Source organism: Paenibacillus sp. GL_099_B, from assembly GCF_057835695.1.
In genome coordinates this window covers 4,840,868-4,898,538 of record NZ_CM174430.1, presented here as the reverse complement: position 1 = coordinate 4,898,538, position 57,671 = coordinate 4,840,868, and the positions used below count along the sequence as shown (strand labels likewise).

50 protein-coding genes (2 of these 50 running past the window's edge) are annotated in these 57,671 nt (G+C 47.1%); 39 read left to right on the top strand and 11 right to left on the bottom strand.

The annotated features are described in order from the left end of the window. A protein-coding gene (locus tag AC3ITG_RS22230; protein WP_489251385.1) for an IS3 family transposase occupies positions 1-1,178 on the top strand; the annotation gives its coding sequence in 2 pieces (ribosomal slippage) (positions 1-220 and positions 220-1,178; 1,329 coding nt in all); it begins 150 nt to the left of the window's first position. 176 nt (positions 1,179-1,354) lie between these two features. Here the strand turns inward: AC3ITG_RS22230 and AC3ITG_RS22225 are convergent. Next, positions 1,355-1,981, bottom strand: coding sequence for a YktB family protein (locus AC3ITG_RS22225; RefSeq protein WP_489251384.1), 627 nt, complete (start codon positions 1,979-1,981; stop codon positions 1,355-1,357). 218 nt (positions 1,982-2,199) lie between these two features. On the opposite strand from AC3ITG_RS22225, the gene AC3ITG_RS22220 reads away from it, so the two are divergent. The 3 genes from AC3ITG_RS22220 (at position 2,200) to AC3ITG_RS22210 (ending at position 5,410) form a co-directional block, all read left to right on the top strand. Next, a complete protein-coding gene (locus AC3ITG_RS22220) occupies positions 2,200-2,799 on the top strand; it encodes a hypothetical protein (RefSeq protein ID WP_489251383.1) in 600 nt (199 codons plus the stop codon). Between the two features lie 171 nt (positions 2,800-2,970). Then, on the top strand, positions 2,971-4,380 hold the full coding sequence (gndA, locus tag AC3ITG_RS22215) for an NADP-dependent phosphogluconate dehydrogenase (protein ID WP_489251382.1): 1,410 nt from the start codon (positions 2,971-2,973) through the stop codon (positions 4,378-4,380). A 520-nt stretch (positions 4,381-4,900) separates the two neighbouring features. After that, a complete protein-coding gene (locus AC3ITG_RS22210; RefSeq protein WP_231952443.1) occupies positions 4,901-5,410 on the top strand; it encodes a shikimate kinase in 510 nt (169 codons plus the stop codon). Between the two features lie 276 nt (positions 5,411-5,686). Here the strand turns inward: AC3ITG_RS22210 and AC3ITG_RS22205 are convergent, their stop codons facing one another. Beyond that, positions 5,687-5,992, bottom strand: a complete 306-nt coding sequence (locus AC3ITG_RS22205; protein WP_489251381.1) for a rhodanese-like domain-containing protein — start codon at positions 5,990-5,992, stop codon at positions 5,687-5,689. A gap of 164 nt (positions 5,993-6,156) precedes the next feature. Between AC3ITG_RS22205 and aroA the strand changes: the two genes are divergently transcribed. From aroA to ptsP, 4 genes are all read left to right on the top strand, one after another. Further along, positions 6,157-7,452 carry a 3-phosphoshikimate 1-carboxyvinyltransferase gene (gene aroA / locus AC3ITG_RS22200; protein ID WP_489251380.1) on the top strand — a complete coding sequence of 432 codons (1,296 nt, stop codon included), beginning with the start codon at positions 6,157-6,159 and terminating at the stop codon, positions 7,450-7,452. A gap of 59 nt (positions 7,453-7,511) precedes the next feature. Then, a complete protein-coding gene (locus AC3ITG_RS22195; protein ID WP_053784277.1) occupies positions 7,512-7,946 on the top strand; it encodes a CoA-binding protein in 435 nt (144 codons plus the stop codon). 272 nt (positions 7,947-8,218) lie between these two features. Next, positions 8,219-10,099: a glucose PTS transporter subunit IIA gene (locus AC3ITG_RS22190; protein WP_489251379.1), complete on the top strand. Its 1,881-nt coding sequence runs from the start codon at positions 8,219-8,221 to the stop codon at positions 10,097-10,099. Continuing rightward, on the top strand, positions 10,096-11,856 hold the full coding sequence (gene ptsP / locus AC3ITG_RS22185) for a phosphoenolpyruvate--protein phosphotransferase (protein ID WP_489251378.1): 1,761 nt from the start codon (positions 10,096-10,098) through the stop codon (positions 11,854-11,856). The genes AC3ITG_RS22190 and ptsP overlap by 4 nt, the downstream gene beginning before the upstream one ends. A 114-nt stretch (positions 11,857-11,970) precedes the next feature. Here the strand turns inward: ptsP and AC3ITG_RS22180 are convergent, their stop codons facing one another. After that, a complete protein-coding gene (locus AC3ITG_RS22180) occupies positions 11,971-12,498 on the bottom strand; it encodes a type 1 glutamine amidotransferase domain-containing protein (protein WP_064636568.1) in 528 nt (175 codons plus the stop codon). A gap of 274 nt (positions 12,499-12,772) precedes the next feature. Between AC3ITG_RS22180 and AC3ITG_RS22175 the strand changes: the two genes are divergently transcribed. The 4 genes from AC3ITG_RS22175 (at position 12,773) to AC3ITG_RS22160 (ending at position 15,666) form a co-directional block, all read left to right on the top strand. Next, entirely contained in the window at positions 12,773-13,186 is a 414-nt protein-coding gene (locus tag AC3ITG_RS22175) for a hypothetical protein (RefSeq protein WP_413372558.1), read from the top strand. A 121-nt stretch (positions 13,187-13,307) separates the two neighbouring features. Further along, the gene (gene ytxJ / locus AC3ITG_RS22170) at positions 13,308-13,655 is read left to right on the top strand and encodes a bacillithiol system redox-active protein YtxJ (RefSeq protein WP_064636572.1); all 348 of its coding nucleotides are present in this window, start codon (positions 13,308-13,310) and stop codon (positions 13,653-13,655) included. A 92-nt stretch (positions 13,656-13,747) separates the two neighbouring features. Continuing rightward, positions 13,748-14,761 carry a catabolite control protein A gene (gene ccpA, locus AC3ITG_RS22165; protein WP_024631149.1) on the top strand — a complete coding sequence of 338 codons (1,014 nt, stop codon included), beginning with the start codon at positions 13,748-13,750 and terminating at the stop codon, positions 14,759-14,761. Positions 14,762-14,970: 209 nt separating this feature from the next. Continuing rightward, positions 14,971-15,666 carry a 5'-methylthioadenosine/adenosylhomocysteine nucleosidase gene (locus AC3ITG_RS22160; protein WP_489251377.1) on the top strand — a complete coding sequence of 232 codons (696 nt, stop codon included), beginning with the start codon at positions 14,971-14,973 and terminating at the stop codon, positions 15,664-15,666. Positions 15,667-15,817: 151 nt separating this feature from the next. Here AC3ITG_RS22160 and AC3ITG_RS22155 read toward each other — a convergent pair whose 3' ends face one another. After that, entirely contained in the window at positions 15,818-16,450 is a 633-nt protein-coding gene (locus AC3ITG_RS22155; protein WP_489251376.1) for a GNAT family N-acetyltransferase, read from the bottom strand. A gap of 271 nt (positions 16,451-16,721) precedes the next feature. On the opposite strand from AC3ITG_RS22155, the gene acsA reads away from it, so the two are divergent. After that, the gene (gene acsA, locus AC3ITG_RS22150; RefSeq protein ID WP_489251375.1) at positions 16,722-18,446 is read left to right on the top strand and encodes an acetate--CoA ligase; all 1,725 of its coding nucleotides are present in this window, start codon (positions 16,722-16,724) and stop codon (positions 18,444-18,446) included. 168 nt (positions 18,447-18,614) lie between these two features. Here the strand turns inward: acsA and AC3ITG_RS22145 are convergent, their stop codons facing one another. Then, a complete protein-coding gene (locus tag AC3ITG_RS22145; protein ID WP_489251374.1) occupies positions 18,615-21,737 on the bottom strand; it encodes a transglycosylase domain-containing protein in 3,123 nt (1,040 codons plus the stop codon). A 357-nt stretch (positions 21,738-22,094) separates the two neighbouring features. Beyond that, the gene (gene rpsD / locus AC3ITG_RS22140) at positions 22,095-22,694 is read right to left on the bottom strand and encodes a 30S ribosomal protein S4 (RefSeq protein ID WP_489251373.1); all 600 of its coding nucleotides are present in this window, start codon (positions 22,692-22,694) and stop codon (positions 22,095-22,097) included. A 463-nt stretch (positions 22,695-23,157) separates the two neighbouring features. Between rpsD and AC3ITG_RS22135 the strand changes: the two genes are divergently transcribed. The 5 genes from AC3ITG_RS22135 (at position 23,158) to AC3ITG_RS22115 (ending at position 28,223) form a co-directional block, all read left to right on the top strand. Continuing rightward, on the top strand, positions 23,158-25,137 hold the full coding sequence (locus tag AC3ITG_RS22135; protein ID WP_413372551.1) for a sensor domain-containing diguanylate cyclase: 1,980 nt from the start codon (positions 23,158-23,160) through the stop codon (positions 25,135-25,137). Between the two features lie 132 nt (positions 25,138-25,269). Further along, the gene (locus AC3ITG_RS22130; protein WP_489251372.1) at positions 25,270-26,136 is read left to right on the top strand and encodes a hypothetical protein; all 867 of its coding nucleotides are present in this window, start codon (positions 25,270-25,272) and stop codon (positions 26,134-26,136) included. Positions 26,137-26,245: 109 nt separating this feature from the next. Further along, positions 26,246-27,361 (top strand): aminopeptidase, encoded by a 1,116-nt coding sequence (locus tag AC3ITG_RS22125; protein ID WP_489251371.1) that lies wholly within the window; start codon positions 26,246-26,248, stop codon positions 27,359-27,361. A 96-nt stretch (positions 27,362-27,457) separates the two neighbouring features. Continuing rightward, on the top strand, positions 27,458-27,703 hold the full coding sequence (locus AC3ITG_RS22120) for an HPr family phosphocarrier protein (RefSeq protein WP_024631140.1): 246 nt from the start codon (positions 27,458-27,460) through the stop codon (positions 27,701-27,703). A 226-nt stretch (positions 27,704-27,929) separates the two neighbouring features. Beyond that, positions 27,930-28,223, top strand: a complete 294-nt coding sequence (locus AC3ITG_RS22115) for an Fpa/YlaN family protein (RefSeq protein WP_024631139.1) — start codon at positions 27,930-27,932, stop codon at positions 28,221-28,223. Between the two features lie 191 nt (positions 28,224-28,414). Here AC3ITG_RS22115 and cax read toward each other — a convergent pair whose 3' ends face one another. Next, positions 28,415-29,485: a calcium/proton exchanger gene (gene cax / locus AC3ITG_RS22110; RefSeq protein WP_063565584.1), complete on the bottom strand. Its 1,071-nt coding sequence runs from the start codon at positions 29,483-29,485 to the stop codon at positions 28,415-28,417. Positions 29,486-29,668: 183 nt separating this feature from the next. On the opposite strand from cax, the gene AC3ITG_RS22105 reads away from it, so the two are divergent. Beyond that, positions 29,669-30,031 carry an Asp23/Gls24 family envelope stress response protein gene (locus tag AC3ITG_RS22105; protein ID WP_024631137.1) on the top strand — a complete coding sequence of 121 codons (363 nt, stop codon included), beginning with the start codon at positions 29,669-29,671 and terminating at the stop codon, positions 30,029-30,031. Positions 30,032-30,151: 120 nt separating this feature from the next. Here the strand turns inward: AC3ITG_RS22105 and ftsW are convergent, their stop codons facing one another. Both ftsW and AC3ITG_RS22095 read right to left on the bottom strand, forming a co-directional pair. Next, entirely contained in the window at positions 30,152-31,438 is a 1,287-nt protein-coding gene (gene ftsW / locus AC3ITG_RS22100; protein WP_489251370.1) for a putative lipid II flippase FtsW, read from the bottom strand. A gap of 13 nt (positions 31,439-31,451) precedes the next feature. After that, positions 31,452-31,799, bottom strand: coding sequence for a YugN family protein (locus tag AC3ITG_RS22095; RefSeq protein ID WP_413372544.1), 348 nt, complete (start codon positions 31,797-31,799; stop codon positions 31,452-31,454). 212 nt (positions 31,800-32,011) lie between these two features. Here AC3ITG_RS22095 and AC3ITG_RS22090 point away from each other — a divergent pair, with 212 nt between their 5' ends. The 8 genes from AC3ITG_RS22090 (at position 32,012) to AC3ITG_RS22055 (ending at position 40,571) form a co-directional block, all read left to right on the top strand. Beyond that, positions 32,012-33,181 carry a M20 family metallopeptidase gene (locus tag AC3ITG_RS22090; protein WP_413372543.1) on the top strand — a complete coding sequence of 390 codons (1,170 nt, stop codon included), beginning with the start codon at positions 32,012-32,014 and terminating at the stop codon, positions 33,179-33,181. Between the two features lie 199 nt (positions 33,182-33,380). Then, a complete protein-coding gene (locus AC3ITG_RS22085; RefSeq protein WP_489251369.1) occupies positions 33,381-35,057 on the top strand; it encodes a DNA repair helicase XPB in 1,677 nt (558 codons plus the stop codon). Between the two features lie 75 nt (positions 35,058-35,132). After that, a complete protein-coding gene (locus tag AC3ITG_RS22080) occupies positions 35,133-37,019 on the top strand; it encodes a helicase-associated domain-containing protein (protein ID WP_489251368.1) in 1,887 nt (628 codons plus the stop codon). Between the two features lie 142 nt (positions 37,020-37,161). Next, positions 37,162-37,599 (top strand): YlbF/YmcA family competence regulator, encoded by a 438-nt coding sequence (locus AC3ITG_RS22075; RefSeq protein ID WP_076288222.1) that lies wholly within the window; start codon positions 37,162-37,164, stop codon positions 37,597-37,599. A gap of 80 nt (positions 37,600-37,679) precedes the next feature. Further along, positions 37,680-37,943, top strand: a complete 264-nt coding sequence (locus tag AC3ITG_RS22070; protein ID WP_063565591.1) for a YlbG family protein — start codon at positions 37,680-37,682, stop codon at positions 37,941-37,943. 217 nt (positions 37,944-38,160) lie between these two features. After that, on the top strand, positions 38,161-38,598 hold the full coding sequence (locus tag AC3ITG_RS22065; RefSeq protein WP_063565592.1) for a hypothetical protein: 438 nt from the start codon (positions 38,161-38,163) through the stop codon (positions 38,596-38,598). A gap of 131 nt (positions 38,599-38,729) precedes the next feature. Next, positions 38,730-39,647, top strand: coding sequence for a selenium metabolism-associated LysR family transcriptional regulator (locus AC3ITG_RS22060; protein ID WP_489251367.1), 918 nt, complete (start codon positions 38,730-38,732; stop codon positions 39,645-39,647). 63 nt (positions 39,648-39,710) lie between these two features. After that, a complete protein-coding gene (locus tag AC3ITG_RS22055) occupies positions 39,711-40,571 on the top strand; it encodes a PHP domain-containing protein (protein ID WP_489251366.1) in 861 nt (286 codons plus the stop codon). Positions 40,572-40,676: 105 nt separating this feature from the next. Here the strand turns inward: AC3ITG_RS22055 and AC3ITG_RS22050 are convergent, their stop codons facing one another. Both AC3ITG_RS22050 and AC3ITG_RS22045 read right to left on the bottom strand, forming a co-directional pair. Beyond that, on the bottom strand, positions 40,677-41,123 hold the full coding sequence (locus AC3ITG_RS22050; protein ID WP_489251365.1) for a GNAT family N-acetyltransferase: 447 nt from the start codon (positions 41,121-41,123) through the stop codon (positions 40,677-40,679). A gap of 196 nt (positions 41,124-41,319) precedes the next feature. Beyond that, on the bottom strand, positions 41,320-43,086 hold the full coding sequence (locus AC3ITG_RS22045; RefSeq protein WP_489251364.1) for an Rqc2 family fibronectin-binding protein: 1,767 nt from the start codon (positions 43,084-43,086) through the stop codon (positions 41,320-41,322). A gap of 314 nt (positions 43,087-43,400) precedes the next feature. Here AC3ITG_RS22045 and AC3ITG_RS22040 point away from each other — a divergent pair, with 314 nt between their 5' ends. From AC3ITG_RS22040 to rsmB, 12 genes are all read left to right on the top strand, one after another. Beyond that, positions 43,401-46,265, top strand: a complete 2,865-nt coding sequence (locus AC3ITG_RS22040) for a calcium-translocating P-type ATPase, SERCA-type (protein WP_489251363.1) — start codon at positions 43,401-43,403, stop codon at positions 46,263-46,265. Positions 46,266-46,450: 185 nt separating this feature from the next. Continuing rightward, the gene (gene dapF / locus AC3ITG_RS22035; protein WP_489251362.1) at positions 46,451-47,284 is read left to right on the top strand and encodes a diaminopimelate epimerase; all 834 of its coding nucleotides are present in this window, start codon (positions 46,451-46,453) and stop codon (positions 47,282-47,284) included. 176 nt (positions 47,285-47,460) lie between these two features. Beyond that, complete coding sequence (locus AC3ITG_RS22030; RefSeq protein WP_413372535.1) at positions 47,461-49,350, top strand: bifunctional homocysteine S-methyltransferase/methylenetetrahydrofolate reductase; 1,890 nt, start codon at positions 47,461-47,463, stop codon at positions 49,348-49,350. 19 nt (positions 49,351-49,369) lie between these two features. Next, positions 49,370-50,269, top strand: a complete 900-nt coding sequence (locus AC3ITG_RS22025; protein WP_489251361.1) for a YicC/YloC family endoribonuclease — start codon at positions 49,370-49,372, stop codon at positions 50,267-50,269. Positions 50,270-50,320: 51 nt separating this feature from the next. Continuing rightward, a complete protein-coding gene (gene remA / locus AC3ITG_RS22020) occupies positions 50,321-50,581 on the top strand; it encodes an extracellular matrix/biofilm regulator RemA (protein ID WP_006209218.1) in 261 nt (86 codons plus the stop codon). Positions 50,582-50,594: 13 nt separating this feature from the next. Next, positions 50,595-51,167: a guanylate kinase gene (gmk, locus tag AC3ITG_RS22015; protein ID WP_413372533.1), complete on the top strand. Its 573-nt coding sequence runs from the start codon at positions 50,595-50,597 to the stop codon at positions 51,165-51,167. Positions 51,168-51,321: 154 nt separating this feature from the next. Beyond that, positions 51,322-51,537 (top strand): DNA-directed RNA polymerase subunit omega, encoded by a 216-nt coding sequence (rpoZ, locus tag AC3ITG_RS22010; RefSeq protein WP_024631120.1) that lies wholly within the window; start codon positions 51,322-51,324, stop codon positions 51,535-51,537. Positions 51,538-51,841: 304 nt separating this feature from the next. Beyond that, positions 51,842-53,077 (top strand): bifunctional phosphopantothenoylcysteine decarboxylase/phosphopantothenate--cysteine ligase CoaBC, encoded by a 1,236-nt coding sequence (gene coaBC, locus AC3ITG_RS22005; RefSeq protein WP_489251360.1) that lies wholly within the window; start codon positions 51,842-51,844, stop codon positions 53,075-53,077. Position 53,078: 1 nt separating this feature from the next. After that, on the top strand, positions 53,079-55,628 hold the full coding sequence (priA, locus tag AC3ITG_RS22000) for a primosomal protein N' (protein ID WP_489251359.1): 2,550 nt from the start codon (positions 53,079-53,081) through the stop codon (positions 55,626-55,628). Between the two features lie 181 nt (positions 55,629-55,809). Continuing rightward, positions 55,810-56,298: a peptide deformylase gene (gene def, locus AC3ITG_RS21995; protein ID WP_413372530.1), complete on the top strand. Its 489-nt coding sequence runs from the start codon at positions 55,810-55,812 to the stop codon at positions 56,296-56,298. A 12-nt stretch (positions 56,299-56,310) separates the two neighbouring features. Beyond that, entirely contained in the window at positions 56,311-57,264 is a 954-nt protein-coding gene (fmt, locus tag AC3ITG_RS21990; RefSeq protein ID WP_489251358.1) for a methionyl-tRNA formyltransferase, read from the top strand. Next, positions 57,261-57,671: the beginning of a 16S rRNA (cytosine(967)-C(5))-methyltransferase RsmB gene (rsmB, locus tag AC3ITG_RS21985; protein WP_489251357.1), read on the top strand. 1,110 nt of this gene lie beyond the right edge of the window; 411 of the gene's 1,521 nt are visible here — the first part of the coding sequence; it begins with the start codon at positions 57,261-57,263; its stop codon lies off the right edge, out of view. The genes fmt and rsmB overlap by 4 nt, the downstream gene beginning before the upstream one ends.

The window sequence follows — 57,671 nt, the reverse complement described above, 5'->3', positions numbered from 1 at the left end:
ATTTTTCAGGAAGCAGGCTTTCCCATTGACGTCTTGGGTGCAACCCGAATTCGAAAGGCTTCCAATCGATGGCGTGCGGCTTTTCAAGAACAAGGACCTGCTGGATTAACAGACGGTAGAATACACGCTTCAGGCCGTCCTCTGACCCGTGAATTAAGTCTTGAAGAAAAATATGCCCGTTTGGAAGCGAAAATGAAATGGCTTGAAGCGGAGAATGAATTCTTAAAAAAGCTCGATCAACTCGAAAGGCAGATGAGAAAAAAGAAATCCAACTAAGTACGCGGCAAAAATTCGAACTGATTCAACAGATGATGCATACATACCCTTTCCAACGCAAGGTGCATGTTCTTTGTGAAATTGCTGGAGTTTCACGTTCGGGCTATTACCAATATTGTAGCGAAGATGCCAGGTTACATCGTCAAAATCAGGAACAAGACGATCAGAAAGTGAAAGCCATCGTTCTGAAAGCCTACCATTACCGTGGAAGAAAGAAAGGCGCCCGTCAAATTAAAATGACGCTGGAGCACCAATATGGAGTCATATACAATCTCAAGCGAATTCGTCGTGTCATGCAAAAGTACAACATCGTTTGTCCGATTCGAAAAGCTAATCCCGCACGTCGTATGGCCAAAGCGACCCAAGAGCATCGAACCTGTCCTAACACGTTAAATCGAGCTTTTAAGCAAGGGATTGCAGGCAAGGTACTATTAACGGACATCACGTATTTAACTTATGGGAAAAATAAGCGAGCCTACTTATCGACCATTAAAGATGCTGAAACGAATGAGATTTTAGCTTATGAAGTCTCTGCTTCACTCGGTTTGGACATTGCGATTGAGACGTTGAATCAACTCAAAAAGCATCGTCACCTCACCTCAGATGCGTTGATTCATTCAGATCAAGGTTTTCACTATACGAACCCAAAGTTCCAAAAGCTTGTGAAGAATATGGGGCTGGGACAATCCATGTCGCGTCGAGGAAACTGTTGGGATAACGCTCCACAAGAATCATTTTTTGGGCATTTTAAAGATGAAACGAACTTTAAAACGTGTATGACCTTGGAAGAGGTCAAGCAAGAAGTGAAAAGCTACATGATTTATTACAATCATTATCGAGGTCAATGGAACTTAAACAAGCTGCCGCCTGCACGATACAGACAGCAGCTTGAAGTTGCCTAACCTTTTTAAATTGTCCTTTACAAGGGGTACATTTTACAACCGTAGAGGTTGTGGAACTCCCTTTTTATGTAGCATGGTGCATCCATTGCATCCATTCAGCTAACGACGGGAAGATTATTCTGCCCGCCGGAGTGATCAACTCCGGGAACTAATCGTTCACCGTACTCCATGTCTACTTAAGACAAAGACATCTTGTAGAGCGGCAGCAGCGTTTTGAACGTTGAACGAACCGTTTTCAGGAACTTTTCTCCATCCGCAGCAAGCGGATCATCGCGATCAATTCGCAGACCGCACATGACCTCTGCTTTTTTCACTGTCTTCAGCTTGGTGATGATTTTGTCATAATCTTCATCCTGCATGTCCTTTTGCAGTGTACCGTGAGGAGCCATATGATCCATGGACCAATAGTACTGATCAGGCAGATTGCTGCGCACTTCATCCAACTGTCGTTCGAGCCCTTCGGCGAATGCAGCCTTGTTCGGACTTTCGTAGATGATGGCGAAAATGACAAAAACATGTGTATCGAACATGCCCACTTCAAAGTGAGGCAGTGCTTTGTATCCACGTTTAGAAGATGCCCAGGCGACCCACGTATCCTTTGGAGGATTGACGGTACGCCGTGCGTGTTTGGCGACATGGACAAACATCTCTTCCCCGCATAAATCTGTCAGGTAAGGCGTAAGTTCAGTACCAAGCTCTTCCAGCTTCGGACGAACAAGTTCAATCAGCATTTCCATACGCGGTTCCAGCCCAGGAATCTGAAATACATCAAAATCGCTGCTGTTAAAACCTGAGAAAGTCATACTGTATACCTCCATTTCGCGTCCATTATATCATGAAAAACGGGAGCTTGCCCCTGTGCATTTGCGGAAAGCTGCGATCCTCCGGATCAATCGGTGAAAAATAGTCAAATAACCAAGTACCCTTACATAAAATGAAGTATAAAATAGGGTAAGCCGATTGAGTAGAAGCGATTGAAGAAGATGGCCGGAGCATCTCCGGTACAGATGGAGGGAGTGCCGTGAATAAGAGTTATGAAGTTGAATATTGCAATCTGGAGCTGCGGTTCAACCGTCGGCATATCCAAAATTTGATCAAAGACCTTATTCGTGAGGGGTATTCACTATATTGGAGCGAGGACGAAACCTTTTTTATTCTGTCAGTCCGCACCGGACGCAAACTGGTAAAGCTCCGTTTTCAACAGACGCGCAGTGGGAATTACAAGATGACCGGAGATTATATTATCAAGGACGCAAAGCTTGCGGAATGGTTGGAGAAGCTGATTGGGGATACACGCGGGCATGCTGTTGTGAAACGATTTAAGGATCAGCAGATGACCGTGGAGAATATTTTGTTTGGTGAAGTCATTCGTCTCGTTGAAGTATCCGGGTTCAAACAGCGAGTTATTTTTCAAAAGGAACCTGCGCCGACGGCGGAAGAAATGGAAGAAATGTTTCTCTCGCATGAAGGCGAGGAGCGACTCATGCTGCTGCGAATGGAAGTGGACGATGAACTGGAGCGTCTGCATGCCGCCATTCAGATGGATAATATCGAAAAAGAAAATGCCTGTCGTAAAGTCTTAAAGCAGTTGTCACGGCACATGTTGATGCTGGAAGGCTGAAATATAACGCTGTATTTATGAAAATACGATGAACACCTCAGGTAATTGGGGTGTTTTCTCGCTGTGCGACCATGGTCCGGGGTTCACTTCTATGCGTAAAACCGTTAAAATGGGGGTATTGTTGAGAGTTCATTTCAATAAAATTAATTGGAGCAAAGGATGGAGGACCAGATGGCGAAACAACAGATCGGTGTCATTGGACTTGCAGTAATGGGCAAAAATTTGGCCCTTAACATTGAAAGCAGAGGTTTCACGGTGTCGGTATTTAACCGTTCCCCGGAGAAAACCAACGATCTTCTGAAAGAAGCCGAAGGTAAAAACCTGACAGGCACATTCTCCATTGAAGAGTTTGTGGCATCCCTGGAATCCCCGCGCAAAATCCTGATCATGGTACAAGCTGGTTATGCAACCGACGCAACCATCGAACAACTGCTTCCTCATTTGGATGAGGGCGACATCATCATTGATGGCGGTAACGCATACTTCCCTGACACCCAACGTCGCAGCAAAGAGCTGGAAGACAAAGGCATTCGCTTCATCGGTACAGGTGTATCCGGTGGGGAAGAAGGCGCTCTGAAAGGCCCAGCAATTATGCCAGGTGGACAAGAGAGTGCGTACAAGCTGGTTGAACCGATCCTGACAGCCATTTCGGCCAAAGTCGGTGACGATCCTTGTTGTACATATATCGGACCAGATGGTGCCGGACACTATGTGAAAATGGTGCATAACGGTATCGAATACGGAGATATGCAGCTGATTGGTGAAGCTTACCATCTGCTCAAATCCGTGTTGGATGTATCCGTTGAGGAGCTTCATGCCATCTTTACAGAATGGAATCAGGGAGAGCTGGATAGCTACCTGATCGAAATCACGGCAGACATCTTCTCCAAATATGATCCGGAAACAGGCAAACCAATGGTTGATGTCATTCTGGATGCAGCTGGACAAAAAGGAACAGGAAAATGGACAAGCCAAAGCGCGCTGGATCTCGGCGTACCATTGTCCATGATTACGGAATCCGTATTCTCCCGCTTCCTGTCTGCGATGAAAGACGAGCGTGTGGCAGCGAGCAAAATCTTGAACGGACCTGCGGTTGAAGCATTCTCCGGTGACAAAAAAGCGTTCATCGAGAATGTGCGCAAAGCGCTGTTTGCAAGTAAAATCGTATCCTACGCACAAGGCTTTGCCCAAATGCGCGCAGCATCTGACGAATACGGTTGGGATCTGAAATACGGCAACATCGCCATGATCTTCCGTGGTGGTTGCATCATCCGTTCGCAGTTCCTGCAAAACATTAAAGAAGCGTATGACAAAGATGCAGCATTGAAAAACCTGCTTCTGGATCCATACTTCCAAAACATTGTAGAATCCTACCAAGGTGCGTGGCGTGAAGTTGTAGCTGCTGCGGTAACTCAAGGCGTTCCGGTTCCTGGGTTCTCCAGTGCATTATCCTACTACGATAGCTACCGTACAGAGCGTTTGCCTGCGAACCTGTTGCAAGCACAACGTGACTACTTTGGTGCTCATACGTTCAAACGTCTGGATAAAGAAGGTAGCTTCCACCACAACTGGATGGAATAATAACGTATATCGCAAGTCCGTGAGATTTGGCTAAAGTGTCCTGAATCAGGAGCCTTGGCTGAAAGAAAGGCATGGACAGAATCTTGAAAAGGGGACTTGGAGAGTCGGTTCATACCGATGAGCTCCAGGTCTCTTTATTTTACCGTATGTGTAAGCTGGTCCTACATCTTACGAACCTGAGATGCTCTATTTCGTGGATATTAACCTTTTCTATTCTCTAACGAACTCAGAAGATCCTATTTAGAACATTTAGAGCGAAATTGCGCTGTTTTGAGGGTGTTCTTGTGAAATAAGTTTTCTGAGATTCGTTAGAATTTTAAAATCGCCTATAATTTAAAAATAAACTTATCTGAGTTCGTTAAAATCGTTTGGAGTACATGGACATGCTTCGATATGCTCTGGAAGTGCTTGCGGATGCTTGGAGGGAAGTCGTCATACTATGGCCTTCCCCCGTCCGCAGGGCTGTGTTATGATAGGACAAAAGTGCTCACGAATTGCTTGAATTAAAGGAGTGTACACCTTGAGCAAGTCTAACAATATTATTCTCATCGGCATGATGGGAACTGGCAAATCAACCGTTGCTGACATGCTCGCACGCGAGCTGGGTTACCGACTGATTGATGTGGACGCCGCGGTGGAAAAAGAGGAAGGCTGTACGATTCCTGAGTTGTTCACAGGCAAGGGAGAGACGTATTTCCGCGACGCCGAGAGTCGCATGTTGTGCTCGGTGTTAGAGAAAAAGGCGCAAGTGATTGCAACCGGAGGCGGTGTGGTTCTGCGTTCGGACAACTGTGATGTCATGTCGAAGAACGGCTGGGTGGTTGCCCTGACTGCTGATCCGGCAGTGATAGTAGAACGCGTCAGCGGCTGCGAGAACCGTCCGCTCTTGGCAGGTAATGCCGAGGAACGCATTCAGACCATTATGCAGGAACGGAAGGACGCATACCGGTTTGCGCATTACACGGTGGATACAACCGAGTTATCCGCTTCTGAAGTGACTCGTTTAATTTTAGCGCATTACCGCGTCTAAGCTTGTAATTATTTCATTTTCTCGTCAGTGAGTTTAGGGATAGACACTACACATGAGTGCAGGTCGATGCATTAGAGGGATACATTTACATTTCGCATACGGAAGAAGATATGCCGAAGGATTTAAAGTGGGAATGAAGCCATGTGATCGCGTTAGAACGATGTGAAAAACGGGCCGATTGGCCCGTTTGACTGACTTAAGGATCAGGATGCACAGTGGTTACCGAGAACTGCTGATTGCAGTTATCCTAACTTTTACCCCCGATCCTGATGCTATTTAGTCTTCCTCTTGCCATTGCAACATGCCGCCAGCCATATTGGTGCAGCCATCATATCCGAGCTGCTGCAAGTACTCACAAGCACGCTCGCTACGGTATCCACTGCGGCAGATCAGAACAATCTCACCAGACTTTTGGATTTCGGACAGTCTGTCCGGAATCTGTCCAAGTGGGATGTGTTTCGCTCCCTCGATCATGCCTTGTGCGACTTCATCGTCCTCACGAACGTCTATCATCTGCAGCTTCTCTCCCGCCTGCAAACGGCGGCGCAGCTCAGAAGTTTCAATTTCAGCAATTTGTGTCATATTCAGGTCCTCTTTTCTGTATGGACTTAACGCCTATAATGATACCCAAGCGATGTATGGAATGTCAATTTGGCAGTACAGCATCACCGTATGTACTCTGAACCAAATACGTAACAGGATCATCTAACGAAGCACATTATAATCAATGAAGGAGAATTTCATCCATGGACGTTATCGTTAAACCGACACCATCCCTGAACGGGGAAATTGGAGCTTTGTCTTCCAAAAACTACACCACACGCTACTTGCTAGCTGCTGCGCTGGCAGAAGGCACGAGTACGATCCATTACCCGGCTCACAGTGAAGATAGTGACGCTATGCGCAGATGTATTCGTGATCTTGGAGCGGTGCTTGAAGAAGATGACAGCAAAATCGTCATTAAGGGCTTTGGCAGCCATCCACGTGATGTGCGTGAATTGAATGTAGGCAATGCGGGTGCAGTGCTGCGTTTCCTGATGGGGGTAACGGCACTTTGTCCTGAGGTTACGTTTGTAAATACGTACCCGGATTCTCTTGGTAAACGTCCACATGATGACCTGATCGATGCGCTTGGTCAGCTCGGTGTTGAGGTACAGCACGAACAAGGGCGCTTGCCAATCACGATCAAAGGGGGGCAGGCTAAGGGTGGACATATCCGTGTATCCGGTTCCGTCAGCTCCCAGTATTTGAGCGCGTTACTGTTTGTAACTCCGCTTCTGGCCGAAGACAGCACGATTGAAGTATTGAACGACTTGAAATCTAAAGTGGTCATTGGTCAGACGCTGGAAGTACTGGAACAGGCGGGTATCGTCATTCATGCAAGTGATGATTACATGTCCTTCCGCGTACCTGGCGGCCAAGCCTATAAACCGCAAACATATACGGTTCAAGGAGACTATCCGGGTTCAGCAGCTGTCCTCGCGGCCGCGGCTGTCACCCAATCAGATGTTAAAATTTTGCGATTGATGGAACAGAGCAAACAAGGTGAGCGTGCTATTGTTGACGTTCTGCGTATGATGGAAGTGCCGTTGACGCATGAGAACGATGTGGTACATGTGCAAGGTAACGGTACATTGAAAGCCGTGGAATTCGATGGAGATGCCGCGACAGACGCGGTTTTGGCCATGGTAGCGGCGGCAGTGTTTGCGGAAGGAACCTCACGGTTCTATAATGTAGAGAACTTACGTTACAAGGAATGTGACCGAATTACAGATTATTTGAACGAACTGCGGAAGGCAGGAGCCAACGTAGAAGAACGTCAGGCCGAGATTATCGTACATGGTCGTCCGGAAGGCGTCGAAGGCGGCGTTGAAATTAACGCTCACTACGATCATCGCGTAATTATGGCACTGACCGTTGTCGGTCTGCGTACCAAAGAACCGCTTCGTATTCGGGATGCACACCATGTAGCCAAGTCTTATCCGCAATATTTCGATCATTTGCAGGCGCTTGGCGCCTCGGTTCAATGGGTAAAAGAGTAAATAACTGAAAACCTGTCTTTTGAACACGCACTTTAATCAGAAAAGGATGGTGCTTGAACATGGAATTTAACAATCCTACTCGTGAAGAAATTGGACAACTTTTACGCAAGGCAGGCAACATCGCAGTCGTCGGCTTATCGGACAAATCAGATCGCACTTCCTATATGGTAGCGGAAGCCATGCAAAGCAGAGGTTATCGCATCATCCCGGTAAATCCACAGGTACAAGGTGAGATTCTCGGTGAGACGGTATATGCGACCCTGGCGGATATCCCTGAGCCGGTAGATATCGTGAACGTATTCCGCCGTGATGAATATTGCGCGGATGTCGCTCGTGAAGCTGCGGCGATCAAAGCAAATGTATTGTGGCTTCAGCTTGGTATCCACAGCGATGAAGCCGTACAGATTGCTGCTGAGAACGGTATGACAGCGGTAACGAATCGTTGTATCAAGGTAGAGGATTCCATCGTTCTGCGCGGTGCTGGACGCGGTTAAATCTCGATCACTAAAAATCCCGTTAACCTCGAGTTGACGGGATTTTTTCTGTTGTATAATTGGAATATAAAATATACTTTGCAGATTAGAGGATCGAATGAAGTTAAATTTAAGCGGTATTCCGCTCCATTTAATCATTGGAGGACCAAAGAAATACCCTCCTTTTTGTCATGCCTGGCGGGAGAGAAATACAAATTACCAACAGGTTACTGTTTTGCTTTGACAAAACGTTGCGTAAAGCTTACCATCTAGGATAGAAAGGAGAGGTCGCCATGAATTGGCTCGGATCCTTGCAGCAGCTCGGACGAGCGGTAATGCTGCCTACAATGGTCCTGCCCGCCGCCGCAATTTTGCTGAGTGTTGGCAGTTTGCCCTGGGACGCCTGGGGATTGAAAGTTGTTGGTGAAGTGTCTACCGTGGCCGGACACGGTATTTTTTATTTTTTGCCGTATTTGTTCGCTGTCGGTGTAGCGCTGGGACTCTCCAACCAGGCCGGACAAGCGGGACTCGCTGCTCTGGCTGGTATTGTGATATATGATCAGGTGACTCGCAATTTCGGGGATGGCACCGTTCAACCTGCTTCCTTAATCGGAATTATTCTCGGCGCACTTGCCGGGGTGACGCATAATCGCTTTAAAAGTATTAAACTACCCGAGATCTTACAATTTTTCGGTGGTTCGAGGTTTGTTTTGCTCATCGTAGGGCTGTGCTCGGCACTGTTCTCCTTCTTTATGTTATGGATCGCACCCATTCTGCAACATGCATTGAACGCCATCGCCACCTGGGAATACAGTCTCGGCGGTTTTGGGCTGTTTATATATGGGGTCTTGTACAGGGTGCTGGTGGCCTTCGGACTGCATCATCTGCTTAACAATGTGTTCTGGTTCCAACTGGGGACGTATGAAACAGCAGACGGCAATATTGTACAAGGGGATTTGCCGCGATTTTTTGCGGGTGATCCAACAGCAGGGTATTTTATGGCCGGGTTATTCCCGATCATGATGTTTGCGATTCCAGCGATTGCCTTTGCGATTATTCAGGAGGCAAGGGAAGACCTGAAGCCGAAAATCAAAAAAACTTTTCTCACTTCCGCACTCGTTTGTTTTCTGACAGGGGTCTCGGAGCAGATTGAGTTTGCCTTTTTGTTTGCGGCACCTTATCTGTTCATCGTGCATGCAGTCATGTCAGGACTTGCAATGTGGATCAGTTACTGGCTTGATATACGCCATGGTTTCTCCTACTCGGCTGGCATTATTGACTACATACTCAATTTCCATCTATCGGAGAATGCTTGGAAGCTCATACCGATTGGCATACTATATGGGTTAGTCTATTATTTCCTGTTTAGGTGGGCGATTCGCACGTTCAAGATTCCAACTCCAGGACGCGAAGAGGGGTCCATGCTGGAAGATTGGGTAGGTAACATTCCTTATCAAGCTCCTCTTATTTTGGAAGCATTGGGCGGGAAAGAAAACATTGTGCAGGTAGAGGCATGTATTACACGACTTCGACTCACAGTGCATAATGATCGCTTAATTGATACAGGTGCAATGAAGAGTATGGGGTCTGCAGGGCTCATCAAGCTGGGTGGCGGTAACGTACAAGTGGTATTTGGCACCTATTCGGAATTAATCCGGGAAGAGATTGCGAAGCTGCTCGAACGGGATCTGCAACAGGTTCTGTTCTGTGCTCCTGTGCAAGGCAAAATGCTGCCGATTGAAGACGTGCCGGATCAGATTTTTGCAGCCAAGCTTGTGGGCGATGGTGTAGCCTTTGTCCCGGAAAAGGGAGAGCTGGTTTCACCCGTGTACGGAACGATTATGCACATGTATCCAACGATGCATGCCTTGGGCATCTCCACCAGGGAAGGACTTGAGGTCCTGTTGCATATCGGTATTGACACATCCCAACTGAAAGGCCACTTTGAAGCCTTTGTTCAGGAAGGGGATACGGTGGAGCCCGGTCAGTTGTTAATCAAGTTTGACCTGGCTGTATTGCGAGCCGAGGCGGCATCGCTGACGACACCGATGGTCATCACGAATCCCGATCGTGTCAAATCATGGAGCTTTGCTCCATTTAAGCAAGTTAAGAAAGGTCAGGCATCCGTTATGTCCGTGGTGCTCTATGACAGGAACGTTGGAGGGGTAGAATGAAGATACAAGGCATCAACGGCGCTGCAGGCATAGCCATCGGCAAAGCATTTGTCCTGCCCAGTTGGGAATGGGATCTGCCGGATCAGAAGATGGATTCGGTGGATCTCGCCCAAGAGTTCGAACGGCTGTACGAGGGCATACGGACATCGAAGGATGAGATTGAATATATCAAGAACGAGTTCAAGGAAGTCGTCGGTCCTGAAGAGTCCAGCATCTTTGATGCGCATCTGGCCATTCTGGAAGATCCGGTGTTCATGAACGAAATTCGCGGCATTATTGAACGGCAGTACAAAGCAGCAGAAGTAGCCGTCAAAGAGGCCATTGATCATTTTGTCACCATGTTTGATCTGCTCGAAGACGAGTATATGAAGGAGCGGGCCATCGACATCAAGGACGTGGGTAACCGTTTGTTAAAGCATCTGCTGGGCGCACCGGAAATTACGCTTCCATCGGATACCCAGCCTTATATACTCGTGGCCAAAGAGCTGTCTCCCTCTCAATTAGCGCATTTGAATCCAAGCCATGTGCTGGGCATTGTGACACTTATCGGAGGCAAAACGTCACATTCGGCAATTATGGCTCGTGCCCTTGGCATTCCTCTCGTTTCCGGTCTGGAAGCGAGTCTTGGCATGCCGGTGGAGACCGGAGATATGTTGGTTGTCGATGGAGATAATGGCCTCGTATTTACGGAGCCGGATCGCAAGACAATTGAACGCTACACGATGATTCGCAGCAAACAATTGAAGAAAAAAGAGCAGTTGCAGGTACTTGCAACAGTGGATGCCGTAACCAAAGACGGCTCCGTACTGCATCTGGCTTCTAACATCAGTTCCGTCAAGGAACTGGATATGGCATTGAAACATGGGGCGAAGGGCGTGGGGTTGTTCCGGACAGAGTTCCTATACATGGACCGTGCTACGTTCCCGGGTGAGCAGGAACAGTATGAGGTCTATCGTCTTGTCGCTGAGAAAACTGCAGGACAGTCTGTCGTTATTCGTACGCTCGATATTGGTGGTGACAAGCAGCTAGATTACTTTGAACTGCCAGAAGAAGATAATCCATTTCTCGGATATCGTGCGATTCGGATCAGTTTGGACCGCAAAGATCTGTTCAAAACACAGCTCACGGCCATTCTTCGGGCCAGTGCTGCGGGCAATGTCAAAATTATGTATCCGATGATCTCTTCGGTAGAAGAACTTCAGGAGGCCAATGAAATCCTGCGTGAAGCGATGTCTGATCTGGACGAGCGCAAATTGTTGTACGATCCGCATATTCAGGTGGGCATCATGATTGAGGTTCCGGCAGCGGTGATGATCGCCGATTTGCTTGCCGAAGAAGCTGATTTCTTCAGTATCGGTACCAATGATCTCGTGCAATATGTACTGGCTGTAGACCGAATGAATGAGCAGATCGCACATATGTACCATCCGTATCACCCGGCTGTACTTCGTATGCTTCGCGCAACAGTCGATGCGGCTCATACGGCAGGCATTGATGTCAGTGTTTGCGGAGAGATGGCAGGAGACGAGCGTTCGATTCCCCTATGGCTGGAGCTGGGGATTAGCAACCTGAGTATGTCTCCACAATCCTTGCTGCGTGTGAAGCACAGGGTATTGAATACGACGGCTGCGGTTGCCAAAGAGGCAGCCCATGATTGCTTCAGCCTGCGGACAAGTGCAGACATCGAAGAGCGCCTACAGGTCTTCAATGATTCGATGGGCAGTCCAGATGAACAGAGTGGATCGAATGCATCTTGAATGGGATATTTTCAAATAAATACCTTTAATTGAAAATGTTAACTTTTGTACAATTTTGTAAAATAGTCTTTTTTTAACGATAAAGCCCCACGCCATATGGCGCGGGGCTTTGTTTTATTTTTCAGCAAGTGCATCGCAAAATGCTTTGCCATACGGCGGAAGATCAGGTGGACGGCGAGCTGAAATGATGTGTCCATCCACAACAACGGCTTCATCTTTCCAGATGGCTCCGGCATTTTCCATGTCATCCCGGATACCCGGTGTAGATGTGACCGTAACCCCGTCCAGTATTTTGGCGGATATCAGTACCCAACCTGCGTGACAGATCTGTCCAATCGGCTTACGATCCGCATGCATTTCCTTGACGAGCTCAAGTACTTTGGGATAGCGACGAAGCTTGTCCGGTGCCCAGCCCCCGGGTACAAGAATACCATCATATTGTGAACTATCCAGTTCATCAAAACTGTATTCCGCCTCGGCGGGAACACCATATTTACCAATGTAGGTTTTGCCTTTTTTCTCTCCGGCGAGATGCACCTCAGCGCCTTCTTCACGAACACGATGTACCGGATACCACAGTTCCAGATCTTCGAATTCTTCATCGACCAGGGCGATGACTTTTTTGCCTGTTAATCTCATCATCATCATCTCTCCTTTTGCGGTAATTAGCACATAGCGTCTTTATTGTAACAGATTCTCATGGTGACTTCATCGTCATGCAATCTCGCCATTGGGGAAGCGATTACAACTCAATGAACGCCTACATTCGACAACCTTCATCTGGAGACAGTGGTAATTTGTGCAACCTCTGGTTTATAGCAGGATTTGAGCGGAAATAGGTCGAATGGTATCTATATAAGAGTATAGAACGAATGAGGTGATGACTGTGCGTAAGACGTGCAGATGCGGACATGTAATGGAACTGGAATTAAGAACGGTGGTATATGCCAAAAAGGTAGAGATTCGTAACGTACCTGTATTTGCTTGTACAGACTGCGTTTCCTATGAAGTGCTTCAACCGGTCAAGCCGGATTTGAAAGAGTGCATCAGTACACTCGGTGAACAGCCAACAAAACAGGATGTATCGTTTGGAGAGCGAAATGAACTTGCGGACCTCTTCCATGAACAACTGCTGGCTTGGCCGGATGCAACGGATCGTGAGATGGAGCATCGAATGCAACATGCTGTGGAGGAGAGAATTAACCTGCTGCTGGATATTATGGGTTACGCCCAAGAGTCTAATGATGAAGAATGGATCGAAATAACACAGCGCAGATTAGGTCAATTATCCGGCTTTGTATGGCAGGCGCACTTCTCGAATGCTGTCTAATTTGACGTGCAAAATGCTTGTTTTCATGAAAATTGGCTTTTTCGCCCGCTTTTTGTTAAGATATCGTAGAGTGAAAACGCTCAACATAGCGGTAATCCTGGTAAAGGGGGATGTATATCAAATGGCTGACATGACTAAAATGACAAGTATTGAACAGCTAAACTCCGCAGTGGAGGCTACCGAGGATCAACCCTTGCTTCTGTTTAAGCACAGTACACGCTGCCCGATCAGCGCGAACGCCTATCAGGAGATGAACGATTATTTGCAAAATAGTCCAAGTGAACAAGTGAAATACGGTATCATTTATGTAGTGGAAGATCGCCCTGTGTCCAATGAAGCAGCGGACAAGCTGGGTGTTAAGCACGAATCTCCGCAGGCGATTCTAGTCAAAAAGGGAATTCCTGTATGGCATACTTCCCACTCGAATATTACTTCAACCACAATCACGAAAGCACTGCGTGAGTCCTAAAGCCTATTTTAATTGATTAATGCATAAATTTGTCGTAATATAAATCTTAATGAAAATGGTATGAAAATTTACTGGTAATGGAGAGAAGTACTGTGACGGTAACCATTTATGATGTGGCACGTGAAGCCGGTGTCTCTATGGCAACGGTATCACGGGTTGTTAATAATAACCCTAATGTTAAGCCACAGACACGCAAAAAAGTATATGAAGCCATCGATCGGTTGGGATATCGTCCGAATGCGGTAGCCAGAGGCTTGGCGAGCAAGAAGACAACCACGGTCGGGGTCGTTATTCCGGACATTTCGAACTCAACCTTTGCAGAGATTGCTCGCGGAATTGAAGATATTGCGAATATGTATCACTACAACATTATTTTGTGTAACGCGGATAAGAAGAAAGAAAAAGAAATTCGTGTAATTAACACGTTGTTGGAGAAACAAGTGGACGGTCTGCTATTCATGGGTGGAACTGTGACGGACGAGCATATTCAGGCGTTCCAATCAGCGGCTGTGCCGATTGTTCTCTGTGCAACAAGTGACGAGAAGGGCACGTACCCTTCTGTAGATATCGATCATGAAGCAGCGGCATTTGACGCTGTAAATACGTTGATCCGTCATGGACACAAGGAAATCGCAATGATCAGTGGTACACTGCAAGATCCTGCCAACGGTTATGCCCGTTTCCAAGGGTACAAGAAAGCGCTTGAAGCAGCAGGTATGGAATATCAGGAGGATCTCGTACGCATTGGTAACTATCGTTATGAGTCCGGTGTAGAAGCGATGAAGTATTTCCTCGGATTGAAGAAAAAACCATCGGCAATCTTCGCTGCAACAGATGAGATGGCAATTGGTGCTATTCACAGCATTCAGGATGAAGGTCTGAAAGTACCGGATGACTTCTCCATCATCAGTGTGGATAACATTCGTATGGCTTCCATGGTCCGTCCTCAGTTGACTACTGTAGCTCAACCGATGTATGACTTGGGCGCTGTAGCGATGCGTTTGCTGACCAAGCTGATGAAGAAAGAAAATGTGGAAAACCCACGGGTTATTTTGCCGCATGAAACGATTCTTCGTCTGTCTGTAAGCCATGCAGACGTAGTTTAAATACAGGCTTGGATGGTTCATCGTCATTTCTGATTGAAATGGCAATGGTTTTAAGAGAGGGAGAAGGCATTCTCTCTACATAGTGGAATTACGGAAGCTCCGGAAACGGAGCTTTTGTGCTGAGTGGGGCTCTGAACCTAGACGGAAAAACATACTTGGAGGGAAACATGTCCAGGTTAATATGCAAAATGTATACAGGAGGTTAGAACATGCGAGAATCAATCGGTATCATTGGTGCAATGGATGAGGAAGTAGAACTTCTCTTGGCTGGTATGAAGCAACTAGAGACTGTAAAACAAACCGGTATTACCTATGTTGCAGGCGAATGGCTGGGTAAGCAGATTGTGGTCTGCAAATCAGGCGTGGGTAAAGTAAATGCGGCTGTGACGACACAGATTTTGATTGATCGTTTTCAGGTTAACCGTATTATTTTCACAGGTGTCGCGGGTGCAGTTAATCCAGAGTTGAATATTGGAGATATGGTCATCTCGTCCGAATGTGTACAGCATGATATGGATGTAACCCCACTTGGATTTGAGCGCGGGGTTATTCCTTACCAGGAGACGTCCGCCTTTCCAGCGGAAGCATCACTTATCGAGTTAGCTGAAGAAGCCTGCAAAGCGCAGGACGCGAACTATCTGATCGGCAAAGTGCTGTCAGGAGATCAATTCATTGCAAGCAAGGATACGGTGAAAATGCTGTATACCGAAATGAATGGGGCATGTGCGGAAATGGAGGGAGCTGCCGTAGCGCAAGTGAGCTTCATGAACCGTGTTCCGTTTGTTATACTTCGCGCAATGTCTGACAAAGCAGATGGATCAGCACATGTGAACTTTGCCGAGTTTACTGTGGAGTCTTCCCAGCGCTCTCACCGTATTGTAGAACATATGCTGGAACATATGTAACCCCATATGGTATACGCATGTTGAGCATGATAAAGGGTTAAAAAGCAACAAAAAACCGCTTCTTCGTTGCAGATCATCCATGATGAACCTGTTCACGAAGAGGCGGTTTTTCTATGTATACGTATTCGGAATCATCCATGTGAATTCGTGATTAGTACATAAAACGATGGCGGAATCGCACGCGGTCGAACTGTTCTTCCGATTCCAGGGGTACTTGGCTGCCAATGCGGACCATGAGGCAGTTTGCCGGATGTGAACAAATCTCGGGATCATCGGTGGCGTACCATGTCATATCTACGGTTTGCATCAATTTTTCCATCATCTTGCGGTAATCCCATACGGAAAGGCCACTGCCCTTCAAATCCCAGTGCCAATAATATTCCGTTGTGAATATGATATATTTCTCCATCTGTCCATTTTCAAACGCGGTGAGCAGCATTTCGCGCCCAATCCCGAGAGAACGATAGGAATCAGCAACCTCAATGGCGCCCAGCTCAATTAGATCGGTCATATTGCCTTCCGACCAACGCTCGCATTCATCTGCATAATGGAAAGTCACATAACCGACAATGGTCTCATTTTCCCGTGCTATGATGATTCGACCTTCAGGCAAAGCGGCAATTTCGGCCAATGCCTCCTGTTGTTCCAAAGGGCGCCGGAAGGCATCCAGATCGGAATGAAATTCAAGTTGCTTAATCGTCTCGGCCTGAACTGGTCCCTCAATGATGATTCGGTGGCCGGACTTGAAGATGGAACGCATATGATGCTCCTTAATATGCTCCATAGTTCATGCTCCTCTCTCCCCCTACTTATAGCAAAAAACCAAAAATTTGAAAAGCCATAGACGATGATTGAAAAGATTTGCTATAATTGCGTAGACAAAAAATGTTCACAATTCAACTGCAGTTTGGGTTCATCGGTTTGGCCTGGCAAGTACATGATGAGAAGTTCTCTCTACTAATGTAAGCGCTAACTGGAAGTTCAGTCAACACAAAGGCAATCAGAAGTGACCCATATTGGGAATCGAAATGTCGAGTTGAAGGAGGCTGGCAAGCATGAGTCAAGCACATGGTGAGATGCTGCAAACGGTTGTGTCTGAATCTAATCTGGGCGATTACACGGAGGCCCGAAGCCGGTTTGATTGGGAAACGGTTGAAAGGCACTTTACGTGGCACGCCAGCGGGAAAGTCAACATGGCGCATGAAGCGATAGATCGTCATGTGCTGGAAGGAAGAGGCGGAAGAACGGCGCTATTATACAGTGATGCTTCTCGTGAAGAGGCATACACGTTTGCTGACTTGAGTGAGCAGTCGAGTCGCTTCGGTAACGTTCTGCGCAAATATGGTATTGCTAAGAGTGATCGTGTATTTATTTTTATGCCTCGCAGTCCTGAGCTCTATTTTAGTCTGTTGGGCATATTGAAGGTTGGGGCTGTTGCAGGTCCGCTATTTGAAGCCTTCATGGAAACTGCGGTGAAGGACCGGCTGGAGGATAGCGGAGCTGTGGCACTGGTGACGACCCCTCAATTGCTGGGACGAATCAAACGTTCCGAATTGCCTGAACTGAAGCATATTTTTGTTGTGGGTGGCGGTCCGCAGACGGAAGAAGGACTCATCGACTTTGATGCAGAGATGTCCGCAGCTTCGGATGATATGGAAGTGGAGTGGCTGACTCGCGAAGACGGTCTGCTGATTCACTATACTTCCGGCTCTACAGGCAAACCGAAAGGTGTATATCATGTGCAGAATGCGATGATTCAGCATTATTACACCGGCAAGGTTGTACTCGATTTGCGCGAGGATGACGTATACTGGTGCACAGCCGATCCGGGTTGGGTAACAGGTACCTCCTACGGGATTTTTGCACCATGGTTGAATGGTGTGACCAACGTTATTCGTGGAGGACGTTTCAGTCCGCAAGACTGGTACAGCACCATTGAGAAAAACAAAGTCAGCGTATGGTACAGTGCGCCGACGGCTTTCCGCATGTTGATGGGAGCGGGCGAAGAGACCATTGCCCAGCATGATCTGAGCAGTCTCCATCACGTCATGTCTGTGGGTGAGCCGCTTAATCCCGAAGTTGTACGTTGGGGCTGGAAAGCCTATGGACAGCGAATTCATGATACCTGGTGGATGACGGAGACGGGTGGACAATTAATCTGTAACTACCCGGGCATGCCAATCAAACCAGGTTCCATGGGTCGTCCATTACCAGGAATTGTAGCCGCCATTATTGACGATCGAGGACAGGAACTGCCGCCATACAGTATGGGTAACCTGGCTATTCGTACTTCCTGGCCGTCCATGATGGCGAAGATCTGGAATAACCCGGCCAAATACGAGGAGTACTTCCGACTTTCTGGCTGGTATGTATCCGGTGATTCCGCTTATATGGACGAAGATGGCTACTTTTGGTTCCAGGGCCGGATTGATGATGTCATTAACTCTTCAGGCGAACGTATTGGCCCCTTTGAGGTGGAGAGCAAGCTCGTAGAGCACCCTGCGGTAGCAGAGGCGGGCGTTATCGGCAAACCGGATGTAACCCGCGGAGAGATCATTAAGGCCTTTGTGGCACTGCGTGAGGGGTATGAGCCGACACCGGAGCTGAAGGAAGAGATCTATCGATTTGTAAAAGAAGGCTTGTCTGCTCACGCCGCTCCACGTGAGATTGAGTTCAAGGATAAACTGCCCAAGACTCGCTCTGGCAAGATTATGCGCCGTGTGTTGAAAGCTTGGGAGTTGGATCTGCCGACAGGTGATCTATCGACCATTGAAGACTAAAGAGTAAACCAGCGGATACAACGTGCCTGCATGTCCCATGATTCCAATTCAAAGCCTGATCCGTATCTCATTGCGGATCAGGCTTTTACTTTTGGGATCAATGAATAACAAAACCCCATCCTCATGATGCGAGAATGGGGTTAAGAGTGGAGTCATGATAACTCTGTATTACGGTTGGAAATGCACGGCTCCTGACGGCTCAGATTCGCCTATGCTGTTGCTGGCAGATACCTTGAACCATCCACTGGTAGATGCAGGTACTCCGTAGTCCATGGAGGTACCTGAAGTTGTGCCAATTTTGGTGTAAGGGGCTGCCCCTGTCTCACTAAAATATACAGCATAACTTTGAACGCCATCCGATTCCGGATTGGAGGCCCACTGAATACGCAGTCCTTGGGAAAGCGCCGACACGCTCACTTGGCTAGGTGTAGCCGGAGCCGTAGTTGCGGCGTTCTCATTCTGGGAATCTTCCGGTGTAACGACTGTACCTGGAACATTAATCGGTTCATTTATTTCTTCATCTGAAGGAGGCTCTACTATTCCTGCACTGCTAACTGCTGCGCTAGGAGCAGACTCACGACCAGCTACATCCACTGCTGTAACGTAGAACGCAAAGTTTCCACCTTGTGCATATGCAGTAAATGATCTGGACTCACCTGTCAGGACAACCTGCCCCTGATTCTGGAATCCGGCGCCATTTACTGAGCGATACAGGCGATAACCAACCACGTCACTTTCCGGTGTTGCATTAAACGTAATCACGGCGTTCCCATTGGCGACGGAAATTCTCACATTGCCTGGTGCATCTGGTGCTTTGCCGTTATCCGTTCTTGGATCGACCTGTGTCGGCATGTCTGAATCGGCATCTTCCGGCAGGTAATACGCAAGTGATTCGTGACGACTCATACGTGAGAATGCACTTTGCAGTTCCTTGATGAGATCAGAGATCGGTTTCTTACGCTTGACGACGGTTTTCTCTTTCGTCATGTCTCCAGGCGTTTCATCACGCGGAATGTAGTTCACACCATTGTAAGTGATATATTTGGCTTTTGCGACGCCATCATCGCTATCCTTTGGCACAAACTTGCTATTGAAAATATCAGTGACAAATCTGTCAGTCAGAGATGTTGGCAATTTGCCGCTATAAGCGGATACGGTTCGTGTCTCGATTCCGGATGGTTTTTTGAACGAATCGGTTACAAACATTTCTTTATCTGTAGCGATGACTTGATTCATAATTTGGGTCCACAGCTGCTGTGCACGTTTTTTCTGTGATCTTGTCTCTAGCGTGTTTATCGGCTGTTTGTATCCAACCCATACACCCAATGTGACATCAGGCGTATAGCCTTCAAACCAGACATCGGCATAGTTTTGGGTTGAACCCGTTTTGCCTACAATAGGCACACTCTTGGAGTACTTGTAATTTTCACGAACTTTATCTGCTGTACCTTCCGTAATAACGGTGCGAAGCATATCTGTCATCAGGTATGCCGTCTGTTCTGAGAAAGCTTGAACAGGTTCTACATCGTGTTTATATACGATATTCCCTTTTGAGTCTACAATTTTGCTAATCATATAGGAATCATTGTACACACCATTGTTGGCAATAGCTCCATAGGCATTGGTAAGCTCTTCAACGGTAACACCGTACTGAAGTCCTCCAAGAACACCAGTCTGGGCTTGGTAGTCAATCGGTTGGATGGTGGTAATCCCAAGCTTCTTGGCGAAAGCCCATGATTTGTCGATACCAACATCTTCGTTGAACAGCTTCAGCGCAGGAACATTCAGTGAGTAGTTGAGTGCTCTACGGGCAGTCACAAGTCCCTGGTAGCGATTGTTGGCATTTTTCGGAATATGGAATCCGGTCTGGCCGTCCTTCAGAATTATCGGTGAATCATCAATAATGGAAGCCGGTTGAACCAGTCCTTCATCCAGTGCAGGCAGATAAGCAGCAATGGGTTTCATAGTTGAACCAGGCTGACGCACCATCTGGGTTGCATAGTTCATCTGTTCATCCTGGAAATCACGGCCTTCAATCATGCCGAGAATGGCGCCTGTTTTGTGATTGATCAACATGGCAGCAGTCTGTTCTTTTCCCTTCACGGGATCGTCAGCAGCGAAATTACTGTCATCTTCGGCAATGGTACGCATCGTTTTGTAGATACTCTTGTTGATAGTCGTGTAGATACGATATCCGCCTGTACGCAATTGCTGCTGAGCTTCTTCCAGCAGAGCACTGTTTTCTTTTTGCGGTGTATCGGCATCCGTATCCTTGGCTGTATCCGCATTGGCATCAGTGCCGTCAGCTTTATCCGAATTCAGTTGCTTCATTAAAATCTGTGCAGCTTGTCGTTCCGTTTCCATCATAAGGTATGGATAAGTATTGTAAGCTTTGATGGTTTTGGGTGCGAGTGAACTCTTGATGTCAAAAGCAAGAGCTTCGTCATACTCGGATTGATTAATTTTGCCCAGTTCCAGCATACGGCGCAAGACCAGATGCTGACGATTGATTGCACGCTCAAAATTATCCTCAACAAAGTCGCCTTTTCCATTAAAGGCAGAGTAAGAGGAGGGGAGCTGAGGCAATCCTGCAAGATAAGCAGCCTGAGCTGTGTTTAATTTGCTCAAATCATTAATATTGAACAGTCCTTTGGCAGCTGCCTTGACTCCATATACATTATATCCACTGGAGCCGTTACCAAAAGGAACCTTGTTCAGATACGCTGTCATAATTTCGTCTTTGGTCAGGAAACGTTCGAGTCGGAGCGAAAGTAATATTTCTTTCACTTTCCGATCCTCGGTTCGATCCAGATTGAGGAATACACGCCGAGCCAATTGTTGAGTCAGTGTGCTTCCGCCGGTTTGAACAGATTCTTTCAGCACTTTCTGTTTCACAGCACGGAGCGTTCCGCTCATGTCTACACCTTTATGTTCGTAAAAATGATTGTCTTCAATCGAAATGACTGCATCAATAACCTTCTGCGGGATCTGGTCAAAGGTGACCGGACGCCTATCTTCTTCTGTTCGTAATTGACCGATCGGGCTGCCGTCGGCAAAGTAAGCAAAGCCTGTGATGGAGTTTTCGCTGACTTTTTGTTCAATCAGCGCCCTTGAACGGACAGGTTCGTCTTTTACAATGGAACTGACGTATCCCATCAGAGCACCGCCTACAAATAGTACCCCCATGAATCCCAGGACAACCATCCATTTGACGAAACTACCCAGTCTGCGGGCAAAACTGCGCTTGCGGGCAGGCTGTTCATCGGGCTTTTTCTTATTAACATCAACCATTCAGTGTCTTCCTCCTTTTAACAGCACTTATTATAGCATAAAAAGGCTGGTTTGCATGCCTGAGAAATACAAGCAATGGTCGAAAATTGCCATTCTTTCTTGGATTATAATATATATCATGCGGAATTGAATTACATATCATGAGAAGTCGTGGAGAATTTCAGTAAAACGTGGAAGCATTGAGTGTCCGAGAGTGGACGTAAATAGATGTACTATGTATAGGAAGGAGGCCATATCCATACATTAGGTGCAGGTACGACCTCCTTTTTTGCTCTTTGTTTCTCTTGAAATAAAAAAACAGCTGCCGAGAAAATCTCGGACAGCTGTTTGGTGTGAAGCTTAATGAAATTCCAACGATTAACGGTTGTAGAATTCGACGATTTGTTTTTCGTCGATGTCTTGGGACAATTCCGAACGCTCAGGCAAACGGATAAATTTACCTTCCAGAGCAGTATCGTTGAATTCTACGTATGCCGGAAGATGCGAACGGTTTTCCATAGCTTCCTTAACGGAAGAAAGACCGCGGCTTTTTTCACGCAGGCTGATAACGTCGCCAGTGCTTACTTGGTAAGAAGCGATGTCAACTTTTTTGCCGTTTACAGTTACGTGACCGTGGGATACCAACTGACGCGAACCAGCGCGGGAGTTAGCGAATCCAAGGCGGTATACGAGGTTATCAAGGCGGCTCTCAAGCAAGAACATGAAGTTTTCACCTGCGATACCTTGCATTTTTTGCGCTTTAGCAAAGAGAGTGCGGAATTGCTTCTCGCCCAAACCGTACATGTGACGCAGTTTTTGTTTTTCTTGCAATTGCATACCGTAGTTGCTGATTTTTCTCCGTTGGTTAGCTCCGTGCTGACCTGGAGGGAAAGGACGTTTCAATTCTTTGCCTGTTCCGCTCAGGGAAATGCCGAGGCGACGGCTCAATTTAAATTTAGGACCAGTGTAACGTGCCATGTTTAAAGTAGCTCCTTTTTAGTTAAAGTTCATATAGGGCTCTGTTTGCGCTCCAATTTGTTGATGCGGGCTAAGCCACGCATAGAACGATCAGGAAAGTTCAGCCGCTGTCCTGAAAGCAACAAAAAGAATGAGGGTGACACAACCGGTAATGCCCAAATTTAAAGACCCATTAGTAGTCTTCATCAACAATTTATTTTACAGTTTACTAGAACCAAAGTCAAGCCTGTGATAAAAGCAAAAAAACGTCTAAATTTGTCGATAGGTCCTTAGGCCTAAAATAATGGGACAATTTTCTGAAATATGGATGCAAAAATGCTTTAAAGAGAGTAAAATAGATTGTATCTTAACTTTAAATGATCTTGTACATTAAGGTTATCGCATAGAATTTGCAGGTTTGCGATAACGTCTGCAGATTAATGCATCCGAGTGGATGCAAAAACGGTGCAAAGGAGCGCCTGACATGTTAGAACATCTAAGAAGTAAACCAGCCAGCTTGAATTCGCGAAGTTCGGGCGATTCCGCATCTTCTGCCGCTCCTCACGAAGCGCATGTATTCTGGATGCAAAAAATGGACATCACACCTTTTGATTTTTCATATTTGGGAAGCCTGCTGCAACAAGCATACACCGACTGGCATTTCCAACGGCGGCCACACTCAGACAGATCATCGATAATATACAACGTATGGAATACAGAAGGGATCTGTATGGGGCAAGGGATTGAAGGGGCTCCATTGCTCGATGTACATTCGACTGTGATGCAATGCCTTGAAACGGGACAGGCTCAGTCGTTACGTGGAACCACTGAAAATGGAGAGTACCACCTAATGGCTGAACCTCTCTTCTCCAGGACAAACAAGGATATGTTTGCTGTCTTCACTGCTGTAACCTACGAGCAAAATCGAGATGACACGTCTGAAGCCGTTGTTCGATCGGAGGCATTGCATTATCGTACCTGCTTTTACCGAAGATTTGAATACATATTTATGACGGATCTATTACATGCTCATGAACAAACGGCCCGTGAAGAGCACCGAAGGTCGATTCTGTTCCAAATCGTTCAACGGATGCATGACAAAATGGATGTGGACGCCATATTGGATGAAGTGTTTGACAGTATTGACTACTTATATCCAACAACCCGAATGACATTGTATATGTCTCAGGATCAGAGCAGTCTCAACCCTCGCATTAAACCGTTGCTTGTTCATGAACGTGGAGAAGACATCTGTGTACAATCGTTTATGGAAGGAAAGCTCATTGTTGTTCGATCGGATGAAGGTGAACATCGTATTCTGGAGGTTGGCCTTCCTCTAAAAGGTAAACAAGGGATCTATGGTGTATTTCATATTGAGATGAATGAGGAGTTAATGGAAGATTCCGATCTGCAACTCATTACGATGATGGCGGATACAGCAGGAACTGCTTTTGAAAATGCCAAGCTGCACGAGCAATCGAATATGTTGATCCAGGAACTTCGTCTAATCAACGATCTGACACAACGTTTGAACAAGAGCCTGCAGCTAATGGAGATCTATCAATTCTCCGAGCAGGAGTTGAAGGACATCTTTCAGGCTGAATCATGTTGTATTCTTCAACTGAATGACAGTACGGATCACTTCGAAGTGATGTCATCCAATGTGAATGAGATATGTCGCAAATCGTTTCCAATTGATTATGGAATAGCAGGGTTGCTGTATCAAACCGAAGAACCGCTCATCCTATCCAATTATGCGAAATACGATAGAGTGTCATCGGTCTTCATGGATCTTACCGGCTCGATGTCATTGATCGCTTCACCTGTTCGGGTGAATGGTGAAGTGAAGGGTGCCATTTTGCTGGGGCATCCGAAAAAGCAGTATTTTTCGTACGATAATTACCGTTTGCTGCAGATGCTGTCCATTCATATTGGACTTGCTCTCTCCAATGCAACGCTTCACGCCGAGGTACGACGTTTGGCAAACCTGGATATGCTGACGGGACTATATGTGAGGCATTACCTGGATAGTGTGATCCATGAACGTCAGGCTCATGAATTCTGTGGCTCACTGGTTGTTGTGGATATTGACCAGTTTAAGCAGGTGAATGACACGTTTGGGCACCAAACAGGTGATCAGGTATTGAAACAGGTAAGCGACATTGTAACAAGTTCCGTCCGGCCTGAGGACATCTGCGCCAGATGGGGCGGGGAAGAGCTGGCCATCTATATGCCTCAGATTGGTGCTCGTCAGGCACTGGAATATGCGGAAATCATTCGCACCAGGGTTGCTGAAGAAACAAGGCCTTCCGTAACCGTATCCAGCGGTATTGCCGAATGGAACTGGATGGATGAGAAGGTTAGTGTGGAATCGTTATTTTACCGGGCTGATATGGCCTTGTATGATGCGAAGCATGGTGGTCGAAATCGGATCGTCATGGAAGAACAGGAAGTTACACGTTAAGAGAGGACTATTCCGATTGCGGAGTCGTCCTCTCTTTATTTTTTTGAAGAGGCGATGCCAAAGGAAGGAAGTATAAGCAAATAAGGGAGGGGCAGGCTATGGAGAAAGTTTGATGGAAAGGTGGAATAGAACATGTTGAACCGTCGGTATATACGTGGGCTATTGTTGATTCTGAGCATTGTTGTGTTGTGTGCTCCTGGTTGTGGATTGTTAGAGCGAGATCGAACTCCTGAGGAATTATTTTCACTGGCTTTATCAGGAATTGCAGGTAAAGAAAAGCTGAGTTTTGATGGGGAAGCAGGATTACGACGCGAAAGCAACGGGCTGTTCGAAAATCAGTTTAAATTTGAGGGCAAGCTGGAGGATCATGACCGCTTGACCTTGCAAACGAGGCTGCCTGGAGCTGTGACTGCTGCCGGAACGGGAGTAAAAGGAGTAAATGCCGCCGCTGTTAACAATAACGGGCAACCGAGTGGATTCAGTGCAACTTTTGAACGCAAACAAGGACAATGGATGGCTTTAACTGCCCAACATGAGCCCCTGCGCGGATCGCTGTCCCGTTTTAATCCCATCGCTCAAATGGAAAGTATCGATCGTATGAACAAAACGATAAAGTCAGAGTACGGTTCAGGCCGTCGAACGAAAATACTGCGAATTGAACTCGCACCAAAAGACGCCAAAACGTGGGCACTCGCGCAGCTTGACGACGAGATGAATGCGATTCGGGCAGAGTATATGCATAAGGCAACTACGGTTAAGGGAGGTAGTCAGGAGAAGCTGGAGAAGGATTTGAACAAAGTGTGGGAGCAAGGGGAAACATCGATGCAAGAGATGATGAAACAGGCCGAGGTACAGACGGTGTATCATCTAACTGTAGATCGGAAAACTAGTTTGCCCTTGCGACTTTCCTCGGAAAGCCAGGTGAGCTATAAGGACATGAACAGCAAAAGGAACAAAGAAGCTCTTGTCACGGATGTAAACTTCAGGGCTTATGAATAGATAAGTTGCGGGGCTGCCTGCTGACGGGATCGTTGTAGCGTGCTACAATAGTATCGTAATTTACCGTTGTTCAATTCAGGAATAGCGGATGACAGGAGGAGTTTACACGATGAAGGATCCAAGAATTCAGAAGCTCGCAGCCAATCTGGTGGGCTACTCTGTAGATGTACAGCCCGGCGAGAATGTGCTGGTTGAGATGATCGGCACGGAGCGTGATCTGATTAATGCAATTATTGAAGAAGTAGGCAAAAAAGGCGGTAACGTCTTTGTACAGCTGACTGACAAAACAGTACAGCGTGCCATGCTCAAAAATGCGACAGAAGAAATGATGAAAACCTGGGCAGAGATCGATCTGAACCGGATGAAACAAATGGATTGTTACATTGGTATCCGTGCAGGGGAGAATGTGAATGATCTGTCCGATGTACCGGAAGAGAAAATGAAAATGTACAATTCACTTTATTCCCATCCGGTACATAGCGAGCAACGGGTAAAACATACAAAATGGGTTGTGCTTCGTTACCCGAATGCAAGTATGGCACAGCTGGCGAATACAAGCACAGAAGCGTTTGAAGATTTCTACTTCGACGTTTGTAACCTGGATTACGCTAAAATGGACAAAGCACAAGATTCATTGGCTAATCTGATGAAACGCACGGACAAAGTGCGTATCACTGGACCAGGAACAGACCTGAGCTTCTCCATTAAAGATATCGGTGCAGAGAAATGTTCTGGCCAAAAAAATATTCCGGATGGAGAAGTGTACAGTGCCCCTGTACGTAATTCAGTGAACGGAACGATTAGTTATAACGCGCCAACGCTGTATAACGGCATTACTTTTGAAAATATTAAATTCACCTTCAAAGAAGGTAAAATTGTTGAAGCAACAAGCAACGATACAGACCGCATCAATGAAATTCTGAATTCAGATGATGGCGCGCGTCATATCGGTGAATTCGCAATTGGATTTAATCCACATATCCTGCACCCCATGAAGGACATTCTGTTTGATGAAAAAATTGCAGGCAGCTTGCACTTTACGCCAGGCCAAGCATATGAAGAAACAGATAACGGAAATCGTTCCTCCATTCACTGGGATCTGGTGTTGATCCAGCGTCCAGACTACGGTGGTGGCGAAATTTATTTTGATGATGTATTGATCCGTAAAGACGGGATTTTCGTTATTCCTGAGCTGGAATGCCTCAATCCGGATCGTCTGATGTAGGAACAGTATTTTGCTGTTGCTAGGAAAGCGGATTCACGGTATCATGTAGTGGTAATTAATAGATGATACCAAAAGTGAAAAGACGGAGGGATTCCTATGTCGAGTAATAACGCAGCGGTAGTTGAAATTGCTCAAACAGCGAGCAAATTTACTTCTTCAATCGTACTTCATTCAGAGAACAAGTATATCGATGTAAAAAGTATTCTCGGACTGTTTACAACGCTGATCAGCACGCACAGCTATGAACTGCACGTTCATGGCCCGGATGCAGCTGAAGCCAAAGCAGCTATGTCAGAAGTATTTGCCAAACATGGACTGAATGTAAGTATCGCATCCGAGTAATGGCACTAAGAAGCATCTCTGCCTATTATGGCAGAGGTGCTTTTTTTTGCATGAGATAATTCAGGTGTACGGCAAGACCTCCGTAAAATAGGGGGATTAGCCAGGAATAAAGCTCTTTATAATCTATGGTTATTTTGGTCAGGTTCTTGTATTAGCTCCTGATTTCGTCTAATATTAGAGGTAGAACGTCTTTACGCGATTTTTGGGACATAGGGGGGAAAAATGCATGACTTCATCTGATCTGCAGGACCAGTTGCACTTGAAAGCGATCAGTCTTCTTCAAGAAGATGCAGATAAAATACAGAAGCTTATTGAAGTACAGATGGAGAATCTGGCTACCCGCTACTGCCCTCTCTATGAGGAAGTATTGGATACACAGATGTATGGGTTCTCCAAGGAAGTCGATTTTGCTGTTCGTGCAGGGCTTCTTCCAGAAGGTGCTGGTAAGCAGCTGGTAAGCGCGCTTGAGCGGAATCTGGCGATTCTATATGAAGCTTTGAACAAGAAGAATGAGCAATAGCCTGCAATAGCGTGGGTCAGAATAGAAGGCATGCAGGTGTTTGCATGCTTTTTTTGTGCGCCTGGATCGGAACAGCTCGTCTGATGTGGTTCAGGCAGAGGAAAAAAAGAAAAAACAGCCTGGAAATGCGATTTCCAGGCTGCCTTTTACGCGCTATTTTTTGTCTATCATTTAGGATCATGGGAGTACCGTTATACCAGGAAGAAAGATACACCCAAAATAACATACACAACCATTAGGAGCAGACCTTCGTACCAGTTCGTTGAACCGTCCTGGGTGATGGACTTGGCGATAAATACGGCTACACCAATGGCGACCAGTTCAATTGTTGTAAACACAATGTCCATCGTTCTGCCTGTAAAGTAGCTGACAAAAACGAGCACAGGGGCAACGAAGAGTGCGATTTGCAAACTGCTGCCGACTGCGATCTCCACGGCGGCACCAATTTTGTTTTTCATGGCAAGCATGATGGCTGCACTATGTTCCGCGGCGTTACCGATAATGGCAACGAGGAACGCACCGACGAACAGTTCGCTGAGTCCGAATTGTTCTGTAAACACCTCAAGGGTGCCAACGAGCCATTCACTGACGAAGGCAACCATGACGGTTGCAAGAACAAGATAGAGAATTGATTTTTTCTTAGACCACTCGGGTGCATGTTCATGCGGCAATTCTTCATCTTCATCTACAGTGACATCTGCGAGATAGTTCTTGTGTGTAACCATGGAGAACACTAACCACGCTATGTAGGCAAGGATCAGCAAGCCTGCGACAATGAGACTGAGTGTATTCGTATCCTTCTGTGTGATGGAATGGGTATTCAGGAAGACGGCTGGAATAAACAGGGCAATGATGGCTACAATCATCAGGGAGCCGTTTAGACCGGCAAGGGATACATTATAATTCTGAATTTTGAACTTGAGTCCTCCAGCAAAGATACTTAGACCAAGCACCAGCAGCAGGTTACCGATAATGGAGCCTGTCAAACTGGCCTTAACCATGTCGAACAATCCTTCTTTGACGAGGAAAATGGCGATGATCAATTCGGCGGCATTGCCGAATGTAGCATTCAAAAATCCGCCTAACCGCTGTCCGGCATAATGGGCTACATTTTCGGTGGCTTTGCCTAAAAAACCGGCCACAAAAATAACCGAAATGGCTGAAATGACGAATTGCAGAATCGAATCCCATTTCAAGTAGTGGGCGACGGCGCTGAGTGCAAAGGTGGCAATCAGCAAAATGGATGAAATTCGGTTTCTCACAACAAACACCTCGGTAACTTATTATTTTGTTTTAAACGATATTACTAAACACTTATGAGATTATTTTCATATTTCAATATAACCAAATCATGGTAGGTTGTAAACGCATCTTTTTGAGTTTAATTTGCTTTTTGGGGTCGAAAGGATTTAAAATACGAGTAACGAAGTGAAGGAGGATGTGGCATGGCAGAACAACTTCAACTAGAGGGCGGAAACATCCGGATTGCCGATGACGTAGTGGCGAAAATTGCCGGAATGGCTGCGATGGAGACACCCGGAATTGCCGCAATGTCTGGAGGATTGTCAGAGGGCTGGGCCAAGCGCCTGAGCGGTAAAAACGTACAGAAAGGCGTGGGCGTGGAGGTCGGCCAGCTGGAAGCAGCCATTGATCTGCGCATCATCGTCCTGTACGAGACACCGATTCATGAAGTTTCCCGCATGCTCCAGCAGAATGTAAGAGAAGCGGTAGAGACCATGACCGGGTTACGTGTTGTTGAAGTCAATGTAAAGGTAGAAGGCGTATCTTTCAGAGGCGACGATCTGTAAAATTTAGCAATCCGTGATGGAAGAACAGCGGTATATTGACCTGGTTCTTCATCTAGATAGACAACACCAAAAAGACTTCGCATCGAATTCGATGCGAAGTCTTTTTCTGTTTCCAATACATTACCGAATTCGGCGAATGGATTCACGTGAACGAAGTGCGGGAGAGGTACGGGATGTCTGAACCGTCACCGACTTCGTTTTCTCTTCCTTGATGACGTCCAAATTATTGGTGCGCGAGATGCTGAGCAGGATTCCCATGGCCACCATCATCACAAAGAGTGAGGTACCGCCATAACTGATGAACGGAAGGGTAACCCCTGTCACCGGAATGGTCTGAGTTACGCCCCCAATGTTAATAAAGGCCTGGATCGCAATTAATCCCATAATACCGATACCTACCAGCGTCCCAAATGGATCGGGACAGCGAAGGGAGACGATAATGCCTCGCCAGATGAAGTAGAGGTAGACCAACAGAAACAGAGCAGTTCCAACAAAGCCGAGCTCTTCTCCAATTACGGAGAAAATAAAGTCGTTATAGGCATTAGGTAAGTAATGCAGCTTCATTGTACCTTGTCCGATCCCGGAGCCGGTGATGCCTCCATCCCCGATGGCAACAAGGGAGCGATAGAGGTTAAGACTTCCGCCTGTCGTATCGGATAATGGATCAAGGAATGCCTGAATGCGCCCGATTTTATAGTTCTGCGTAGCTTCCGTAGTTGTGGTGCTATCCGTAGTATCTGAAGAAGACATGGAAGAAAAAAGGGCGTTTGCTCCAATCGCCAATGCTGCTCCCAGCACAACCAACAGGATGGAAGCCAGAATATGTTTCATGCTAGCGCCACCTGCGTAGATGACAAGACCGCAAGTAGCCACGAGAATGAAGCACGTACCAAAGTCCGGTTGCAGCATAATCAGTCCTGCAATGAACCCGACAATGACCAGCACGGGAATATATCCTGTCCTAAGATCCCTGAACCGTTCACCTTTTTTGGTGATCAGCGCTGCAAGGTACAAAACAATGGCGATTTTGGCAAATTCTGCAGGTTGAATACTGAAGCCGACAATTTCAATCCAGCTTCGGGCACCGTTTACCTTCTTGCCTGCAACCAATACAATTAGTAGCAGTACCGTGGTGAGTAAGAAAAATGGTGCATAAAGTTTTTTGTATTTGTTAAATCGGATATTCATGGCAAAAAACATGCCTACTAAACCGATAACCGCCCACATAAGTTGTTTTTTCGTGAAGAACAGGGCATCATTGTTAAAACTTTTGTTTGCAATTGCAATGCTGGAACTGGAGCTGAACACCATCACCAGTCCGAAGCCCACCAACAATAAAGTGAGGATTAGCAGTTGAAAATCCGGCGTGCCTCTCTTCGTTTTCGTTTGGGCCGTTTGTTGTTTCATGGTTCGGCCCAGCCTAGGCTTCCAGCAGTTCTTTTAGCTGCTGTAGTTTTTGGGCCGCCAGCTTCACGACTGGCTGCGGTACGGTAGAGTCATAATCCAGACCATGTGGAAAGGTTGCTTTTCCAAGATAAACAGCTTCAACTGCGAGAACCGTATCCGGTTTTTCGAGTTTGCCATCTATCGCACGGGTATTAATACGTACAAAGTATTCCGCTTTGGTTTGTTCATCTTCAATTTTGTAGTCATATGTAGCACGATAATATTCCCATTGCCACCGGACAAATCCGACTTTCTCGGCGCTCTCATCCAGGTATGCCAAGTCGCTCTTCAAGCCATCCAAGCCTGTATTCTCAAAAATCATAAGCGTCTGATCCTCCTCATAAGCTTCCGAGAGTATAAATCTCGTTCTTTTCTCTAGTTTATGATAGTATGTTTCCCCTTCCCGTGCAAGCTTTCAAGCGGTCATTCGTATCGGTTTTCTTCCAATTCTGCTACAATATACAGCAATAGGTTTCAAGAGGAAGGTTCGGGCTTGATGAAAGTCCCGTATAGAGAGCGAAAGGATGGAGAGACATGACAAATAATATATGGTGGAATGACCTGCAAATCCACATGGTAGAATGGCGTCGTCATCTTCATCGGAATCCTGAGGTTTCCTTTCATGAGGAGAAGACATCCTCTTTTGTAGCGGGTATGCTGGAGAGCTTTGGCGTTGAAGTGAAACGGCACGTAGGCGGACACGGGGTTATAGGTACCCTTCGTGGGGACAAGCCAGGGCCTGTCGTAATGCTTCGTGCAGACATGGATGCACTTCCGATCCAGGATGAGAAGGACGTTGAATATGCGTCACAACAAGCAGGAGCCATGCATGCCTGCGGCCATGATGGTCACATGTCCATTTTGCTAGGTACGGCACTGTATTTCAGTCGCCATAAACATGAAATCAAGGGTGAGATTCGCTTTTTGTTTCAACCTGCAGAAGAGTTGCTTCCAGGTGGTGCGCTCAAGGTCATAGCTGACGGCGGTCTTGAAGGGGTAGATGTCATCTATGGTATTCATCTATGGACCCCGCTTCCAGTAGGCGTAGCTGCGAGCACACCAGGACCGATGATGGCAGCGGCAGATGACTTTTATATTGAGATCAAAGGAAAAGGTGGACATGGCGGCATGCCGCAATCCACGGTGGACAGCCTCGTGGCTGGTTCAGCCCTTGTGATGCAATTGCAGACGGTTGTCAGTCGCTCGGTGGATCCTTTGCGTCCCGCAGTGTTGACGATTGGCACAATGCAGGCGGGCTCAGCACAGAATATCATTGCCGAGTTATGTAAAATGACGGGTACAGTGAGAACCTTCGATGAAGAGACGCGCAGTATCATGAAGGAACGTGTGCATACGATCGTGGCTCAGACCGGAGAGATCTATGGTGCCGAGACGAAGTTGAACTATATTATGGGATATCCTCCTGTCGTGAATGATGAGCAGGAAACGGAACGATTCTTCAAGGAAGCGGTAGATGTATTTGGTGCAGAACATGTACAGAAGTCACCGATGTTGATGCCAGCTGAAGATTTCGCTTATTACCTACAACAGATTCCTGGCTGCTTTATGTTTGTCGGAGCAGGCAACCCGGAGAAGAATGCCATCTATCCGCATCATCATCCCAAGTTTGACTTTGATGAGGATGCCATGCAAAATGCTGTGAAACTATTTATAGCAATGGCTAAAGGATATACAGCCGAATGATCTGAGTATAGTTGGGCATCCTATTCATACCAAGGTATGAGCAGGGTGCTTTTTTTGTTAGGTCTTTATAAAGCTTAAGTTAAGGTCGAACTGTTGTATTATACAGGTTCAATTTCGGAAGAAACCGGAACTGGACTTTTTGTGATGCCTGTTATTCGGAAAAACATATAACTCATTTTCAAATTAGGGAGGAAGCGGAATGGAGAAAACGGACGCCTGTATTGTCCAGCGTGATTTTACAGTATTGCTTGAAGTGGGGCATCCTGGATTTGACCAGGCCAGAGCTCAACTAGGAATGTATGCCGAACTGGTGAAGACACCTGCAGCTTTTCATACATATCGCATCACTGCGTTATCACTGTGGAATGCCGCTGCACTCGGATGGAGTGCTGATCAAGTGATAGCAAGTCTGGAATCAGTGTCTCGTTGGAATGTTCCTGCCGCCCTGATTCAAGATATCCAAAGAATTATCCATCAATATGGGAAGCTGCAATTGAAGCCACAGGCAGATCATGGGAGAATGCGTCTCGTGAGTGAAGATGAACGATTGCTGGATGAATTAAGCAGTATGAAGACCATCTCGGCTTTTCGGATGGAACGTGTCGATCCCCATGAGCTCATACTTGGCGGTGAGCAACGCGGATTGCTGAAGCGTGAACTGACTCGTTTGGGTTATCCGGTGCTGGATTACGCGGGATATCGAGAAGGAACAAGTCTTCCGTTTGAATGGCAAGCGAATACTCAAAGTGACAGTTCAGAAGGATTCAGGTTACGCCCTTACCAGCGAGATGCTGTGGATGCTTTTGAAGGAAGCGAAGGTATGGGAGGAAGTGGTCTGCTTGTTCTTCCCTGCGGTGCAGGCAAAACGGTTATTGGGATGGCCGTATTGGAACGTCTGCAATGTGAATGCCTTATTTTAACCTCGAATACCACATCCGTGCGTCAATGGATTCAGGAATTGCAGGACAAAACAACGATAACGAGTGAACAGATTGGTGAGTATTCCGGTCAGAAAAAACAGGTGAAACCTGTGACCGTGGCTACTTATCAGATTCTTACACATAGAAAATCCAAAGATGCTGATTTTACCCATATCAAATTGCTCAGTGAACGTCAGTGGGGACTCATCATTTATGATGAGGTCCATCTGCTGCCAGCACCTGTATTTCGGGCTACTGCAGATATTCAGGCTACAAGAAGACTGGGATTGACAGCAACATTGGTGCGTGAGGATGGTTGTGAACAGGATGTATTTTCGCTAATTGGTCCGAAACTATATGACATGCCGTGGAAAGAATTAGAGCAGCAAGGCTGGATTGCTAATGTACAGTGCCAGGAAATACGCATCCCGTTCACTCCTGAACTACGATCAAACTATTTGGAAGCGGAGGTGAAGCATCAATTTCGCCTTGCAGCCGAAAATCCGGCCAAATTAGCTGTGATCAGACGGATATTGGACCATCATGAGGGGATGCCAGCGCTTGTCATCGGACAGTATTTGGATCAGCTTGAGAGCATTGCCCGGGAAATTGCAGCGCCGCTCATATCGGGTTCGATGTCTCAACAAGAGCGAGTGAAATGGTTTGCAGCGTTCCGGCGTGGTGAGATCAAAACGATTGTAGTATCCAAGGTTGCCAATTTTGCCGTAGATTTGCCGGATGCTGCTGTGGCACTTGAGATATCCGGAAGTTTCGGTTCAAGACAGGAAGAAGCCCAGCGATTGGGTCGGATTTTAAGGCCGAAGTCTGGAGAAAATAAAGCTTATTTCTATGCCCTTGTATCCGAGGATAGTAAGGAACAGGAGTTTGCATTACGTCGTCAGATGTTTCTGGTCGAACAAGGATATGAGTACAAAATTGTTCATGAATTGCAATGAAAATGCTGTTTACATCGCTACTTAAAAATAATGGGAAAGGCATGATAAGCAATGCATACACAAGGAAATCTGGATGTGAAATCATTAAAAGAGCTTTCATGCGTTGAAAGAAAGGTACTTGGTGTGATTTTTTGCAAATATGCCGGACAACCCTTTTCCAACATGCTGACATCAGCAGAGTGGGCTACGGATGGTCTTAGCAGAGCTGAAGCGGTGATGGCGTTTATAGCGCTTCGGCATAAAGGCTGGATCAAAGCTGTGCGCAAGTCTTGGGGAGAACGTCTGTATTACATACCAGAAACACTACTTTCTTTGTTAACCATTGCTTATGCAGCACGGGTTGGTCAGTTCGCTCAGCAGAAGGTGAATGTATTACAGGATGAAATGACACAAGATAAGTCCATATCCAGTAATGAAGTCCAGAAAGTGAAGATTGTTAGAGAGGGAAAGCCGGATATTGCTGCAGAGCTTCTTCATGTATTGGCTTGGATGGTAAGAGAAAGTCAAGCTCAAGGAGGACTCCCATTAACAAGTAAAGGAACTATCCACAAGAAAATGATGCAGAGATTAAGTCGGATGACGGTTTTGGGCCCTGAAGACTTCACCGAACTAGGTATTCGCTACGATCATGCGGATGTGTATCCAGTCCATGTGGCACTTGTTATTGATTTGCTGCTCAGTCTGGGTTTGAGTGAAAAGGTGCATAATCGGATGCATGTGTCATTTGATCGTCTTTATCACTGGTTAACGTTGTCGTGGTCTTCAATGCACCGAGAAATCTATAGTGTATGTATGGACCGATATGGTTTAGCGGAGCCTAAACTTCAGCATTTTCGTTATCAATTGATGATGTTTGCTTCACGGGAAAATGAATGGTTGAGTATTCCAGCAGGAACTGTAGACCGCGACGGTTCGGAAGAAGCAATTGAAAATAGAGAGAGTGGAGGTTCTTCAGTACCATCCTTCTTAACACATATCCGGGGTTGGCTCGATGTTCTGGCAGGTTTGGGATATGGGGAGGTTGGTGAGTCAGTTGCGGGAGAGCTTCTATATCGCTGGCAGATTGACCCGGGAGTTTTATTGAACTTTGTGGATCATGAGGAAGAACATGAGGGAAAGAATACAATTTTTGTACAGCCTGACTTTGAAATTATGGTTCCGCCAGATGTAACTCCCCAAGTCCGCTGGAATCTGGACATTGGTGCAGAGCTTGTGAGTCGAGATCGAATGTCCATATATCGCATAACAAAGGAACGAATCATCGCTGCATCAGAGATCGGTCTTACAGCTGATGTAATGATAAACTTCCTTAGACGGTATGCCGGTTCGGGAGTGCCTGAACATGTGGAGCTAGCGATCCAGCAGTGGGGGCAGGATGCAGACAGACTTGGCATGGATGCTGGGCAGAATGTTGATCAGGATGAATCGGTGGATAAAGTTAAGAAAAAGGATATATGGATATATGAATCGAGAAGTGAATTACCTGAGGAGTTGAACGGGATAGAGTCGAAGGCAATTGCAGATGAGTCCATTGTCGGAGCAGATGAGTTCAAAGACGGACTTGAGGTGCAGAAGGAACTCTTTTATATTCGTGGAAGGGTAGGGCTCATTCAAGGTGACTCCAAACTTCACACGTATGAACAGGATCATTCCATCACGGAGCAGTCGGGTCTGTTTCCCGGATACGGAGAGATCCCTGAGATGTGGCATAACGAGTGGCGAGGGTATCATGTATCCACAGCTCGTCAGATTGCTGCGAAAGCCATTGAATGGCAGACAAAACTGGGTCTGAAGCTGGACAACAATATCGTTTATGTTATCCCCGATCAGATTCAGGGTCATGAAGATTGGACACTAACGGGCTGGTCCATATCGGATAGTGGAACAGATCCCGCAGAACGCCGTACTTTTTCGCCTAACGAATGGAACCAGATACGTCTGATTATTCCGGACCATGCATAAACTTGATCGACTTTGCCTTAAGCAGATCCCTTGTTCCCCTTATTTCTATTTGCAGGAAAAACTCTTCTTAACTTTTCGGGGATATGATATGATGAAGTAGTCTACGTTAAGTAGAACTTTATATATAGATAGGATGAATTTCATGAGCGTAGCGGAAATGAACACGGTCGATATGGCCCAAGTGTTAACGGGCGCATATGAACTGGGCGACATGATTAACCAATCAGCCGAAGTATCGGATTATTTATATTGGAAGCAGCAAGTGGAGACGAACCCTGAAATTCAGGCGGGAATACGCAAGCTGGACGCCAAAAAGGAACTATTTGAAGAAACCCAGCGTTTTGGGCATTTTCACCCGGACTATCACGCCGCAAAAGATCAGGTTCAGGCTTTAGAGCTTGAATTGGAACATTTCGAGGCGGTAGCCCGCTTCAAACAGGCGGAGAAGGCATTGGACGATATGTTGTTCCAGATGTCGGAGACGATTGCATTCGCCGTGTCAACGACCATCAAGGTACCGAGCAATGATCCGAATCCAAAGGGCGGCTGCGGTAGCGGAGGCAAGTGTGGTTGTAGCTAAGATTCGATAAGAAAATAAATTCATGACAGACCGGACCTTTCCGAGGATCCGGTCTCCATTATAGAAAGGCGGGGAAAATGATGTTTGCGGAAAGGACAGGATTCATTATATGGGTCAGTGATTTGAAAGCGGCTCGTAATCTCGAAAAGTATGGTACCGTTCATTACATCTCCCGCCGTATGCATTATGTCGTCATGTATGTTAATGCAGAGCGGGCTGAAGATACGATGAAAAATGTGAATAGACTTTCCTATGTGCGCAAGGTCGAACGTTCCTACCGGAATGAGATTAAAACAGAGTATGCTAGCAAAACGATGGACAAAACGAGTTTTTACGGGATATAACAAAAATGGTTTGGGAATGTACAGTGAACTTGTTGCCACTGAACATTTCGAAACGATTAACCAGAGGGGCCCTTCGGGGCCGCTCTTTTATTGAATTAGGCATAAACTGGATTTTGTGAAAAAATCTGAACTTACGCCTTGAGGTTGCGGGACTTATGTTGTAATATATTGGGTAAATAAATAGATAGAAAGTCCTATCTGGTGGAGAGTGATTCCCATGCGTGATAAGGTGATGCAACGTTGGAGCACGTACGAGCCTTTTTTCGTGGCTCTTGGAGACAAAAAAGTGGCCGACATCGTCATTACCAATCATGCCAAGATGCGGTATGCAGACCGTATTGAGCCGGCACGTAATGATGATGACCATATTGCGGCATGGTTATGGGAGTGTCTGAAGCAGGACCGTATTACACCATACTACCGTAATGAGCAGGATGTTTACCTGATCGACGAAGATCTGGTCGTGGTTGCTGAATTTTCCGAACTTGAAGGGGAATATGACATTGCTGGCAATCCGCTTCATAAGATGATTGTTGTTACGTTTCTGGGGAAAATGTCCGAGACGATTGAACTGCGGGATTTAAAATCGTATTATTCTTGGCTAAGACATTCAAGACGAATGACTCTTGTCAAGAACAGTCGCAAGCATAAGTAAGTTTGGAATAATCCATATTTTCGAATTGATAGATTCAGGTTACATCGCATGCAGACAAGCTGCATGCTTTTTTTGTTGGAATTCAGGAAATCGGCTACAATGGGGAAAGCGTACAGAAGAGGGGCGAAGATATGAATTTTCATCAATTGCATATTTTTTATACCGTAGCAGAGAAGGGAAGTTTTTCAGCGGCTGCGCAAGCACTACATATGACACAACCTGCGGTGACGATGCAGATTCAATCACTTGAGGATTATTTTGGGACCAAGCTACTGCTTCGTTCTACCAAGAAAATAGAATTATCCGAGGCGGGGCGGACATTACTGCCTCATGCCAAACGCAGTGTAGAGTTGGTCAGACAGACAGATGAGGCGATGTCCGCGTTTACACAGATGCTGCAAGGCAGATTGCAGCTTGGGGCAAGTTTGACGATTGGTGAGTATGTGTTGCCACGAATGCTGGGCCCTTTTGCTCGCCAATACCCGGATATCTCGATCGTTATGAAAGTGATGAATACTACGCAAATTATGGACGATATCTTGAAACATCAGCTTAACTTTGGACTGATTGAAGCGCCAGTAAACCACCCGGATATGATTGTAGAGCCGGTCATGCAGGATGAATTGAAGCTGATTGTTCCGGCAGGGCATGCTCTGGCAGATCGTGGGGAAGTAGAGCTTGAAGATGTGCTGAACTACGCGTTTGTGTTGCGGGAAAAAGGCTCGGGTACCCGTCAGGTGATGGAAGATCAGTTGCAGAAGAGAAATATTGATCCGCAGGACATGAATGTGGTGATGGAACTTGGCAGTACAGGGGCTGTAAAATCCGCCGTGGAAGCGGGTGTGGGTATCACGATGTTATCGCCGTCGTCGGTTCAGCATGAACTGGCCCTTGGACTGGTCCATATCGTGGATATTCGTGGACTTGAGTTCAAACGACAGTTCTATGCCATACATCTGAAATCTTCATTGCTTCCCTTATCAGCAGTAGCTTTCCTGAATTATTTACGTCAGCATGAGAAGACAACATCAGAAGGACGAGCGGAATAAGAGAGTCATATTCATTTTAAATCCGTGCTGCTAATCATTTGATATAAAAAGGAGCTGTTGTTCATGCATCAAATTAACGGACGTTGTGATCTTCATACCCATAGCCAAGCGTCGGACGGAATGCAGCCACCTGCCGAGAATGTGAAGCTCGCCAAACAAAGAGGACTGTCTGCGGTTGCGCTGACAGATCACGATACAGTAGCAGGTGTAGCCGAGGCACAGCGGGCTGGCCGTGAGTATGGGATTGACGTTGTGGCAGGGGTAGAGATCAGTACCCGCGCGGGTGGCAAGGATATTCATGTGCTGGGGTATTTTGTGAATACAGAAGATGAGCAATTTCTGGAGCGACTGCGCGGGCTTCGGGAAGCGAGGGAAGAACGTAATCATCTGATCATTGCCAAGCTGCAGGAGCTTGGACTTGAAATCAGCTGGCAGGAGGTCATTGATGGCCTTGGCCGACCGCTGGAACCGGATGAAAGCATCGGTAGACCTCATATGGCCGATGTGTTGGTACGGAAAGGATATGTTGCTGATATGAGGGATGCGTTCAATCGTTATCTGGCTGAAGGCCAACCGGGCTTTGTGTCGGTCCCCCGAGTTGCACCGGAAGATGCATGCCAGTGGATTAAAGATGCGGGTGGTGCTGCTGTTATTGCCCATCCTGGTTTATACGGAGACGATGAATTGGTTCGTCGCATTCTGGTGGACTCCCATCCTGACGGTATTGAAGTGGTTCATTCGGATCATGGACCAGAAGAAGAGCTCAGATATGCGGAGTTGGCACGGGAATTTGGGCTCATTCAAACAGGTGGTTCGGATTACCATGGTGTAAGACAAGGGGTAGTTTTCCACGGGGATCTGGGTAGCAAAACCGTAACCATTGATGTACTCGATAAACTCCGGGCTGCAGCCGGAAAGTCTTGATTCGGTGCAAAACGGAACGGGGGAATAATGAAAGGACATAGAGATAGGGTGAGTGTTAGTCGCTAGCCATGTCTCTATGTCCTTTTTAATTGCATATAAATTAGGCTAGGTGATGGAATAATTCACCCAAGTGCTTTGAGTGGCTCCAAGACGTTCAAATAATTGCTGTGCCCGCTCGTTGGTTGCTGCTGTGATCCAGGACATGTAAGCACATCCGTGTTCACGTGTATACTGCTGACAGTGTTCAAACAGTCTGGCCTCGGCTTCGCCTTCTCTCCAAGCTTCCGTCACAAACAAGTCATTCATAATGGAAACGCGGTTTGCCTTCATCGTGCTATAGGTAAAGTAGAGTGTAGCGAACCCGATGAGCTCACCGTCCTGCTCTGCAACGAATTGAACACCTATCTGCTGATCAAGCAGGTTTTTGATCAAAAGCTCGATTGCCTGATCACCAGGCCAGGGGTTATTATAAAACCCGACGACATACTCGTGCATTAATGCACTCAGCGGCAGCAAATCATTAAGCTGAGTTGGTCTGATATTTAGCGTCATGGACACATCCTTTGAAGTTTATTTATAGATCTCACAATTGAATTATTATACGTTAAAATGGATTTATATTCAAAATAAAACAATGAACTGAATCACCAACTTAAGTCCATGGTTATTTGAGAAACAAAAAATCCCCCGAACAGTCTTTTGTTCCGGGGGATTTTTTGTTGCCTAACAAGATTGAAAAGCAAGCATCTTATCCATTTTTGATCGTGGATGGCAAACTTTTAACCAGTTCTTCGTTCGGCGTCACAAACAGGGTCTTTTGATGGTCATAAATGACAAAACCTGGTTTGGAGCCACTTGGCTTGCGTACATGTCGGATAAAGGTGTAGTCCACCGGCACGCTGCTGGATTCTTTGGCTTGACTGAAGTAAGCCGCGAGTTGTGCAGCTTCCTCTAGGGTTGCTTCGCCAAAGTCTGTGCTGCGAATGACGACATGTGAACCCGGGATGTCTTTGGTATGCAACCAAGTGTCATTGGAAGAAGCCAAACGGTTGGTGACGTACTCATTTTGCAGGTTGTTTTTGCCTACGAGAAGTTCAATTCCCTCCGAAGAAGTAAACTGATGCACTGTAGGGCGGTCGTTTTTCTTTTTCTTTTTGCCTTTTTTGTTGCGGTCGCGAAGATAACCCTGTTGCACAAGCTCATCGCGAATTTCCTCAATGTCGTTCATGGATGCGATAGACAGTTGCTGGAGCAGATTGTCGAGATAGTCGATCTCGTCTTTCGTTTTTCCAAGTTGCTCATGAATAACAGCCAGACTGTTCTTATATTTGTTATATCGTTTGAAATAACGTTGTGCGTTGTCAGACGGCGTAAGCAATGGGTCAAGCTGAATGGTAATGTTGGCTTGATCTTCATCATAGAAGTTCACAAGCTCCACACTCTTGTCCCCTTTACTAACCTGATGCAGGGAGGCAAACAGCAGCTCACCCCATAATCTGAATTTATCCGCATCGTCAGCTTCCAGCAGATCCTTGTTCAGGTTGTCCAGCTTTTTGATGTTTTTGCTACGCTCATTTTGCAGAAAACGCAGAAGATCGCTCACTCTTTGCTTGACAGTATCCCGCTCGGCCTTGTCTCCGTAATAATCCTCCATACATTTGCTCATCGTGTCATAGGTTTTCTCTGCGTCCTGAATGCTCTGAAGCTGAACGGCCGAGAAAATCATTTTGCCTTTGGCATTCAGCCCGGTCACAGGCGTATAACTATTATCTCTTACTGGCCCCATGACGGACTCAAAAGCATTCCACAGCGCATCGGCTTCGATTCGAGCTTCACCTTCGCTTGCAGCTTGATTGTCACCTTGATCGGCAGATACCCGAGAGGTAATCTCTCCAGCGATCAGCGGACTAAGACCGCTGAATGAATTCACCAGCCAGCGAGAGGCATCTTCTTCAGCAGCAGTACAGCTATTTTCGAATTCAGTGCTGCTCACTTCCAGCGGATTGCTTTTATGCTGCTCTGGTGGTTCGGTGTACGAAAAGCCAGGCATAATGACCCGGTAACTACTGATGGACGGCGTTACGTGATGAATCCCATCCAGAATCGTTCCCGTAATCGGATCGACCAAAACAATATTACTGTGACGCCCCATCAGTTCAATGATGATCCGTTTGACCGAAACATCACCCAGTTCATCGCGCTGACGCACGTCGATATGAATAATCCGCTCCATGCCAACCTGACGAATCTCCTCGATGATCGCTCCCTCACAGTGCTTGCGCAGCAGCATGCAGAACATGGGAGCTTCAGTAGGGTTAACAAACGTTTTTTCGGTAAAGTGCACACGCGGATATGTCGGGCTGGCCGAAATAAGCAATTTGCTATTTCCGCGCTGAGCACGGAGGGTCAGTACAACATCATGGCCGTTAGGTTGATGTATTTTGCTGATGCGTCCGCCCTTGCAGCCTTGCAGTTCATGTACAATAGCTCGTGTTACGATGCCGTCCAATGCCATTTTTTTCAACGTCCTCTCTATCTATAACTGAAATGAACACCGGGATATGTAAAAAAGAACCCGTTGCAGATTCGTATTCGTTTGTATAGCAAAAAATCGGATTGCCACTGCGTGTATGACCGCAGACCTTTATTTTAGCTTATTCTGTCCATCAGGGAAAGGATTCGCCATCGGGTGCTAATTAGGGTCCTGTCCGAATACATATAGAGCAGGTAGTTTGTCCGGCATCGCGTACAACCTGTTGATTAGCATAGCCGGTGAAGTAAGTGTGACGTTTTACAGAGGAAATACAGACTGGGAGGGAATTTTGAAGCATGGAACATACCAAGTGGCACCAACTAAGCGTTGAAGAGCTTCGTAACACTCTTGGCGTCAGTCTTGAGGAAGGATTAACCGAAGAGACTGCAACAGAGAAGAGGAAGGCCGCCGGTTCGAATGAGCTGAGCGAAGGAAAGCGCATATCTCCAATTACATTATTGCTTAATCAATTTAAGGATTTCATGGTTCTGGTGTTGATGGGAGCCACGCTGGTGTCCGGATTGCTTGGAGAATACTTGGATGCTGTAACGATTGTTGCCATCATCGTACTTAATGCCATTCTTGGTTTTGTGCAGGAATTCCGGGCGGAGCGTTCCCTTCGTGCATTGAAACAATTGTCGGCTCCATTGGCCAAAGTGCTCAGATCGGGTCAGGAAGTCCATCTTGCAGCCAAACTTCTGGTACCGGGGGATATCGTGCTTGTGGAGAGCGGTGATCGCATACCTGCCGATGTGCGCTGGCTGTCCACGAACAGCCTCGATGTGGAGGAATCAGCACTTACTGGGGAATCGGTTCCTGTAAGCAAACATTGCCTTCCCATAGCTGCAGATGACGTGCCACTCGGAGATCAGAAGAACATTGGATTCATGGGAACGATGGTCACACGTGGTACCGCCAAGGCTGTTGTGATTCGGACGGGCATGGATACCGAGATGGGCAAAATCGCCGATCTGATCCAGAATACGGAGGAACAGGAAACACCGCTGCAGCACAGACTGGAACAGCTGGGTAAAATTTTGATTTTTGTGGCGCTCGGATTAACCGTCATGGTTGTTGTTGCAGGTATTCTACATGGACAACCGGCAGTAGGCATGTTTCTGGCAGGGGTCAGCCTCGCAGTGGCCGCCATACCAGAGGGGTTGCCAGCGATTGTAACGATTGCGCTAGCTCTGGGCGTACAGCGTATGATCAAACGAAAAGCGATTGTGCGCAAGCTTCCCTCCGTCGAAACCCTAGGTTGTGCCTCGGTCATCTGTTCGGATAAAACGGGTACGTTGACCCAGAACAAGATGACGGTTACGGACGTGTGGCTGGAGGGACGCAGCATCAAGGTCACCGGGGATGGTTATGCACCGGAAGGACAGATGATTGAGAATGGTCGTACCTTGGAACTGAAGAGTGACCAGACATTGCGGAGAATGCTTCAGATTAGCGCACTATGTAACAATGCCAGTATTATCGAGAGTGTTGCGGATGAGATGCGGAATAAAAAGAAAGGCAAAGAGACAAATAAGGATAGTAAGAAAGAAGCGAAGAAAGGTACAAAGAAAGATCATGTTAATGAAACGGTCAAGGAAGACAGCGTCGTATGGGAGCTGAAAGGCGACCCTACGGAAGGCGCACTCGTAACACTGGCCTCCAAAATGGGGCTTACCCCCGCTGGCCTCAAAGAGTTATATGCACGTGAGCAGGAATTTCCGTTCGATTCTGATCGGAAACGGATGTCGGTCCTGATTCACCATCAGGGTGGGCGCATGATTTATACCAAAGGTGCACCTGATGTTCTGATCGGGCAATGCAGCTACATTTTGTGGGAAGGCAATGTTGTGCCATTCACGGGTACTCTGCGGCAGAAAGTTATGGCGGCGAACGAGAGTATGGCAGGGGCTGCACTGCGTGTTCTCGGGATGGCTTACCGTGAAGTAAGACCGGAAGAAAAGGTGGATAATGAACATGCTGCCGAGAACCAGCTCGTCTTTGTCGGACTTGCAGGTATGATTGATCCACCGCGGCGTGAAGCACGGGATGCAATTGCGACTTGTCGCAGAGCAGGCATACGTACCGTTATGATCACTGGCGATCATGGCACGACGGCAGAGGCTATCGCCCAGCAGTTGAGTATCCTTCCACGGGGTGGGGCTTCACTTAGCGGCCAGCAATTGGCGGGCATGACGGACGAGCAACTGGATAAACAGGTGGAGGGCATTTACGTGTTCTCACGAGTATCGCCTGAGCACAAACTGCGTATTGTAAAATCATTGCAGCGTAAAGGACATGTCGTAGCGATGACCGGAGATGGCGTGAATGACGCACCGGCTATCAAAGCGGCAGATATCGGTATTGCGATGGGAATTACAGGCACGGATGTGACGAAGGAAGCATCGGCGTTAATCCTGAGTGATGATAATTTTTCTACTATAGTATCTGCAATTGAAGAAGGGCGTAATATTTATGAGAACATCCGCAAGTTTATCCGCTATTTGCTGGCATCCAATGTTGGCGAGATTTTAACGATGTTTTTCGCGATGATGATGGGCTTGCCTTTGCCACTCGTGCCGATCCAGATTCTGTGGGTCAACCTGGTGACGGATGGATTGCCAGCGATGGCGCTCGGTGTGGATCAGCCGGAAAAAGATCTGATGGAACACAAGCCGCGTGGCGCCAAGGAAAATATTTTTGCCAGACGACTGGGTTGGAAAATCGTCAGTCGGGGTGTATTGATCGGGCTTTGTACACTCGGGGCGTTCTGGCTTACCCTACAGGCCGCGCCAGATGAACCGGGTCAGCTCATTAAAGCTCAATCTGTTGCCTTTGCTACTCTCGTTTTGGCACAGCTCATTCATGTATTTGACTGCCGTAGTTCCCGCTCCATTTTCCACCGGAATCCATTGCAGAACAAGTATCTGGTGTTTGCAGTTATTTCATCCATCGTGCTGATGCTGGCGGTCATGTATGTAGAGGCGTTGCAGCCTATTTTCAAAACAGTACCACTGGGTATGCGCGAATGGGCCATTTCCATCGTTGCCGCAGGTATTCCAACCTTCCTTATGGGAGTGGGCAGCGTGTGGGGAGGTCGTCGCAACCGTCGCCGAATGGGCCCTGGGCGCTTCGTACCGAAAAGTACAAAGTTTTCGGCATAAAATCAATAGCAATTGCTTATCGTTTTCGTTATGCTATCCTCAAAATGATTCGAGGCGAGATCCCTCGGCATTTTGCAGGATAGCTTTTTTTATTGGGAATGTTGGATATGAATTTCCGAGGGTATCCTGTAGAGAAGCAAGAATAACGCTTTGGCAGCAGACTGCCAAAAGGAGTGGGCAAGCTTATGGAATTTACAAAAATGCATGGACTCGGCAACGATTTTATTGTTGTGTTTGGAGAACAACAGCTTCCGGCTGATGCAGCAGAATTAGCTGTGAAATGGTGCAACCGTTTCTTCGGCATCGGCGCGGATGGCCTGGTTTATATACTGCCTTCAGAGAAGGCGGATTTTCAGATGCGCATCATGAACTCGGACGGTTCGGAAGCAGAGCAATGTGGCAATGCCATACGCTGTGTATCCAAATATGTATATGATCACGGTCATGTGACCCAAGAACAGATTACGATTGAAACCATTGGTGCGGGTGTACAACCAGTAAGCTTGAACATTCGTGATGGTAAAGTGGAGACCGTTCGAGTGGATATGGGAGAACCTATCCTGAATGGACTTCAGGTTCCAACCACTGTCGATGCTAATCCGGTGGTGGATCATTCCATTGAAGCAAATGGACAAGAGTTCAAATTTACGGCTGTCTCCATGGGTAATCCTCATGCAGTCATCTATGTAGATGATGCTGTGAATTTTGATCTCTCGACATGGGGGCCACTTCTTGAGGTTCATCCCATGTTCCCGAAAAAAATCAATGTAGAGTTCGCAACAGTTCGCGATCGCGGATACGTGGACATGCGTGTGTGGGAACGCGGTGCTGGACCAACACTGGCCTGTGGAACCGGAGCTTGCGCAACACTGGTATCATCTGTTCTGAACGGACATACAGATCGCACAGCGGTGATCAGCCTCAAGGGTGGCGATCTTCATATTGAGTGGAACGAAGCAGACAATCACGTCTACATGACTGGACCTGCTGAAGTTGTTTTCAAGGGAGTCGCTTCGTAAAGAATACGTTTAAATGAGGAGGCCTTAGGGCCTCTTTTTTTGCAGTTATATGAATTCATACTTGTACAGATGGTTATGGAGACTGAATTTCACGAAAAACCTGTGTTTTTCTTCGTTTTCAGATGTTTTTTGTGTTACATTAGTATGAAATGATCAGTCAGGCGGGGGGAAAAGGGATGAAGGCGGATTTACGCAGTGTAATGCAGGAACGGGTCCTCATAGGGGATGGGGCGATGGGAACTTTCCTGTATCAGATGGGGTTCCCGGTAGGGATTTCTTATGAAGAGCTGAACTTAATATCACCTGAAGTGGTGGCAGATGTGCATCGTCGTTATCGCGATGCGGGTACGGAAATTCATGAAACCAATACGTACTCTGCCAATTACGATAAGTTGTCCAAGTTTGGTCTGGAGTCCAAGGTCGAGGATGTCAACCGTGCCGGTGTGCGTATCGCCAAAGAAGTAGCTGGCGCAAATGGTTATGTTCTGGGCGCGGTTGGCTCCATTCGTGGAGGTAAGCGGACGAACGTATCAACAAGTGAGTTGAAGCGTTTCTATCAGCAACAGATTTTTGCACTGCTCGATGAAGGAGTGGACGGCATTCTGCTCGAAACCTTCTATGATATCGAGGAGATGGATATCGCCCTTCTACAGGCGCGCAAGCTGAGTGATCTTCCGGTAATTGGACAGTTCGCTGTTGAGGATGTAGGGCACACACTGGATGGATATACGATGCCTGAAGCTTTCCGAATCATGCGTGAGCAAGGGGCTGACGTCATTGGTTTCAACTGCCGTTCCGGTCCAAACGGAATTATGCGGGCGATGGAAACGGTATCAGGTCGTATCGGTATCCCAATGTCTGTTTACCCGAATGCGGGTGCAGCTGACTACGTCGACGGTCAGTTCCGTTACGGAGCGTCTCCGGAGTACTTCGGACAGACCGCAGTGCAATTCGCTGATCTGGGCGCACGTATCATCGGAGGCTGCTGTGGTACAACACCTGATCATATCGCGGCAATTGCTCAGGCTCTTGTTGAATACACACCTGTTCCAATACTGGAACCTGATCCATCCGAGTCGAAACCGCGTATTATTCTGCATGAGAATGTAGATGAACGGTCTGGACGGGGTGGGCAGCCCACGATTGTGGATCTGGTCAAACAACGCCATACGGTCATCGTCGAACTTGACCCGCCGCGTGATCTAGACATTGCGAAGTTCATGAAAGGTGCCGAGACATTGAAAGCGGCTGGTGCAGACGCGTTAACATTGGCTGATAACTCTCTAGCGGTTACCCGGATGAGTAATATGGCTCTCGGCCATCTTGTTCAGGATCGTACAGGATTGCGCCCACTGGTGCATATTGCATGTCGTGACCGGAATCTGATCGGGACACAGTCGCACATGATGGGATTTGATGCTCTAGGCATTAATCATGTACTTGCTGTAACAGGTGACCCTGCACGATTTGGAGACTTACCCGGATCAAGCTCGGTATACGATCTGACTTCTTTTGAAATTATACGTATGATCAAGCAGTTGAACGACGGCGTGTCCTTCTCCGGTAAACCGCTCAAACAGAAGGCGGGTTTTGTTATCGGTGCCGCATTTAACCCGAATGTGAAACATCTGGATAAAGCTGTACAGCGGCTTGAGAAAAAGATTGCTTCCGGGGCCGATTATATTATGACGCAGCCGGTATACGATCCCGAACTAATCGTAGCCATGCATGAAGCGACCAAACATCTGGATGTGCCGATCTTTGTAGGGGTGATGCCGTTAGCGAGCGGCCGAAATGCAGAGTATCTGCATAATGAGGTTCCGGGTATTCAGCTGTCTGATGAAGTGCGCTCCCGGATGGCTGGCCTCGAAGGCGAAGAAGGTCGAGCAATGGGTGTGAAGATAGCCAAGGAGCTTCTGGATGTAGCAACAAAACATTTCAAAGGAATCTATTTAATGACTCCATTTATGTTCTATAGTATGACGGCCGAACTGACCCAATATGTGTGGGAGAAGTCGGAGCATCAATGTCCTACTTGTTTCAACCCTAATAATCAATTACAATAGTGTAACGGATGTGATGCCGATGTCATTCAGTATGACCGGATACGGTCAATCCGCCTTTCATTTTGGAGGCTATAAGGTACAATTGGAAATCAAGTCTGTCAATCATCGTTATTGCGAAGTGATGATGCGTCTCCCGAGAGAGTGGACGTGTTATGAAGACGGATTGAGGAAAAAGGTACAGAGCCGCTTAAAACGTGGGCGGATTGATGTTTATGTGATGAAAGAAAAAGATGAAGACCAGGCTCTTCCCGCTGTTCTGAATGAGCAGGCGGTCAGGGCCTATCTTCAGGCCGCAGAGCAATTGGAGAGCCGCTATGGTATGCAGGGCAAACCGAGCATTATGGATATGCTGGCACTTCCAGAGGTCATGGTTCATTCGGATGGGACGAGTTCGCTTCCGGAAGAGCAGAAGGACGAATGGGAGCGTGTCCTGCAGCAGGGGTTGGAAGAGGCTTTATCCGGTCTGGAGCAGATGCGCGCCCGCGAGGGTCTTCATTTGGCCAGTGATCTGGAACGACGTGTCTGTCGTCTGGAATCACTGCATACCGAGATGCTTGCTCTTGCGCCGACTGTGGTGAGTGATCATCGCAACAAGTTAAGACAAAGGCTTACGGAAATGCAGGAAGAAGGCTCTTTCCCTTTTGACGAGCATAAATTGGGTATGGAAATTGCTATGTTTGCCGATCGTTCTAACATAGAGGAAGAGCTTACGCGTCTACTGAGTCACTTTGGACAGAGCAGGGAACTGCTGGAAAGTGATGAGCCAGTAGGCCGCAAGTTGGACTTTCTTATTCAGGAGATGAATAGGGAAGTCAATACGATTGGATCAAAAGCCAACCATTTGGCTCTGGTGAACCGTGTTGTCGAGATGAAGGCGGAACTGGAGAAAATTCGTGAGCAAACGGCGAATATCGAATGAACGGTCATATTTCGGCAAAAGAGTCGCATGTATAGGGGGAAGAACCTGATTATGGCAATCAAACTCATTAACATTGGATTCGGTAACATCGTATCGGCGAACCGGATTATATCCATCGTGAGTCCGGAATCGGCGCCGATCAAGAGAATTATACAAGAGGCAAGAGACCGTCATATGCTGATAGACGCAACGTACGGAAGACGTACTCGTGCCGTTATTATTACGGATAGCGATCATGTCATTCTGTCTGCGGTTCAGCCAGAAACGGTCGCCCATCGTCTTTCTTCGAAAGATGATGACAACGACGAATAAAATGGAGTGTAATATGTCTAAGGGATTACTGGTAGTGTTGTCTGGCCCATCAGGGGTCGGGAAGGGTACAGTATGCAGCGCTTTGCGCAAACGGGTGCCGGAATTGATTTATTCTGTATCGGCAACGACTCGTCAGCCACGTCTGGGTGAGGAACATGGCGTCAATTATTTCTTCAGAAGCCATGATGAATTCCTGAACATGATTGCTGAAGATCAATTGTTGGAACACGCAGAATATGTAGGGAACTATTACGGAACACCGCGTGATTTTGTAGAGAAAACGATTAACGAAGGCCGGGACATCATTCTTGAGATTGAAGTTCAAGGCGCGTTGAAAGTGAAAGAAAAGTTCCCGGAAGGGATCTTTGTATTTCTGTTGCCTCCTTCATTGGACGAGCTTAAAGATCGCATTCAGGGCCGTGGTACGGAAAGTCAGGCGACGATTGATCATCGGATGTCCGTCGCGGTAGATGAGATCAGTCTGCTGGAGCAGTACGATTACGCTGTCGTTAATGATGAAATTGATTTGGCGTGTAAACGAATAGAAAGCATCATTATCGCCGAACATTGTAAGATCAATAAATAATCCATTTGCCGCCGCAAAATGCGATAATCAATGGAGCTGCTGTCATAGGATATATGAGAGTAGCTCCAGTCTGGTTAACGTATCCAGCGGTGCACCATGATTCCGTCAGGCGGCAAATTGTGATTATACTAATGCAAAGAGGTGTTTTGTAAATATGCTGTATCCTTCTATTGATGAAATGATGAACAAAGTCGACAGCAAGTATTCCCTTGTTGTTGCCGCTTCCCGCCGGGCAAGACAGCTTCGTGAAGGTGAGAAAACGGATTTGAGAAATGCCAGATCCCATAAACAGGTTGGCGTTGCACTTGAAGAAATTTATGGTGATCTGCTCGTTGTCATCAAAGGACAGGACGAAGAGGAAGAAGAGTAAGCCGCCTGCGGCTGCTCTTCAACTGCATACGGCGCAAGCCGGATTTATTTGACAACCGCGAGGTTGTTATTTTTTTCTCTATTCATCCTTTTAATTGCGTGTTCAAAAAGTCTGTTTTTCAGAACCGAGAAGATGGAATGAAGCTAGAAATGGAGTAGCGGAGCGTAGAGAAAACTACGTGAGCAACGGACATTTCGGCTGAATTTCATATTCGATGCTGATGATGCCGCTAGGCATGATTCGTAATCAAAAGCGGACTTTTTGAACAACCTCTATAAACGTCGTATATATCGGGGGGATAACCATGTTGAACGGTAAAAAAATCGTGCTTGGTGTGACTGGCGGCATAGCCGCATACAAAGCGGCTACATTATGCAGCAGGCTGGTGCAAAAAGGAGCGGACGTTCATGTCATTATGACGGATTCCGCCAAACAGTTTATTACCGAATTAACGCTGCAAACCTTGACCCGAAATGTGGTATATAGTGATACATTTGATGAGCGGGAGCCTTCGGTCGTCTCGCATATCCATCTGGCTGATATGGCCGATCTTGTGTTGGTTGCTCCGGCAACAGCCAATGTGATTGCCAAAATGGCAAATGGCATGGCAGATGATATGCTCTCAACAACCTTGCTTGCAACCACTGCTCCGGTGATGATTGCGCCAGCGATGAATGTACATATGTATGATCATCCGGCGGTAAAACATAATATGTGCCTGTTAACTGAGCGCGGAACCATGATGATTGAACCGGGTGAAGGACAACTGGCGTGCGGGTATGTGGGCAAAGGGCGTTTGGAAGAGCCAGAGACGATTGTCGATGTGGTGGAACGCTTTTTTGAGCAGCAGGAGTCTGCAAAACGGGAACGTAATGAACAGCTTTCTTTGTTGAGCGGGAAGAAGGTTGTGGTCACTGCAGGAGGAACCATTGAACGCATTGATCCGGTAAGATATATTACCAATGATTCCTCAGGAAAAATGGGTTTTGCCATTGCAGCGGCAGCGCGTGATCTGGGGGCAGATGTGACTTTGGTTATGGGAAATACCCAGGTTCAGCCACCAGCCAATGTACATGTGATCCCGGTACAGTCTGCGCAGGATATGTATGATGCGGTAGCAGGCCAATGGGATGATGCAGATATCGTTGTTAAGGCCGCAGCTGTTGCGGATTATCGTCCCAAGGAAGTGTACACGGAGAAAATCAAGAAGAAAGGCGATACATTATCGCTTGAACTTATTAAAAATATAGATATTCTTGAAACGCTGGGTAAGCAGAAGAGTCATCAATTTTTGATTGGTTTTGCTGCCGAGACAAATTCATTAGAAATGTATGCACGTGAGAAACTGGAACGGAAAAACTGTGATCTGATCGTAGCCAATGATGTCACCCAGGCGGGTGCCGGATTTGGAACAGATACCAACGCGGTGCACATCTATGACCGTGAAGGTTTAGTGGAAGAGCTTCAGGTGGTGGCCAAGGATGAGGTGGCCCGCCGGTTGCTTTCAATTGCGGCGGAGCGCATTGCCGGGAGGAATTAATATGGAGATCGCCAAGGTTATTGTCGATGTTCCTGTGAAGCAGACGGACCGGCCTTTTGATTATCTGGTGCCGGAATCCATGCGTGAATGGATTGAGATTGGCAGCAGGGTAGGTGTACCTTTTGGTCATCGGACGGTGCAGGGATTCGTGATTGATCTGGTGCCTCGCACGGGTACGGAGACTTTCAAACTCAAACCGATTCAGGAGCTGTTGGATATCGTTCCACCGTTGTCTGAAGATTTGGTTGAATTAGCGGAATGGATGAGTGAGCGATATGCCAGCAACCGTATTTTGTCTTTGCAGGTGATGATACCGACCGCGCTGAAAGGGAAAGCAGAACGTTATATCTCACTTGGAGATGCCCTGGATGGACAAATGGCAGGTTCGACATCAGGTGAAGAAGTTCTTTTTGTGTGGGGAGAAGAATCGACTTCAGAAAAAGTGCAGCAAGATATTATTCGTTTTGTGAAGAGTCGTGGGCAGGTTCCCCTCCAACAATTGAGTCGTAAATACCCCAATCATGCTGCGCTGATCAAGAAGTTGTTGCTCAGTGGTATCTTGCTGGAAAGCCAGGCGATTAAGGACAAGCTGAATAAAAAAACGATGAAATCCATTGATCTAGCTGTGGATGTAACGGCTGCGGAAGAGGCATTGAATTCATTCCCGGCAAAGGCACAACGGCAGAAGGAAGTTTTGGCTTTCTTGCTGGAAATGAAAGAACTGTTGCCGATGGCGATGAAAGAATTGCTGTCTACACTTCAGGTATCAGCGGCTACAGTCAAAGGGCTTGAGGAGAAAGGGTTGGTTGTGACGGAGGACGTCGAAGTCTTTCGTGACCCTTATCAGGGACGTAAGTTTCGTGCGACCGAGCCACTGAATCTGACCGACGAGCAGCAGCTTGTCTATAACAATATCAATGGTCGATTACAGGAAAGGCGCCATGGCGTCTTTTTGCTTCATGGTGTAACAGGCAGCGGCAAGACGGAAGTATACCTCCAGACCATTCAGCGCTGTATTGAACAGGATCGACAGGCAATTGTGCTTGTACCCGAGATTGCATTGACACCGCAGATGGTTGAGCGTTTTAAAGGACGTTTTGGTGATCAGGTTGCCGTGATGCACAGTCGGTTGTCTGGTGGAGAGCGTTATGATGAGTGGCGCAAAATTCGGGAAGGTCAGGTGAAAGTTGCCATTGGCGCCCGTTCAGCAGTCTTTGCTCCGTTTAGTCGTCTTGGTCTGATCATTATGGACGAGGAGCACGAGACTTCATATAAACAAGAAGAAACCCCGAAATATCATGCCCGTGATGTGGCGGTAAAAAGAGCACAGCAGCATCAGGCGGTCGTTGTCCTAGGCTCAGCGACACCTTCGCTGGAAAGTTACTATGCTGCCCGTTCACAGAGCAATGATGATTTTGCACCACTTTTGTTAGAGATGCCTACCCGCGCACTTGGTAATAAGCTGCCGGAGGTACGTATTGTTGATATGCGTGAAGAGTTGAAGGACGGAAATCGCTCGATGTTCAGCCGCGCCTTGCACAAAGGATTGGAAGAGCGGTTGGAGCGCGGGGAACAGACCGTGCTTCTGCTGAATCGACGTGGCTATTCCACCTTTGTGATGTGTCGCAGTTGTGGATACGTTGCAGGCTGTCCCGAGTGTGATATTTCGTTAACCTATCATCAGCGCTCCAATAATCTTCGTTGTCACTATTGTGGATATGCGGAAGCAGCACCAGAAGTGTGCCCGGATTGCGGCAGTGAGCATATTCGATATTTCGGTACTGGTACGCAGCGGGTAGAGGAAGAATTGGCGAAGCTGTTTCCGGGTATTCGCGTCATTCGGATGGACGTGGATACAACGAGCGAAAAAGGTTCGCATGAGAAGCTATTGAAGCAGTTTCGCGAGAAAAAGGCAGACGTTTTACTGGGTACCCAGATGGTTGCTAAAGGGCTTGATTTTCCTGATGTCACCCTGGTTGGTGTCATAACAGCAGACTCGGCACTCAATTTGCCAGATTTCCGGGCTGCCGAAAAAACATTTCAGCTGCTCACCCAGGTGGCGGGCCGTGCAGGTCGACATCAACTTCCAGGCGAGGTGTTCGTTCAGTCCTATACACCAGAGCACTATTCGATTGGGCATGCGAGCCAGCATGACTATGTTTCGTTTGTCCGTGAGGAATTATTGCATCGGCGCAATTTGCAGTACCCACCTTACTGTCGCCTGATTTTGGTTACTTTCTCACATGAGCAGCTTCCGGTACTGATCCGGCTGGCTGAGAACTATACACGAATACTGAAAGAAAAGGCAAATGCTGCTGGCTGGTTAGGCAGTTTGGATCGTTTCAGCAATGATGCCTTTGACGTGCTTGGCCCGGTAGCATCACCGATTCCTCGGATCAAGAATAGATACAGATTCCAATGTATGATAAAATGGCGGGGGGATGTCGACGCCATTGGACTGGCGCTCGCGACGGCCCGGCGCATGGACGACGACGTTCAGGCGCAAAAACTGCAAATTAGTCTGGATGTAGACCCGCAAATGTTAATGTGAGCATTTGTAGTAAAATGCGGATGTAAACAAGCGGTATAAACATAGATTAAAAACAACATGAATGATGGCTCGATCTTAAAATCAGTTTTTGATACCTGCTACATAGCAGAAAATCAGTACTATTTTTGAAATGAGCCTGATGTCCTGAAATTATGATGAGGATTAGGAAGGTGCTTACAACATGTCGATTCGTATTATCGTGAAAGAACCGGATGAGGTACTACACAAAAGAGCTAAAGAAGTAACTAAAGTCACACCCAATGTACAGAAACTGCTGGATGATATGGCAGATACGATGTATGACGCAGAAGGCGTAGGTCTGGCTGCACCACAGGTTGGTATTTTAAAACGCCTTATTGTGATCGATTGCGGAGATGAGCAGGGCCTGATCAAGATGATCAATCCGGAGATTATTTCGAGCGAGGGAGAGCAATTTGGACCCGAAGGATGCTTGAGTATTCCTGGCATTAACGGTGATGTGCATCGTTTTGAGACGGTTACAGTCAAAGGGCTGGACCGCGAAGGCAAGGAACTGATTATTACGGGTAGCGGATTGTTGTCTCGCGCATTCCAACATGAAATTGACCATTTGGATGGCGTACTCTTTACGGATATTGCTGAAAAGGTGTACGAAATTGCAGCCGATCAAACCGGGCCGCGTCGTAACTAAGGAGTGATTGATTTGAATATTGTTTTTATGGGAACGCCTGAATTTGCAGTTCCGTCTCTCGATATGCTTATAGCCGAGGGATATAACGTGGTTGGGGTAGTGACACAGCCGGATAAACCACAGGGCCGTAAAAAGGTGCTTACACCAACACCAGTCAAGGCTGCGGCAGAACGCCACGGCCTGCCTGTATTTCAACCAGTGAAACTGCGTGCCCCGGAAGCGGTGGCCCGATTGGCTGAATGGCAACCGGATCTGATTGTGACTGCGGCTTTTGGGCAGATTCTGCCCAAAGCTGTGCTGGATATGCCCGTTCGTGGTTGTGTGAACGTGCATGGCTCTCTTTTGCCAAAATATCGCGGTGGTGCCCCGATTCAACGTTCCATTATTAATGGAGAGCTAGTGACGGGAGTTACACTGATGTTTATGGCGGAAGGCTTGGATACGGGAGATATGATCTCACGTGTGGAAGTAGCGATTACGGATGAGGATACATCAGGGTCCATGTTTGTAAAGCTCAGTGAAGCGGGTTCCAAATTGCTTCAGGAAGAAATGCCGCGGCTGGTTGCAGGCGAAACAACGGCTGTCCCACAGGATGAAGCCGATGCTTCGTATGCTCGCAATCTGACTCGGGATGATGAGAAGATGGACTGGAATCGCACGTCGCGTGAATTGTTCAATCAGATTCGCGGTCTTGTGCCATTTTCGGGTGCATTTACGATGTGGGATGAGCAGGTCTTCAAGGTCTGGGCAGCAGCAAATCCGGAGCAGTCGGATGTGCTCACGTCTTCGGATGCTGGACAAGCTGAGCCGGGAACGGTGTTGCAATTGGGCAAAAACGGCATTGAAGTTCGCACAGGTGACGGTTCTCTCTGGCTTACTGAGGTTCAGCCCGCAGGCAAAAAAGTAATGCAAGCTGCTGACTTTGCTCGCGGTGGTACCCTGAAACCAGGAACGGTGCTGCAATGAGCGGAAATACACCGGGCCGTCCATCAGGAAATGGTCATAAAGTCGCAGGAAATGCCTCCGGGCGCGGAGGAAACCAACGTCGTCCGAACTCGGGAAAATCAGGTCGTGCAGGAAATTCATCTGCATCCCCAGCTTCGGGCAATGGTGCATCACGCTCGGAGCGGCCCAAAACATCTGCTCGTGCACTCGCCGTAAAAGTACTCAGCGCCGTTGAGCAAGAAGGAGCATACAGCAACCTTGAGCTGAACCGGCGTCTGAAAGAGGCCGAACTAAGTCCGGCAGATGCTGGACTAGCTACAGAGTTGGTCTATGGTACGATCGCAAGACGGAATACCCTTGATTATTTTCTGGAACGCTATGTAGCCAAAGGTGTATCCAAGCTGCAACCTTGGGTTCGCAGCCTGCTG

What these genes read in the sequence shown, in the direction of transcription:
- AC3ITG_RS22225 (WP_489251384.1), bottom strand. Translation starts at nt 1,981, where the DNA reads ATGACTTTCTCAGGTTTTAACAGCAGCGATTTTGATGTATTTCAGATT.
- gndA (WP_489251382.1), top strand. Translation starts at nt 2,971, where the DNA reads ATGGCGAAACAACAGATCGGTGTCATTGGACTTGCAGTAATGGGCAAA.
- AC3ITG_RS22205 (WP_489251381.1), bottom strand. Translation starts at nt 5,992, where the DNA reads ATGACACAAATTGCTGAAATTGAAACTTCTGAGCTGCGCCGCCGTTTG.
- aroA (WP_489251380.1), top strand. Translation starts at nt 6,157, where the DNA reads ATGGACGTTATCGTTAAACCGACACCATCCCTGAACGGGGAAATTGGA.
- AC3ITG_RS22195 (WP_053784277.1), top strand. Translation starts at nt 7,512, where the DNA reads ATGGAATTTAACAATCCTACTCGTGAAGAAATTGGACAACTTTTACGC.
- AC3ITG_RS22190 (WP_489251379.1), top strand. Translation starts at nt 8,219, where the DNA reads ATGAATTGGCTCGGATCCTTGCAGCAGCTCGGACGAGCGGTAATGCTG.
- ptsP (WP_489251378.1), top strand. Translation starts at nt 10,096, where the DNA reads ATGAAGATACAAGGCATCAACGGCGCTGCAGGCATAGCCATCGGCAAA.
- AC3ITG_RS22180 (WP_064636568.1), bottom strand. Translation starts at nt 12,498, where the DNA reads ATGATGAGATTAACAGGCAAAAAAGTCATCGCCCTGGTCGATGAAGAA.
- AC3ITG_RS22175 (WP_413372558.1), top strand. Translation starts at nt 12,773, where the DNA reads ATGGAACTGGAATTAAGAACGGTGGTATATGCCAAAAAGGTAGAGATT.
- ytxJ (WP_064636572.1), top strand. Translation starts at nt 13,308, where the DNA reads ATGGCTGACATGACTAAAATGACAAGTATTGAACAGCTAAACTCCGCA.
- AC3ITG_RS22160 (WP_489251377.1), top strand. Translation starts at nt 14,971, where the DNA reads ATGCGAGAATCAATCGGTATCATTGGTGCAATGGATGAGGAAGTAGAA.
- AC3ITG_RS22155 (WP_489251376.1), bottom strand. Translation starts at nt 16,450, where the DNA reads ATGGAGCATATTAAGGAGCATCATATGCGTTCCATCTTCAAGTCCGGC.
- acsA (WP_489251375.1), top strand. Translation starts at nt 16,722, where the DNA reads ATGAGTCAAGCACATGGTGAGATGCTGCAAACGGTTGTGTCTGAATCT.
- AC3ITG_RS22145 (WP_489251374.1), bottom strand. Translation starts at nt 21,737, where the DNA reads ATGGTTGATGTTAATAAGAAAAAGCCCGATGAACAGCCTGCCCGCAAG.
- rpsD (WP_489251373.1), bottom strand. Translation starts at nt 22,694, where the DNA reads ATGGCACGTTACACTGGTCCTAAATTTAAATTGAGCCGTCGCCTCGGC.
- AC3ITG_RS22135 (WP_413372551.1), top strand. Translation starts at nt 23,158, where the DNA reads ATGTTAGAACATCTAAGAAGTAAACCAGCCAGCTTGAATTCGCGAAGT.
- AC3ITG_RS22130 (WP_489251372.1), top strand. Translation starts at nt 25,270, where the DNA reads ATGTTGAACCGTCGGTATATACGTGGGCTATTGTTGATTCTGAGCATT.
- AC3ITG_RS22125 (WP_489251371.1), top strand. Translation starts at nt 26,246, where the DNA reads ATGAAGGATCCAAGAATTCAGAAGCTCGCAGCCAATCTGGTGGGCTAC.
- AC3ITG_RS22120 (WP_024631140.1), top strand. Translation starts at nt 27,458, where the DNA reads ATGTCGAGTAATAACGCAGCGGTAGTTGAAATTGCTCAAACAGCGAGC.
- AC3ITG_RS22115 (WP_024631139.1), top strand. Translation starts at nt 27,930, where the DNA reads ATGACTTCATCTGATCTGCAGGACCAGTTGCACTTGAAAGCGATCAGT.
- AC3ITG_RS22105 (WP_024631137.1), top strand. Translation starts at nt 29,669, where the DNA reads ATGGCAGAACAACTTCAACTAGAGGGCGGAAACATCCGGATTGCCGAT.
- ftsW (WP_489251370.1), bottom strand. Translation starts at nt 31,438, where the DNA reads ATGAAACAACAAACGGCCCAAACGAAAACGAAGAGAGGCACGCCGGAT.
- AC3ITG_RS22095 (WP_413372544.1), bottom strand. Translation starts at nt 31,799, where the DNA reads ATGATTTTTGAGAATACAGGCTTGGATGGCTTGAAGAGCGACTTGGCA.
- AC3ITG_RS22090 (WP_413372543.1), top strand. Translation starts at nt 32,012, where the DNA reads ATGACAAATAATATATGGTGGAATGACCTGCAAATCCACATGGTAGAA.
- AC3ITG_RS22085 (WP_489251369.1), top strand. Translation starts at nt 33,381, where the DNA reads ATGGAGAAAACGGACGCCTGTATTGTCCAGCGTGATTTTACAGTATTG.
- AC3ITG_RS22075 (WP_076288222.1), top strand. Translation starts at nt 37,162, where the DNA reads ATGAGCGTAGCGGAAATGAACACGGTCGATATGGCCCAAGTGTTAACG.
- AC3ITG_RS22070 (WP_063565591.1), top strand. Translation starts at nt 37,680, where the DNA reads ATGTTTGCGGAAAGGACAGGATTCATTATATGGGTCAGTGATTTGAAA.
- AC3ITG_RS22065 (WP_063565592.1), top strand. Translation starts at nt 38,161, where the DNA reads ATGCGTGATAAGGTGATGCAACGTTGGAGCACGTACGAGCCTTTTTTC.
- AC3ITG_RS22060 (WP_489251367.1), top strand. Translation starts at nt 38,730, where the DNA reads ATGAATTTTCATCAATTGCATATTTTTTATACCGTAGCAGAGAAGGGA.
- AC3ITG_RS22055 (WP_489251366.1), top strand. Translation starts at nt 39,711, where the DNA reads ATGCATCAAATTAACGGACGTTGTGATCTTCATACCCATAGCCAAGCG.
- AC3ITG_RS22050 (WP_489251365.1), bottom strand. Translation starts at nt 41,123, where the DNA reads ATGACGCTAAATATCAGACCAACTCAGCTTAATGATTTGCTGCCGCTG.
- AC3ITG_RS22045 (WP_489251364.1), bottom strand. Translation starts at nt 43,086, where the DNA reads ATGGCATTGGACGGCATCGTAACACGAGCTATTGTACATGAACTGCAA.
- AC3ITG_RS22040 (WP_489251363.1), top strand. Translation starts at nt 43,401, where the DNA reads ATGGAACATACCAAGTGGCACCAACTAAGCGTTGAAGAGCTTCGTAAC.
- dapF (WP_489251362.1), top strand. Translation starts at nt 46,451, where the DNA reads ATGGAATTTACAAAAATGCATGGACTCGGCAACGATTTTATTGTTGTG.
- AC3ITG_RS22030 (WP_413372535.1), top strand. Translation starts at nt 47,461, where the DNA reads ATGAAGGCGGATTTACGCAGTGTAATGCAGGAACGGGTCCTCATAGGG.
- AC3ITG_RS22025 (WP_489251361.1), top strand. Translation starts at nt 49,370, where the DNA reads ATGTCATTCAGTATGACCGGATACGGTCAATCCGCCTTTCATTTTGGA.
- remA (WP_006209218.1), top strand. Translation starts at nt 50,321, where the DNA reads ATGGCAATCAAACTCATTAACATTGGATTCGGTAACATCGTATCGGCG.
- gmk (WP_413372533.1), top strand. Translation starts at nt 50,595, where the DNA reads ATGTCTAAGGGATTACTGGTAGTGTTGTCTGGCCCATCAGGGGTCGGG.
- rpoZ (WP_024631120.1), top strand. Translation starts at nt 51,322, where the DNA reads ATGCTGTATCCTTCTATTGATGAAATGATGAACAAAGTCGACAGCAAG.
- coaBC (WP_489251360.1), top strand. Translation starts at nt 51,842, where the DNA reads ATGTTGAACGGTAAAAAAATCGTGCTTGGTGTGACTGGCGGCATAGCC.
- priA (WP_489251359.1), top strand. Translation starts at nt 53,079, where the DNA reads ATGGAGATCGCCAAGGTTATTGTCGATGTTCCTGTGAAGCAGACGGAC.
- def (WP_413372530.1), top strand. Translation starts at nt 55,810, where the DNA reads ATGTCGATTCGTATTATCGTGAAAGAACCGGATGAGGTACTACACAAA.